Raw genomic sequence first — 43816 nt, 5'->3', positions numbered from 1 at the left:
CGCGCCCGCAGACCCCGGGCGTGAGCCGGCCTACCCCCGCCACCCCGGCGGAGGGGGACGTGTACTGACCTCGGCGACGCTGGTGCGGTGACGGATGGCCGTGTCGGCCTCTCGCAACGCCGAGGCGGGCCGCACGTCTCGCTGGCCTGAGCCGCAGGCCCCGCGTTCCCGGATCGTGAACAGGAGAGACAGGCGTCAGGCCACGCCGATGACGCCAAAACTGTGCGAGGCAGGCCGCGCACGGGCCGCACCGGACCTGTATCCAGCTCGAACCGGAGAAAACCTCGCTCCGATCGGGGTGGTTCCGTGCCTCAGGGTCATTTTCTTAATGAACGTCACCTTATCGATGCGGTGCGCCCTCCGATCCCCACCGTAAGATAGATAGGCCACGGGAATGTCGGTGAAGACACGTCTGATCGGCATGCTTTCGTTATTAACCATCTTCGCGACGCTTACGGTCAGTCGGGACCTTCACGGCGCCTACGAGCGATGGACCCGATCCGTGGAGGCCGCGCACCTGGCCAAGGTGGACCGTCTTCTCACCCACGGCCTCTCGGAACTGCGCTTCGAGCGCGGCAGTGCCGTCTCGGGCCTGATGCTCGAGGCTTCCAAGCTCGACGCCAACCTCGCGGATCTGGCGAAGCGCCGCAAACTCTCCGACGAGGCGCTGTCCGGCGCCCTCGCGGTGCTGTCCTCCGACGCAGCCGACGAGCGCCTCGATCCCCGCCCGGTGGTCGAGACCTACGACGTCTGGAAGCGGATCCGGGCGGAGCTCGACGCCAGCCTGGGCAAGCCCTTGACCACCCGCGATCCCGGCCTCGCGAAGCGCATCAACGAGGCTCACCTGGGCCTCAACGGCGCCGTGGACGCCCTGATCCGCGCGACAGAGACGCGGCTGCGCCTGAAGGATTCGGGCCTGTCCAACCTCCTGCGCCTGCGGGAGATGAGCTGGTCGGCCCGATCGCTCGCCGGCAACGCCCACCTGATGGTCAACGACGTCCTGGCGAAGAATCGCGCGATGACCGCCAAGGAGCAGTTCGACTTCGCCGTGTTCGGCCGCGAGGCGCTGTTCGCCTTCACCATCGCCCGCGGCATTTCCGACGCCCTGAACGGCGCGCCCGAGCTGAAGGCCACCGTCGATCGGGCATGGATCGGCTACTTCGAGGGTCCTTTCGCGGAACGGACCAGGGCCCTCCTGCCCGCCCTGATCGACCCCTCGCTGCCGCGTCCGACGCTGGCCGAGTCGCGCGCCCAGTCGACACCCGCGCTCGACACCATCGCCGCCGTCGCGCTCGCCTCGGTCGTCGAACTCGAACGTGTCGCGGGCGCGACGGCCGATGCCGCCCGGACCGAGCTCGCCATCCAGGGATCGCTGCTGGTGCTCGTCCTGGTGCTCAGCCTCGGGGGGATGGTCTGGGTCTCCCACGGGGTGACCGGTCCGCTCGCGACCATGACCGGCGCCATGCGCCGGCTGGCCGGCGGGGACACGGCATCCGCGATCCCCTGTGGCGGGCGCCGCGACGAGATCGGCGCGATGGCGGGAGCCCTGGAGGTCTTTCGCGAGAACCTGATCCGCACCCGCCGGCTGGAGGAGGAGACGGCGCTCGCCCGCGCCTCGGCGGAGGAACAGCGCAAGGCCGGCATGCGCCAGATGGCCGACGGGTTCGAGGCGGCGGTCGGCGGCATCGTCGGCATGGTCTCCTCCGCCGCGAGCGAGCTGCAGGCGACCGCCCGCAGCATGAGCGCGACCGCCGGCGCGACCGCGGCCCAGTCGACCAGCGCCGCCGCCGCCGCCAACCAGGCGGCCACCAACGTCGGCACGGTGGCGGCGGCTGCCGAAGAACTCGGCGCGTCGGTGGCCGAGATCGGCCGGCAGGTCACGGACTCGGCCGACCTCGCGCGGAATGCGGTCGCCGAGGCGAACGCCACGGCGGGGCTGGTGCAGGACCTGTCGCAGGCGGCGAGCCGCATCGGCGATGTGGTGGCGCTGATCTCGCAGATCGCCGCCCAGACCAACCTTCTGGCCCTGAACGCCACCATCGAGGCGGCGCGCGCCGGCACGGCGGGACGCGGCTTCGCGGTGGTCGCCGCCGAGGTGAAGGAGCTGGCGGGCCAGACCGCGCGAGCGACCGACGAGATCGGCCGTCAGATCGGCCTGATCCAGGGCTCGACGGGCGAGGCGGTCGGCGCGATCGGCGGGATCAGCACCCGCATCCGGGAGATCGCGGGCGTCGCCGCCTCGGTCGCGGCCACGGTGGAGCAGCAGGGTGCGGCGACGCAGGAGATCGTGCGCAACGTCGCCCAGGCGGCGGCCGGTACCGGCGAGGTGACGACGAGCGTGGTCACCGTGGCGGGCGCCGCCGAGGAGACGGGGGCGGCGGCGAGCCAGGTGCTGGCATCGGCCTCCGAACTGTCGCGCCAGTCCGAGCACCTCGACGCCGAGGTGAAGCGGTTCCTGGCCAGCGTGCGCGCGGCCTGACCTGCGAAGGCGGCTCTCTGGAGGGCTCGGCTTCGGCCGGGCCCTCCATGTGCTGGATCGCGGCCTCGGGCCCGATCGATGTCCTCTTATACCCTCGCGCCTTCGCATCGACACGTCGATGCGAAGGCGTCCGGCGCATCAGCGCCGGCGCCCGTTCGGGCTTGCCTTGCGCCTCCGAACGGGTCCGTTCGAAGGCGCGGCGGTATTACGGGTAGCCGTAGCGGGCCTTCGCCGCCGCGAGGAGGCGCAGCGCCTCGCCGTCCCGGCCGGCCTCGCAGGCCGCGGAGGCGTTGGCGAGATCGGCCGAGAAGCGCTTCCCGACCGGGGCGTTGAGGTTGCCGGTGGCAACGTCGCTGTCGACCACCGCCTGGGTGCGGGCGATGGCCGGGCCGCAGCCGGCGCCGCCGGGGGGCACCGCGGCCGGCAGGCCCGCGACCGGGCCGATCGCGGCGGCGGGCGGGGCGGCCGGCTTCGACTGGCAGGCGGCGAGAGCGAGGAGGGCCACGAGGGCGAGCCCGGGCTTCAGGTGCGACACGGGAAGGCTCCAGCTTGGGAAGTGAGCACGTGCGGCCAAGCTTGTGGCAAGCACGGCCGGGGTGGTCAATCGCGGGCCGATGCGGCCTGCACGCGTCGACGACCTGCACGGGCCGACGACTTGCCCGGACCTGAAGACTTGGGCCGCGGCTTGTCATCGCGCCCTTGTCATCGTTCCCCGGGCCCTGTACACGAGGCCCCCTCGCACCGGGCTCATCACCCCTCAGGAGACGCGAGCCGTGGCTCATGCCGGCTCCCCGCTGACGCTTCCGACGACCGCCCTCTCGGCGGCGCGGTCGCGCGCGCTCCTCCTCGGCGGCCTTCTTCTCCTTACCAGCCCCTGAGGGCCGTCCGGGCGCGCGCCTGGGCCCTTGGGGGATCTGAGGACCGAGACACCTTCTTGAACGCCGCGCCCGCGCGACCTGCTTCCCGGGCGAACCAGGATTCCGAACCATGACCGACTTCGCTGCCCGCCCCTCCTCCCCCGAGCGCGTGCTGATCTTCGACACCACCCTGCGCGACGGCGAGCAGTGCCCCGGCGCCACCATGACGCTGGAGGAGAAGCTGGCGGTGGCCGAGATGCTCGACGCGATGGGCGTCGACATCATCGAGGCCGGCTTCCCGATCGCCTCCAACGGCGACTTCGAGGCGGTGGCGGAGATCGCCCGGCGATCGAAGTCGGCGGTGATCGCCGGCCTCGCCCGGGCGATCCCGGCCGACATCGCGCGGGCCGGCGAGGCGGTGCGCTTCGCGCGTCGCGGGCGCATCCACACCTTCGTGTCGACCTCGCCGATCCACCTCGCCCACCAGATGCGCAAGACCGAGGACGAGGTGCTGGAGATCATCGTCAAGACGGTGGCCCAGGCCCGCGACCTCGTCGAGGACGTCGAGTGGTCGGCGATGGACGCGACCCGCACGCCGATCGACTACCTGTGCCGCTGCGTCGAGGCGGCGATCCGGATGGGCGCCACCACCATCAACCTGCCCGACACGGTCGGCTACGCCACGCCCGAGGAGTACCGGGCGATGTTCCGCGCCGTGCGCGAGCGTGTGCCGAACGCCGACAAGGCGGTGTTCTCGGTTCACTGCCACAACGACTTAGGGTTGGCGGTAGCGAACTCGCTCGCCGGCATCGAGGGCGGCGCGCGCCAGATCGAGTGCACCATCAACGGCATCGGCGAGCGGGCCGGCAACGCGGCGCTGGAGGAGATCGTGATGGCGATCAAGACCCGCGCCGACGTATTGCCCTACGAGACCGGCATCGACACCACCCAGCTGGTCCGCGCCTCGAAGATGGTGGCCGGCGCCACCCACTTCCCGGTGCAGTACAACAAGGCGATCGTCGGCCGGAACGCCTTCGCGCACGAGAGCGGCATCCACCAGGACGGGATGCTGAAGAACCAGACCACCTACGAGATCATGACGCCGGAATCGGTCGGCGTGCACAAGACCTCCCTGGTGATGGGCAAGCATTCGGGCCGGGCCGCCTTCCGCTCGAAGCTCGACGACATGGGCTACAAGTTGTCCGACAACCAGTTCCAGGACGCCTTCGAGCGCTTCAAGGCTCTGGCCGACCGCAAGAAGCACGTCTACGACGAGGACATCGAGGCGCTGGTCGACGAGAACCTGGCCACCGCCCAGAACCGCATCCGCCTCGTCTCCCTGACGGTGGTCGCCGGCACCCGCGGCCCGCAGCGAGCGACGATGAAGCTCGCCATTGAGGACCGCGTCGTCACCGAGGAGGTCGACGGCAACGGCCCGGTCGACGCGGTGTTCAACGCCATCCAGGCCCTGGTGCCGCACGAGGCCTCGCTGGAGCTCTACGACGTCCACGCGGTCACCGGGGGCAGCGACGCCCAGGCCGAGGTCTCGGTGCGCCTGCGCCAGGACGACCGCATCGTCACCGCCCGCGGCGCCGACCCGGACACCCTGGTCGCCTCCGCCAAGGCCTACCTCGCCGCCCTCAACAAGCTGATGGCCGGCGCCAGCCGCCTGCACGCCCAGCACGCCGCGGCCGAGTGAGCCGCCACGGAGCGGGCCGCGTCGGCCGGGGCGAGTGAACCGGCAAAAAATCAACCGGCCGGCGGGATCGGGACTGGACAGCCCCCCGCCGGCCCATTAAACGACCCTCACCGCCGGGGCGGTTGGTGGCTTCCCCGGGTTCGCTCCTGTGAGCGACGGGCGCATAGCTCAGTTGGTAGAGCAGCTGACTCTTAATCAGCGGGTCCTAGGTTCGAGCCCTAGTGCGCCCACCATTCAAGTTACTCTCGCGGTAACTGCCATCGGCTGACCTTCGGGTGGCCGGCACCATAGGAACGGTTGGTGGCCGTTCCCCTTTCGCTCTCGCGAGCGACGGGCGCATAGCTCAGTTGGTAGAGCAGCTGACTCTTAATCAGCGGGTCCTAGGTTCGAGCCCTAGTGCGCCCACCACTCCCTTCCAATTTAAGTTACGGATCGAAGCGGTCGTGCGGTGGTCCGGACGGGGCATCTGCTCCCCCACACGAGCGGCCGGTCGCACGCCGTGGATTTCGGCTGAGTCGGATGACGACGCGAAGTGGTCCCGCCCAGGGGCGAGCATGACGGTGGTGCTGCTGCACGGGTTGGGGCGCACGCGGCGCAGCATGGCGAGGCTCGCGGCCCGCATCGCCGCCGCCGGCTATCGCGTGGAGACTCTCGGCTACCCGTCCCGCCGCCTCGGCATCGCCGCCTGCGCCGAGCACCTCCGGCCGGCCATAACGGCGATACGGCACCGGGCCGGGGGCCCGATCGTCCTCGTCGGGCATTCCATGGGCGGCCTCGTCGCTCGTCACCTCGCCACACCGGACCCGGACTTGGCGGCCGGCATCGTGATGCTGGGCACGCCCAACCGCGGCAGCGAGGCGGCCGACATCGTGTCGGCATCGCGGCTCGGGCGGGCGGTGTTCGGTCCGGCGATCCACGACCTGCGCGTCGACGCCTCCGGGGCGATCCCGGTGCCGGCTTGCCCGATGGCGGTCGTGGCCGGCACACAGGTCCTCATCCCGTTCTTCCGCCGCAGGATCCCGAGGCCGCACGACGGCTTGGTCAGCCTGGAGCGCGCCCAGCTCGGCGCCGGCGAGCGATGGCGCGCGGTGCCGGCCCATCACACTTGGCTGATGGACCATCCGGACACGGCGGCGATGGTGCTGGACGCCCTGACGGCCTGGCTTCCGCCTCCCGACCGGGCATGCTGACCTCGTATCGGCCCCAATCAGAACATTCGCGTTCAGTCGCCGGTGCTGCGCAGGGTCGCGTGGGAGCGGACAGCACCTGTGCGGGTCTTCTCCCGGTTCACCGAACCGGATCTCGCCCTGGGCAGGCCGGGATCGACGCAGGCGCCGCACGGTCATCGGGCAGGTCCGGGGGACCGTGCAGAGAGCTGTCAGGATGGCCGGCGGACATTCCGCTTGACGAGGAATCAGGGCGGGAACAGTGTCGCGGGGACATGATCGAGAACCGGACCCTTTGCGATCGACGCCGACGCCGCTTCACCCGAGCGGCGGCGTCTCGGCTGCGCGTCGATCAGCGCCCTTCCGCGTGATGGCTGCCTTACCGTAGTCCCACTCGCCGGAGGCGGCCCCGGCCCGCGTTCTCGAAACCCCCGCAGCCCTCGGCTTCGGGGGTTTTCTTTTGCCCGAACCACGGAAGGACACCCCCATGAGCATTCGCGTCGGCATTATCGGGATCAGCGGCTTCGGCGGCGGCGAGACGATGCGCCTGATCGCCGGCCACCCGTCCTTCGAGCTCGTCTACGCCGCGGGCGAGGGCAGCGCCGGCCGCCGTCTGGTGGACCGCTTTCCCGGCGTGCCGGCCAAGCTGGCCGACATGGTGATCGAGAAGTGGGATCCTGCGACCCTGCCGAAGCTCGACGTGCTGTTCGCGTCCCTGCCCACCGGCACCTCGGCCGAGGCGCTGGCGCGCGTGTCCAAGGACGTGAAGATCGTCGATATCGGCGGCGACCATCGCTACGTCGAGGGCTGGGCGTACGGCCTGGCCGACGTCTGGCCAGACCGGATCGAGGGCCGGAGCCGCGTCGCCAATCCCGGCTGCTTTCCCGCGGCGACGCTGACCGCGCTGGCGCCGCTCTTGGCCGACAGGCTGATCGAGCCCGGCAACATCGTGATCGACGCCAAGACCGGCATCTCCGGTGCCGGCCGCGGCGGCGCCGACAGCCGGTTCGGCTACGCCGAGAGCAACGAGAACCTGGTGCCCTACGGCCTGCTCAAGCACGTCCACATGCCCGAGATGGCCAGGACGATCGAGCAGCTGAGCGGCGGCAGCGCGGCCGGGCTGGTGTTCACGCCGCATCTGGTGCCGATGACCCGTGGTCTCCTCGCCACGATCTATTGCCGCGGCCGCGTCACCACGGCCGAGTGCCTGGACGCGGCCCGGCGCTTCTACGCCGGGCGGGCCTTCGTCCGCGTGACCGACACGCCGCCGCAGACCAAATGGGCGAGCGGCTCGAACCTCGCATTCGTCAGCTACGCGGCCGATCCGGAGCGCGATCTGGTGATCGCGATGGGCGCTGTCGACAATCTCGGCAAGGGAGCGGCCGGCCAAGCGGTGCAGAACGCGAACCTGATCTGCGGCCTGCCGGAGACCGCGGGACTGGAGGGCGTCCCCGTCTGGCCCTGACGAAGGCGGGTTCCGGGGAACTCCACCGCAGACGATCTCAGCCTCTCCCCGCGGGCGGGGAGAGGCGATGATTGCCAGGATCGTGAAGCGCCGACCGGACCGGCCGACTGCCGTCGGCGCCACCGGGGACGATCCTGTCGGGCCTCCCGCGGGTGGACCTCAGGCCGCCCGAAGAGCGGCTGTCAGGCCGGTGCGGCTTTCAAGCCGCCCGTACGGTGTCGAGGAAGCGGGCGACCTCGGCCGAGAGGTGCTCCGACTGGCGCGACAATTCAGAGGCCGAGGCGAGCACCTGCGATGCGGCCGCACCGGTCTCCTCGGCGGCACCGGCCACCCCGGCGATGTTGGCCGTCACATCGCCAGTCCCGGCCGCGGCCTGAGACACGTTGCGCACGATCTCGGGGGTGGCCGCCCCCTGCTGCTCCACCGCCGCCGCGATGCTCGTTGCCACGCCCGAGATCTCCTCGATCCGCGCCGTGATCTGGCCGATCGCGCCCGCCGCCTGGCCGGTCGAGGCCTGGATCGCCGCGATCTGGCTCGTGATCTCCTCGGTCGCCTTCGCGGTCTGGCCGGCCAGCTCCTTGACCTCGGCTGCGACCACCGCGAAGCCCCGTCCCGCCGCGCCGGCGCGCGCTGCCTCGATGGTGGCGTTGAGGGCCAGCAGGTTGGTCTGGGCTGCGATCGAGGAGATCAGCCCGACCACGTCGCCGATGCGGGCGGTGGCCTCGGTCAGTGCGCGGACCTGATGCGCGGTCTGCCCGGCCTCGGCCACGGCGCTCCGGGCCAGGCGCGCCGAGCCGTCGACCTGGCGGCCGATCTCCTGGACGGACGCACCCAGCTCTTCCGCCGCGGCGGCGACGGTGCCGACGTTCGAGGACGCCTCCTCGGCAGCGGCGGCCACGGCGGTCGACTGGGCGGCGGTCTGGGTCGCGGTGGCAGTCATGGTCTGGGCGGTGGCCTGCAGCTCGGTGGCCGAGGCGGAGACCTGACCGACGATGCCGCCGACCGCCCGCTCGAAGGCGTCGGCCATCTGGCGCATGCCGGCGCGGCGCTGCTCCTCGGCCGAGGCGCGGGCGAGCACCGTCTCCTCCTCCAGAGCGCGGGCGCGCACCATGCTCTCCTTGAACACCTGGACGGCGCTCGCCATCGCGCCGATCTCGTCGCGCCGGCCGGTACCGGGAATCTCCACCGTCAGGTCGTGGTGGGCGAGACGGCCCATCGCGGCGGTCATGCGGGCGATCGGGCGGGCGACGCCCAGGAGGCTGAAGACGATCGCGCCGGTCGCCGCCGCGAGCGCGAGCGCCGTCATCACCATCGCCGCCAGGATGCCGCCGCTCGCGCTGTCGCTGCTGCGCTCGGCGCTCGCCAGGGCGGCGCCGGCATTCATCGCGACGATCGCCTTCAGTGCGCCGGTGGCCTCGGCGTTGGTGCCGGTCATCTCAGGGCTGGTGAGCGTCGCGAGCGCCGAGGCCTGGTCACCGGCCGCCATCGCACCGGTCACCAGCTTCTGGCCCTCGAGATAGTGGTTCCAGTGGGTGACGAACCGCCCGAACGCGGCCCGCTCCTCGGCCCCGGAAATCAACGGCTCGTACCGCGCCTGCAGGTCGATCAGCGCCTTGCGGCTGTCGGTCAGGCTCTGCTCGTTGCGGTCGTAGGCGGCATCGTCGGTCGAGGTCACGACGAAGCGATAGAGATGGATCCGGTAGGACTGAGTTTCGGCATAGATCTGGCTGATCAGGTTCGAGGCCGGGATCCGGGTGCGGGCGATCTCGACGATGTCGTCCCGCAGCGTCATCAGCCGCAAGATCCCGTTGCCGCCCTGGGCCACGCTGAACAGCATCAACGTCATGATCGTCCCGATCAGGACATGCTTGATTGACAACTTCATCCTGAGACTGCCCAGCATCGACACAACCACCCCGGATCTGAGGCGTGTCCATGCATTAGACCATCTTTGTTAGTCCTTAGTGAAGGGCAGCGTTCCTGGAGCACGAAGCACCTGAACGACGACAAAATCCGCAGGCAAGCCTATCAACCGGGCAGGACGCTGCGCCCTGCGCACCTTGCCCGGCTGGGTCCTCGGGGCGCGCCGCTCTACTCCGCCGCCTCGCGCCCGGCCTGGTGCGGCCGCGGCCGGGCCTTGCGGCGCAGGGCGATCTCCTGCTCGCGCAGCTTCGGCAGCTCGCGGTGGGCCTGGTCGCGGCCCGGCAGGTAGGGCTTTGGCCAGACCTGCGTGCGGGCATCGTACCAGGCAGAGGCCTGGCGGCAGAAGTTGGGGTTCCACAGGTGCGGCCGGCCGAGCGCCACGATGTCGGCCCGGCGGGTATGCAGGATGGTGTTGACCTGACCCGCTTCCGTGATCGCTCCCACCGCCATTACGGCCATGCGGGCGCGGTTGCGGATCGCGTCGGCGAACTGGACCTGGAACATCCTTCCGTAGACCGGGCGCTGGTCGGCGACGGTCTGGCCGGCCGAGACGTCGACGAGGTCGCAGCCGGCCTCCTGCAGGGCCTCGGCCACCGCCACCGTGTCGGCCTCGGTCATGCCGCCCTCGGCCCAGTCGGTGGCGGAGATGCGCACCGACATCGGCCGCTCCGCCGGCCAGGCCGCCCGCATGGCGGAGAAGACCTCGAGCGGGAAGCGCAGGCGGTTCGCGATCGACCCGCCGTACTCGTCGGTGCGGGTGTTGGTGAGCGGCGACAGGAAGGAGGCGAGCAGGTAGCCGTGGGCGCAGTGCAGCTCCAGCATGTCGAAGCCGGCGCGCGCCGCCCGCTCGGCGGCTTGCACGAAGTCGTCGCGCACCCGGTCCATGCCGGCCCGGTCGAGGGCGTCCGGGACCTGGCTCACGCCATCGAGGTAGGGGATGGCGGAGGCCGAGACGATCGGCCAGTTTCCGTCAGGCAGCGGCCGGTCCATCCGCTCCCAGCCGACCTGCGTCGAGCCCTTTCGCCCGGCATGCCCCAGCTGCATCACGATCTTCGTGTCGGTGTGAGCGTGGACGAAGTCGACGATGCGGCGCCACTGGGCCTCGTGCGCGTCGGTCCACAGGCCGGGGCAGCCCGGGGTGATGCGGGCCTCCGCCGACGGGCAGGTCATCTCGGTGAACAAGAGGCCCGGGCCGCCGAGCGCGTGCGAGGTGTAGTGCACGAAGTGCCAGTCGGTGAGGTTGCCGCCCGCGTCGGCCGAGTACTGCGCCATCGGCGCCATCGCGACCCGGTTCGGGATCGTCATCTCGCGCAAGCGCAGCCGCGTGAACATCGGCGTCGGCCGGCTCTCGCGGTAATCCTCGCCGGTCTCGGCGTGGAGGCGGGCGTAGAACGCGTCGTCCACCGCCGCCACGTAGGCCGGGTCGCGCACCACCAGGTTGTCGTAGGTGATGGACTTCGCCCGGCACATCACCACCATCGAGAACTGCTCCGCGTCCATGTCCCAGGAGCGGCTCATGTGCTCGAACCAGGCCAGCGACACGTCGGCATTGTGCTGCACCACCTGGCACGGCGTGCGCCGGGCCCGGTCGTAGGCCGCGAACGCCGCCTGGACGTCCTCCTCGCCCTTCTCGACGAGCGCGTCCGAGAGGGCGATGGCGCATTCCATCGCGAGCTTGGTGCCCGAGCCGATCGAGAAATGGGCCGAGGCCTTGGCGTCGCCCAGGAGCACGATGTTGCCGTGCGACCAGCGATGGCAGAAGATCCGCGGGAAGCGGCGCCAGGTCGAGCGGTTGAGGAGCAGGCCGTGGCCCTGCAATTCCTCGGCGTAGAGGCCTTCCAGGACCCGGCGCGCGCCCTCCTCGTCGGTCTCGGTGAAGCCGTGGCCCTGCCAGCAGGCCTCGTCCATCTCGAACACCCAGGTCGAGCGGCCGGGCTCGTACTGGTAGGTGTGGGCGCAGACGATGCCGTGCGGCGTCTCGCGGAAGAAGTAGTTGAACTCGTCCATCGGCCGGGTCGAGCCCATCCAGCAGAAGCGGTTGGACTTGATCTCGACCTCGGGGAGGAACGCTTCGCGAAAATGCTCGCGGATGCGCGAGTTGATGCCGTCGCAGGCGACGATCACGTCGGAATCGGGGAAGCGGACACTGAGCTGGTCCGGCGGGATGCTCTCGCCGAAGTGGAGCTCCACCCCCTCCTCGCGGCAGCGCTCCTGCAGGATCTGGAGGAGCCGCATCCGGCTCACCCCGGCAAAGCCGTTGCCGCCGCAGCGCATGACCCGGCCCTGCTTGTGGATCGCGACGTCGTCCCAGTACGAGAACGCGTCGCGGATGCGGTCGAAGGAGCGGGGATCGCGCGACAGGAACTCGTGCAGGGTCTCGTCGGAGAACACGACGCCGAAGCCGAACGTGTCGTCGGCCCGGTTCTGCTCGTAGACCTCGACCTGCCAGCCGGGGCGGCGCTTCTTGGTCAGGAGCGCGCAGTAGAGCCCACCGGGTCCGCCGCCGATCACCGTGACGCGCATGGGGCTCCTCCTGAGGCGGCGAACGCGCCGCGGCAGAAAATTTATACTTGAACTATCTCGGCGCAAGGGCGGCCGTGACGGATCGCCGATTCGCCGCAGGATACCGATTGCGGCGCCCCAGGCAAGGCACCGCCATGGTGCAGTGCAGCAGAAGAAACGGCTTGTTTTTCAGCATCGTGCACGCTGCATTGCACACGGATGCGGCAGGGCGGAAAAATCATCACGGGCGGTTGCCAGACGATATTTCATGCGTAAAGTATTCCTCGCGAGACCGGCTGGGCTCAGACGAAAGAGCGCCGCCTCGCATCCCGCGCCGACTCGACTTCGGCCGCGGCGCACCGGACAAGTGCCGACGATGCTCTCGACACGAAGGGGACACACGGGATGACGCCGATCCGGAACGCCAGCCGCCTCGCGACCGCGCTTCTTGGCGCCACGCTGCTGGCCGGCCCCGCCGCCGCGCAAGGCGCCGAGAAGGTCCGGGTCGGGCTGATGTTCACCCTGTCGGGCCCCTCCGCCGTCCTCGGCGAGCAGGGCCGCGACGGGTTCCTGCTCGCCCTCGACACACTGGGCAAGAAGCTCGGCGGCCTCGACGCCGAGGTGGTGACGGTCGACGACGAGCTGAAGCCGGATGTGGCCACCAACAAGGCGCGGGAGCTGGTGAAGCGCGACCGGGTCGACTTCGTGGTCGGGCCGACCTTCTCCAACGTGCTGCGCGCGGTGGTGCGGCCGGTGACCGACGGCGGCGCCTTCCTGATCTCGCCCAACGCCGGCACCTCGAACTATGCCGGGGCGGAGTGCAACCCGAACCTGTTCGTCTCCTCCTACCAGAACGATCAGGTCCACGAGGTGCTGGGCAAGTACGCGCAGAACAAGGGCTACAAGCGCCTCGTCCTGCTGGCGCCGAACTACCAGGCGGGCAAGGACTCGCTCGCCGGCTTCAAGCATTCCTACAAGGGCGAGGTGGTGAACGAGATGTTCACGCCATTAGGCCAGCTCGACTTCTCGGCCGAGCTCGCCCAGATCTCGGCGGCCCAGCCCGACGCGGTGTTCGCCTTCATGCCGGGCGGCATGGGCGTCAACCTGGTGCGCCAGTACCGCCAGGCGGGCCTCAGCACCATCCCGTTCCTCTCCGCCTTCACGGTGGACGAGAGCACCCTGCCGGCCCAGAAGGACGCGGCGGTGGGCTACTTCGGCGGCGCCAACTGGGCGCCGAACCTCGACAACCCGCAATCCAAGGCCTTCGTGGCGGCTTACGAGAAGAAGTACGGCAGCGTGCCGGGCACCTACGCCATGCAGGCCTACGACGCCGCCCTGATGATCGACGCCGCGGTCAAGCGCGCCAAGGGTGACCTCAAGGACAAGGACGCCCTGCGGGCCGGCCTCAAGGCCGCCGAGTTCCAGTCCTTGCGCGGCAACTTCAAGATCGGCAACAACAACTACCCGATCCAGGATTTCTACCTCGTCAAGGCCGCCAAGCGCCCGGACGGCAAGTACGAGACCCAGATCGCGGAAAAGATCTTCTCGAACTATCAGGATAATTACGCCGCCGAGTGCAAGATGAAGTAAGCCTCGATCGTGAAGCTCCTCGTCATTCCGGGGCCGCGCAAGCGGAGCCCGGAATCCAGAACCGCCGGGAGTGCCGGATGAAGCGGAGCCGTTGCATCGTTGCCTGCACCACCTGCGCGTCTGGATCCCGGGCTCCGCTGCGCGGCCCCGGGATGACCCGGAGGGTGTCGGCAACCGGCGGGCAAACCCCGCACGATCGGGTCGTGTGATGCTCAACCTGTTCCTGATCCAGGCGCTGAACGGCGTCCAGCTCGGCATCCTGCTGTTCCTGGTGGCGGCGGGGCTGACGCTGATCTTCGGGGTGATGGACCTCATTAACCTCGCCCACGGCGCCCTCTACATGATCGGCGCGTATCTGGCCGCGACGCTCACCGCCGCTACCGGCAGCTTCCTCCTCGGCCTCGTCCTGGCGCTGCCGGCGACCCTCGCCTTCGGCCTCGCCCTCGAGTTCCTGGTGGTGCGCCACCTCTACGGCCGCGACCACCTCGACCAGGTGCTCGCCACCTTCGGGCTGATCCTGATCCTCAACGAGGGCGTGCGCATCGTCTGGGGCGCCGCGCCGATGAGCGTGCCGGTGCCCGACGCCCTGTCGGGCTCGGTGCGCCTCGTCGGCACCCTGCACTATCCCCTCTACCGGGTCGCCATCATCGCGGCCGGCCTCGCCACGGGCTTAGGGCTCCACCTCCTCGTCAACCACACCCGCCTCGGCATGCGCCTGCGCGCCGGGGCCAGCAACGGCCCGATGGTGGCCGCGCTCGGCGTCGACATCCGCCGGCTGTTCCTGGTGGTGTTCGGGCTCGGCGCGATGCTGGCGGGCTTCGCCGGCGCGATGGTGGCGCCGATCCTGTCGGTCGATCCCGGCATGGGCGACTCGGTGCTGATCCTGACCTTCGTGGTCATCGTCATCGGCGGCGTCGGCTCGGTGCGCGGCGCCTTCGTGGCCGGCCTCCTCGTCGGCCTCGCCGACCAGCTCGGGCGCACCTTCGGGCCGATCCTGCTGCGCAGCGTGATGGACGCGTCGGCCGCCTCGCAGACCGGGCGGACGCTCGCCCCGATGCTGATCTACATCCTGATGGCCATGGTGCTGTTCTTCCGGCCCTCCGGCCTCTTCCCGGCGCGGGGCAGCCGATGAGCAGCGCCCCGATGCTCGCCGCCCGCATCGCCGCCGAGCCGCCCCGGCGCCGCGCCGCGCTTCCCGGCGCCGCCCTGGCGGGGCTGGTGCTGGCGGCGCTGGCCTGCCTGCCGCTCGCCGCCGAGGCCGCGGGCCTGCCCTTCCTGGTCGTCACCGCGACCCGGATGATGATCTTCGGCCTCGCCGCCCTCTCCCTCGACCTGATCCTCGGCTACGGCGCGATGGTCTCGTTCGGCCACGCCGCCTTCATCGGCCTCGGCGCCTACGCGGTCGGCATCCTGGATGCCCACGGCGTCCGCGACCTCGCGATCCAGGCGCCCGTCGCGGCGGGCGTGTGCGCGCTCTTCGCCCTCGTCACCGGGGCGATCTCCCTGCGCACCCGCGGCGTCTACTTCATCATGATCACGCTCGCCTTCGGGCAGATGGCGTACTTCTTCATGGTCTCGCTCGCCGCTTACGGCGGCGACGACGGGTTGCCGCTGTCGGGCCGCTCGACCCTGTTCGGGATGCGGCTGGTCGAGGGCGATCCGGCCCTGTTCTATCTCGTGCTGGCGGTGCTCGCGGTCGCGCTCCTGGCGCTTCGCCGCGTCGTCGCCTCGCGCTTCGGCCGGGTCCTGCGCGGCAGCCGCGACAACGCGGTGCGGATGCAGGCGATCGGCTTCTCCCCCCTGCCCTACCGGCTCACCGCCTACGTCATCGCCGGCGCGATCGCCGGCCTCGCCGGGGTGCTCCTCGCCAACCAGGCGGAGTTCGTCTCGCCGGCCTACATGAGCTGGCAGCGCTCGGGCGAGCTGATCGTCATGGTGGTGCTCGGCGGCATGGGCACGCTCGTCGGCCCGGTAGCCGGAGCGGCGGCGCTCATCGCGCTGGAAGAGGTGCTGGCGCACTATTCCGACCACTGGCGCCTCGGCCTCGGGCTGATGCTGGTCGCCGTCGTGCTCCTCTCCCGCGGCGGCCTCGCCGGCCTCGCGGCCCGGCTCGCGGGGAGGCGCGCGTGACCCCGCTCCTCTCCGTTCGGAACCTGCGCAAGTCCTATGGCGCGCTCAAGGTCACCGACGACGTCAGCCTCGACGTGGCGGCGGGCGAGCTGCACGCCATCATCGGCCCGAACGGCGCCGGCAAGACCACGCTGATCCACCAGCTCTCCGGCAGCCTTCCCAGCGATTCCGGCACGGTGCACCTCGCGGGCGAGGACGTCACGGCCCTGCCGATGATGGCGCGGGTGCGCCGGGGGCTCGCCCGCTCGTTCCAGATCACCTCGATCCTCGACGGGTTCTCGGTGCTGGAGAACGTGGCGCTCGCCGTGCAGGCCCGCTCCGGCTCGAGCTTCCGGTTCTTCCGCCCCGCCGCCAGCGAGGCACGGCTCAACGACGAGGCGCTGGCCGCGCTCGCCCGCGTCGGCCTTGCCGACCGGGCCGGCCGGCGGGCCGGCAGCCTGTCGCACGGCGAGAAGCGCCAGCTCGAACTCGCGGTGGCGCTCGCCACCGGTGCCAGCCTGCTCCTCCTCGACGAGCCGCTGGCCGGGACCGGCCCGGAGGAATCGGCGATCCTGGTCGGGCTGATGCGCGAGCTGAAGGCCACCCACACCATCGTGCTCATCGAGCACGACATGGAGGCGGTGTTCGCCCTCGCCGACCGGATGAGCGTGCTGGTCTACGGCCGGGTCATCGCCAGCGGGGCGCCCGACGCGGTCCGCTCCGACCCGGCGGTGCGCGCCGCCTATCTGGGCGAGGAGGAGGCGGCCTGATGCTCACCGTCGAGGGACTGGAGAGCGCCTACGGCGATTCCCGCATCCTGTTCGGGATCGACCTGTCGGTCGCCAAGGGCGAGGTGGTGACGCTGCTCGGCCGCAACGGCATGGGCAAGACCACGACCGTGAAGTCGATCTTCGGCCTCCTCAAGCCCCGGGCCGGCCGCATCCTGATCGACGGCGAGGACATGGCCGGGCGTCCGTCCCACCTCGTCGCCCGCCGGGGCCTCGGGCTGGTGCCGGAGGGCCGCCAAGTCTTCCCGACCCTCTCGGTCGAGGAGAACCTGGTCGCCACCCATCGCGGCGGGCGCGGCGCCAAGTGGAATCTCGACGCCGTCTACCGCCTGTTCCCGCGGCTCAAGGAGCGGCGGCGCAACGGCGGCGACCAGCTCTCCGGCGGCGAGCAGCAGATGCTGGCGATCGGCCGGGCGCTGATGACCAACCCGCGCCTCATCGTCCTCGACGAGGCCACGGAGGGGCTGGCGCCGCTGATCCGCGAGGAGATCTGGGCCTGCCTGCGGGCGATCAAGGACGAGGGCGAGGCGATCCTGGTGATCGACAAGAACGTCGACGCGCTCGCCCGCTTCGCCGACCGCCACGTGGTGATCGAGAAGGGCCGCGTGGTCTGGACCGGCACCAGCGCGGCGCTCCGCGAGGCGCCGGAGGTGAAGGATCGGTTCCTTCATGTGTAAAACATCTTGTCTCGAAGGAGTGACCGCATGACCCCCATGACCGCAGGCATCACCCGCGCCGGTGAGGGCATCGAGGGCGTCCGCTGGAACATCCTCGGGCAGATCTACGTGCCGAAGCAGCTCTCCGAGAGCTCGCTGTCCTGGCACGCCACCTTCCCGCCGGGCACCTTCGTGCCGCCGCACATCCACCCGACGCAGGACGAGTTCCTGTACATCCTGCAAGGGCGGCTCACCGCGGTGCTCGACGGGCAGGAGAGTGTCGCCGAGCCCGGCGACACGATCCGGCTGCCGCGGGGCCAGCCGCACGGGCTGTTCAACCGCTCGGACGCGGACGTGAAGTGCTTCTTCTGGGTCTCGCCGGCGCGCCGCCTCTACGACCTGTTCTGGGCCCTGCACAACCTCGGGCCGCAGGCCAATCCGGCCGACGTGGTGGCCATCTCGGCCAAGCACGAGGTCGACTTCCTGCCGCCCCCGGACGCGGAGTGAGGCGATGCGCGTCATCATCGTCGGCGCCGGCATCGGTGGGCTCGCCACCGCCCTGATGCTCCATCGGCGCGGCATCCGCGCCGAGATCTACGAGCAGGCCGCGGAAGTGCGCGAGGTCGGGGTCGGGATCAACACCCTGCCGCACGCGATCCGCGAGCTCGCCGAGCTCGACCTGCTGCCGGCCCTCGACCGGGTGGCGATCCGCACGAAGGAACTGGCCTACTTCAACCGCCAGGGCCAGGAGGTGTGGCGCGAGCCGCGCGGGATCGACGCCGGCCACCCGGTGCCGCAATTCTCGATCCATCGCGGGCGCCTCCAGGCGGTGCTGTACGACGCGGTGCGCGAGCGCCTCGGGCCGGACGCGGTGAGGACCGGGCTGTCGCTCGCCGGCTTCCTGCAGGACGAGGCCGGGGTCACGGCCCATTTCACCGATGCGCTCAAGGGTGACGCCGGCCGCACCGTGCGGGGCGACGTGCTGGTCGCCTGCGACGGCATCCACTCGGTGGTGCGCCGCCGCTTCTTCCCCGACGAGGGCCCGCCGCGCTGGGACGGGGTGCTGATGTGGCGCGGCGCCACCGAATGGGGGCCTTGGGGCGACGGCCGCACCATGGCGATCGGCGGCGGCATGGGCGCGAAATGCGTGCTCTACCCCATCGCCGAGGCCGAGGGCGGCCGCCAGCTGATGAACTGGGTGGTGTTCGTGAAGATGGCGGATGGCAAGGTCTCGCCGCCGCCGAAGGAGAGCTGGTCGCGCCCCGCCCACCGCTCGCAGGTGCTGCCCTACGCGAAGCGCTTCGCCCTGCCGGATTTCGACCTCGCGGCGCTGGTCGAGGCGACGCCGCAGATCTTCGAATACCCGATGTGCGACCGCGATCCGCTGCCGCGCTGGACCCACGGGCGGGTGACGCTCCTGGGAGACGCCGCCCACCCGATGTACCCGGTCGGCTCCAACGGCGCCTCGCAGGCAATCCTCGACGCGCGGGCGCTCGGCGACGCGCTGGCCCGGGCCGAGCACCCGATGCAGGCGCTCCACGCCTACGAGGCGGAGCGCCGGCCGAAGACCGCCGAGATCGTGCTCCTCAACCGCAAGGGCGGGCCGGAGCGGGTGATCGACGAGGTCGAGAAGCGGGCCCCGGCGGGGTTCTCGCGGATCGAGGACGTGCTGAGCCACGCCGAGCGCCAGGCGATCGTCAGCGGCTATGCCGGCAAGGCGGGGTTCGCGGTGGCGGGCAAGGTGAGCCCGCTCCGGGTGGCGGTGTGAGGCACACCGCGTTGTGAGCCATTCTCCTCTCCCCGCCCGCGGGGAGAGGGCTTTGCCCCTCTGCCGGGGCAAAGCAAGCGTAGGCGCAGCCGGAGCGAGGGTGAGGGGATCCCGACGAGTGAGACTCGTCCGGAAACACCCCTCACCCTCGCGGCGAACCCGCGGTTCGCTGCTCGCTGCGCTCCCTGAACGGGAGGTGGGATCTTCGATCCTCAAGCCCTCTCCCCGCCTGTGGGGAGAGGGGTACTGCGCCCAAATCCTTTAAGGTTGAAATATCCATGGCCGACGCCCCTTCCCCTCCCCGCCACGTCCTCGTCACCGGCGCCGCCCGCGGCATCGGGCGGGCGATCGCGGCAGGTTTCGTGGCGGCGGGGGAGCGGGTGACGGTGCTGGGCCGCAAGCCGGAGAGTTCCGAGCGCGCCCGGAGCGAACTCGGCGCCGCCCACGCGGTGGCGGCGGACGTCTCCGACGCGGCGGCGCTGGAGCGAGCCCTGAAGGACGCCGCCGCGGCGGGCGGCCCGGTCGACGTGCTGGTCAACAATGCCGGCGGGGCCGAGACCGCGCCGCTCGCCCGCAGCGACGTCGACACCCTGCGCCGGATGATGGCCCTCAACCTCGAGCCGGTTCTGGTGGCGGCCCGCGCCGTCGCACCGGCCATGAAGGCCAGTGGGGCCGGGCGGATCGTCACTGTCGCCTCCACCGCCGGCCTCAAGGGCTACGGCTACGTGAGCGCCTACTGCGCCGCCAAGCACGCCGTCGTCGGCCTGACCCGGGCGCTCGCCCTGGAACTGGCCGGCACCGGCATTACCGTCAATGCGGTCTGCCCCGGCTTCACAGACACCGACCTCGTCGGCCACGCCATCGACGGGCTCGAGGCGAAGACCGGCCGGGACCGCGATGACCTCCTCGCCGAATTCACCCGCCACAACCCGATGGGCCGCCTGATCCGCCCCGAGGAGGTGGCCGACGCCGTCTTGTGGCTCGCGGGTGCAGGGGCCGGCGCCGTCACCGGCCAGGCGATCGCGGTGGCGGGAGGCGAGCTGTGAACGCGAAGGCCGAGATTCCTGCCGAGATCCCCGGTCACCGCAGCGAGCTGCGGCTGTGGCTGCGCCTGCTCACCACCGCCAACACCATCGAGGCGGAGATCCGCCGGCGCCTGCGCGACCGCTTCAACACCACCCTGCCGCGCTTCGACCTGATGGCGCAGCTCGAGCGCGCGCCGGACGGCATCCAGCTCGGCGAGCTGTCGCGCCGGATGATGGTCTCGAACGGCAACGTCACCGGCCTCGTCGAGCGGCTGGCGCAGGAGGAGCTGATCGACCGCCAGGTCTCGGAATCCGACCGGCGGGCGGTGCAGGTGCGCCTGACCGCGCAGGGGCGCACGGTCTTTGCCGAGATGGCCCGGGCTCACGCCGACTGGATCGCCGAGCTCGTCGGCGCCCTCGATCCCGCCGAGCAGGAGGCGCTGTCGGCGCAGCTCTCCGCCCTCAAGGCCTCGGTGCGGCCGGGCGGCACCACCGCAAAGCCAAAGCCTAAACGCCAGGGAGGCACCATGAGGCGCCAGAATGCCATCGCGGCCCCGCTTGACCGCTTCACGCCGCAGCATTTCGGCTTCGCGATCGAGGACGGCATCGCGACCGTGACCTTGAACCGGCCGGAGAAGAAGAACCCGCTCACCTTCGAGAGCTACGCCGAGCTGCGCGACACCTTCCGGGCCCTGCGCTTCGAGGAGAGCGTGACCGCGGTGGTCGTCACCGGCGCCGGCGGCAACTTCTCCAGCGGCGGCGACGTGTTCGAGATCATCGAGCCGCTGACCACCATGGGGGCTGCCGACCTCCACGCCTTCACGACGATGACCGGCGACCTCGTCAAGGAGATGCGGGCCTGCCCGCAGCCGGTCGTGGCGGCGGTTGAGGGGGTCTGCGCCGGGGCCGGCGCGATCATCGCCATGGCCTCCGACCTGCGGGTGGCGGCCGCCGGCGCCAAGGTGGCGTTCCTGTTCAACCGCGTCGGGCTCGCCGGCTGCGACATGGGGGCCTGCGCGATCCTGCCCCGGATCATCGGCCAGGGCCGGGCCTCGGAGCTGCTCTACACCGGCCGCTTCATGAGCGCCGAGGAGGGCGAGCGCTGGGGCTTCTTCAACCGGCTGGTGCCGGCCGGCGAGGCGCTGAGTGCCGCCCGCGAGACCGCCGGCGCCCTGGTCCAGGGCCCGGCCTACGCCAACGGCCTGACCAAGCGGATGCTGCACATGGAATGGGCGATGGGGGTGGATGCCGCCATCGACGCCGAGGCGATGGCCCAGGCGCTCTGCATGAAGACCCAGGATTTCCGCCGCGCCTTCGAGGCCTTCGCCGGCAAGACCAAGCCGGTCTTCGAGGGCAACTGAGATGCCCGACCGCAGCTTCCTCGACTGGCCGTTCTTCGAGCCCCGCCACCGCGACCTCGCGGCGCGGGCCGACGCCTGGGCCGCCCGCACGGTGCCGGACCTCGTCGACCATCACGACGTCGACGGCTCGTGCCGTCGCCTCGTCGCGGCCCTGGGCGACGCGGGTTTCCTCCGCTTCGCCGCGCCCGAGGACGGGGTGTTCGACGTGCGGGCGCTCTGCCTGCTGCGCGAGACCTTCGCCCGCCACGACGGGCTCGCCGACTTCGCCTTCGCCATGCAGGGCCTCGGCACCGGGGCGGTGACGCTCGCCGGCACGCCGGCGCAGCGCGACGCGGTGCTGCCCGGGGTGCGGGCCGGGCGCCGCATCGCCGCCTTCGCGCTGACCGAGCCGGAGGCGGGCTCCGACGTCGCCCAGATCGCGCTTTCGGCGACGCCGATGGGCGACGGAACCGTGCGGCTCGATGGCGAGAAGACCTGGATCTCGAACGGCGGCATTGCCGACCACTACGTCGTCTTCACCCGCAGCGGCGAGGCGCCGGGCGCGCGGGGCCTCTCGGCCTACCTGGTGCCGGCGGACACGCCCGGCCTGACGATTGCGGAGCGCCTCGACACCATCGCCCCCCACCCGCTGGCGCGGCTGCGCTTCGACGATTGCCGCGTGCCGGCGGAGAACCGCATCGGCGCGGCCGGGGCCGGGTTCAAGGTCGCGATGGCGACGCTCGACGTCTTTCGCGCGACCGTCGGCGCCGCGGCCCTGGGTTTTGCCCGCCGCGCTCTCGACGCGGCCCTGGAGCGCGCGCAATCCCGGCACCTGTTCGGGGCGCCCCTCGCGGCGATGCAGCTGACCCAGACCAGCCTCGCCGAGATGGCGACAGCGATCGATACCGCGGCGCTCCACGTCTACCGCGCCGCCTGGACCCGCGATTCCGGCGCGCCCCGCATCACCCGCGAGGCCGCGATGGCCAAGATGGTGGCGACGGAAGCCGCGCAAGAGGTGATCGACCGGGCGGTGCAGCTCCACGGCGGCGAGGGCGTCCGCTCCGGCTCGGTGCCGGAGACGCTCTACCGCGAGATCCGGGCGCTCCGGATCTACGAGGGCGCCACCGAGGTCCAGAAGCTCGTCATCGCCCGCCAGATCCTCGCCTGAGGAGGACCGTCCCATGGAGGCTGCCGTGCCGGAGACCCTTGCGATCGCGTATCCCGAGGCCGCCGCCGAGCCCCGCCCCGGCGGGGGCGGCCCGGCCCGGACCTGCCACGTCGACACCTTCGTGCGCGACAACCTCCCGCCGCCGCACCGGATGCCGGACTTCATCAACCTCGACCGGCTCGGCTACCCGGAGCAGCTGAACGCCACCGTCGAGCTGGTCGACCGGCACGTCGAGGCCGGGCACGGCGAGCGGGTGGCCCTGGTCGGGCAGGGTGTCACCGGCCAAGATGTGACCTGGACCTACGCCGAGCTGAAGCGCCAGATCGACCGGATGGCGAACGTCCTCGTCGACAAGCTCGGGCTGGTGCCGGGCGGGCGGGTGCTGCTGCGCTCGGCCAACAACCCGACCAAGGTCGCGCTCTACCTCGCGGTCATCAAGGCGGGCGGCATCGTGGTGGCGACGATGCCGCTGCTGCGGGCGCGTGAGCTGACCCAGATCCTCGACAAGGCCCGCATCCCGCTGGCCCTCTGCGACGCCGGGCTGATCGACGAGATGACGAAGGCCGCGGAAGGGCGGACGGAGCCGGTGCGGGTCGTCACTTGGCGCGGCACCGCCGGGGGCGAGCTCGGCGACCTGCTGGCCGGCGTCTCCGACCATTTCGAGGCACCGCCGACCCGGGCCGACGATCCGTGCCTGCTCGGCTTCACCTCCGGCACCACCGGCCTGCCGAAGGCGACGATCCACTACCAGCGCGACCTCCTGGTGATCTGCGACGCCTACGCCCGCGAGGTGCTGCGGGCGAATGAGGACGACGTGTTCATCGGCTCGCCGCCGCTGGCCTTCACCTTCGGCCTCGGCGGGCTGGTGCTGTTTCCGTTCCGGGTCGGCGCCCGGGCGGTGCTGCTCGAGAAGGCGGGGCCGGCGGACCTGGCCGCCGCGATCGCCCGCCACCGCGCCACGGTGCTGTTCACGGCGCCCACCGCCTACCGGGCGATGCTGGGGCTCGTCGGGCAGGCCGACCTGTCGAGCTTGCGCAAGTGCGTCTCGGCCGGCGAGACCCTGCCGGCGCCGACGTACCATGCCTGGCTGAAGGCGACGGGCCTCAAGCTGATGGACGGCATCGGCGCCACCGAGATGCTGCACATCTTCATCGCCTCACCGGAGGACGAGATCCGGCCCGGCGCCACCGGCAGGCCGGTGCCCGGCTACGAGGCCCGGGTGATCGATCCGGACGGCAAGCCCTGCCCGCCCGGGGTGCCCGGACGCCTCGCGGTGCGCGGGCCGATCGGCTGCCGCTACCTCGCCGACGAGCGCCAGACCGTCTACGTCCAGGACGGCTGGAACGTCACCGGCGACACCTACGTTCAGGACGAGGACGGCTACTTCTGGTTCCAGGCCCGCAACGACGACATGATCGTCTCCGCCGGCTACAACATCGCCGGGCCGGAGGTGGAGGCGAGCCTGCTCGCCCACCCGGCGGTGGCGGAGTGCGGCGTCGTCGCGGCACCCTGCCCGGAGCGCGGCCGCATCGTGGCGGCCTACGTGGTGCTGAACCCCGGCTATACCGGCGGCGACGCCCTGACCCAGGCGCTGCAGGAGCACGTCAAGCAGGACCTCGCGCCCTACAAGTACCCGCGGGCGGTGCACTACGTGGCCGCCCTGCCCAAGACCGAGTCCGGCAAGCTGCAACGCTTCGCCCTGCGCCGGCAGGCCGAGGCGGAGGCCATTGCCACCCAGGGAGACCGCGCATGACCGCCAGCCCGATTCCACTCCGCCCCGAGACGGAGGCGCCCGCGCTGACCACCCTCCAGCCCCCGGGCTGGAAGAAGCCGAAGGGCTACGCCAACGGCATGGCCGGCCGCGGCACCGTGGTGATGACCGGCGGCCTGATCGGCTGGGACGAGAACGAGGTCCTGGCCGAGGGCTTCGTGCCCCAGGTCGAGCAGATCCTGCGCAACATCCTGGCGGTGCTGGGCGAGGCCGGCGCCGGGCCGGAGCACGTCGCCCGCCTGACCTGGTACGTGCGCAGCGTGGACACCTACCGCGCGTCGCTGGCCGAGCTGGGGCCGGTCTACCGCCGGGTGATGGGCCGGCACTTCCCGGCCATGGCCCTCGTCGGCGTCGCCGACCTGGTCGAGCCGGGCGCACTGGTCGAGATCGAGGCGACCGCGATCGTGCCGGACGCCGCCTGATGCGGGCCGCCGCGATGCAGGCCGTGTCCTGGACCACCGGCGGCGCGCTCGGTGACATCGGCCGCGCCTACGACAATGTCGGGGCGATCCCGGACGCCAGGGCCTACCCGGCGCGCTGGAGCGAGGCCGCCGCCGTCTTCCGGGACCGCCTCGCGGCCGAGGGTCGCGCCCGCCTCGGGCTGCCCTACGGGGCGGGCCCGCGCCACGCCTACGACCTGTTCCTGCCGGCGGGCACGCCCATTGGCCTCGCGGTCTTCGTCCACGGCGGCTACTGGAAGGCGTTCGACCGCTCGGTCTGGTCCCATCTCGCCGCGGGACCGCTCGCCCGCGGCCTCGCGGTCGCGCTGCCGAGCTACACCCTCTGCCCGGAGGCGCGCATCGGTGCGATCACGGCGGAGATCGCCGCCTTCCTCGATCGGGCGGCCGCCGAGGTGCCGGGTCCGATCCACCTCGCCGGCCACTCCGCCGGCGGCCACCTCGTGACCCGGATGCTGTGCACCGACCTGTCCCTCGCCTGCGCCGGTCGGATCGCGCAGGTCGTCTCGATCAGCGGCGTCCACGACCTGCGCCCCCTCCTCGGCACGGGGATGAACGAGATCCTTCGCCTCGATGCCGACGAGGCGCGAGCCGAGAGCCCGGCCCTGCGCGAGCCGCGCCCGGGCGCCCGGCTGATCGCCGTGGCCGGGGGCGACGAACTCCCCGAGTTCCGCCGCCAGAACCTCCTGCTGCCGACGGTCTGGCACGGGCTCAGGGCCGAGACGGCGGCGTTCGAGATCGCAGGAACTCACCATTTCAGCGTCATCCAGGGCCTGGCCGACCCGGAGAGTGCCCTGACGCGGGCGCTGGCGGGCGGCTGACCCCTGGTCTATGCCCCGCGTGCCGGCTTGGCGGGCGTCCCGCGACGGTGGCACAAGCGGGTTCTGTCAGGGCCTGCTTTGAGCCGCGCGAGGGATGACGCCATGACCGTGTCGAGCGACGACGAGCTGGAAGGCCTGAGGCGGATCGGGCGCATCGTCGCCGACGCGCTGGAGGCGATGGGCAGGGCGATCGAGCCCGGCATGACCACCCGCGAGCTCGACCGCATCGGCCGGGACTGCCTGGAGCGGGCCGGCGCCCGCCCGGCGCCGGAGATGGTCTACGCCTTTCCAGGGGCGACCTGCATCAGCGTCAACGAGGAGATCGCGCACGGCATCCCGGGGGAGCGCCGGATCGCGCCGGGCGACCTCGTCAACATCGACGTCTCCGCCGAGAAGGACGGCTACTTCTCCGACACGGGCGCGTCCTTCGCGGTGCCGCCGGTGACCCGCGCGGTCGAGCGGCTGTGCCGGGACGGGCGCCGGGCGATGTGGACCGGCCTGCGCCAGGTCGGGGCCGGCAAGCCGCTCTCCGGCATCGGCCAGGCGGTCGGCGCCTTCGCGAAGAAGAACGGCTACACCCTGGTGCGCAACCTCGCCAGCCACGGCGTCGGCGCCTCGCTGCACGAGGAGCCGACCGAGATCGCGACCTGGCCCGACGCCTCCGAGCGCCGGATCATGGCGGACGGGCTGGTCTTCACCGTCGAGCCGTTCCTGTCCCTCGGCGCCACCTTCGCCGAGAACGGGGAGGATCCCTGGACGCTCTACAGCCAGCCCCGCGCCCTCACGGTCCAGTACGAGCACACCGTCGTCGCGACGCGCAACGGGCCGCTCGTCCTCACGATGCCGAGCCAGTAGGGGACGTCACCGGCTCCGCCGTCACCGGGGCGGCGCGCCGCTCGCGCATCAGCGCCAGCCAGCGGCGACGCAGGGCGGCGGAGCGCTCGGGATAGCGCTCGTCGAGGAACGTGACCGCGGTCAGCCGATCGGTGCGGAAGACCCGGAAATCCTGCCGCAGCTCGCACCAGGCCGCGACGATGCGGACGGTCGCGACGTAGCCGACCAGGAACGAGCGCACGAGGCGCTCGCTGGCGGCGCCGGTCTCGTCGACGTAGCCGATGGCGAGCCTGCGCCCCTCGCGGCACCACCGCCGGAGCCGCGCCACGTCCAGGTCTCCCGCCACTCGCGCGTCCTCGCGCCCCGGCCCCGGCGGGGTGCCGACCGCCGGATCGTCGAGCACCGGGCGCAGGTCCTCGGGCACCACCGCCGCCAGCTTGGCGAGCACGGCGACGGCGGCGCGCGCCAGCGCCGGCTCGGCATGAGCGACCACCCACTGCGCGCCGAGGGCGACCGCCTCCGCCTCGTCGACCGAGAGCATCAGCGGCGGCAGGTCGAAGCCGCGCTCGAGCACGTAGCCGACCCCCGCCTCGCCCCGGATCGGCACGCGCTGGGCGACCAGCGCGTCGATGTCGCGGTAGATCGTCCGCTTGCTCGTCTCCAGCTCCGCGGCGATCCGCTCGGCGGTCAGCGGGCCGGAGGCGCGGCGGAGCACCTGGATGATCTCGAAGAGGCGGTCGGCGCGGCGCATGGCCCGGGATCCGATAGCGCGCGGACCTACGGCAGCGCCACCAGGATCGCGCACGCCGCCAGGCTGCCGAGGAGGAAGAAGGGTGCGTTGAGGAGCGCGTAGGCGAAGGGCCGCGGGAAGAGCGGGTTGATCGCGATGGTGACGGTCATCGGGACGAGGTAGCCCAAGGCGACGAGCGCCCCGAGCGCGAGCGCGTCGCCGGTAGTGGCGATGCCGAGCAGGCGAAGCAGGATGGCGGTGGTCGCGACGGTGATCGCCCCGCACACGAGCGGGCCGGCGAGGAACAGCGGCCCGGGCTTCGGCGGCGACCGATCGGCGAGGCCGAGGACGGCGGCGTAGCGCCTGCCGACGATCCCGCCGAACCAGGCGCTGCCGAGGACGGCATGGGCGAGGCTGGCGAGGAGGACGGCGAGCCAGTTCACGGTGGAGAGGGCGTCGGTCATGGGGCCTGTTTCCCGCGCGGCGGAGCTGCCGAGGCCCTCTCGGTTAGAGGGGTGCTGCTGCCACCGTGCTGTCAGCAGCGGCGCGCCGTCAGCGCAGCAGGTAGCGCTCGGGGGTCAGCGGCGGCGCCACCGGCTCGCCGAGGGCATCCTGCACGATGCCGTCAACGGTGCGCAGGAGCGCGTCGAGGGGCAGGTCGTTGGCGGCCGAGCCGAACGGCTCCTCCAGTTCGTCGCCCAGCGCGTCGAGCCCGAAGAACGTGTAGGCGACGAGCGCCGTCGCCACCGGCGTGCCCCAGCCGAGGGAGGCGGCGAGGCCGAAGGGCAGGAGCAGGCAGTACAGCCAGGCGGTGCGGTAGAGGAGCAGCGTGTAGGCGAACGGCAGGGGCGTGCCCTGGATGCGCTCGCAGGACGCCTGAACCCCCGACAGCCCGGCGAGCTTCTGCTCGACCAGCCCGAACGACACGTCGCTCACGAGGCCCTGCCGCAGGGCCGCCCCGAGATCGGCGGCGAGGCCCGAGAGGGCCGCGTCGGCCGGGCTGGCGCAGGCCGGCAGGCGCTGGCGCTCGGCCTCCGGCAGGAAGGGAGCGGCCGCCGCCGCGGCGTCCTGCCCGCGCAGGCGGGCGTGGAGCGCGTGGGCGAAGCCCATGAGGCGGTTCAGGCAGCGCCGGCGCAGCGCCTCGTTCTCGGCCTCCGGCAGGAGCGCCCCGAGCAGGCGGGCGAGGCCCCGCGCCTCGACGATCAGGGCACCCCAGACCTTCCGGGCCTCCCACCAGCGGTCGTAGCAGGCGTTGTTGCGGAAGCTGAGGAAGATCGACAGGGCGAGGCCGATCAGGGTGAAGGGCCCGATCCCGGCACTGAGCGGGATCGCGTGGGCCCAGCCCTGCTCCGTCGCCACGACCAGGCAGGCGACGGCCGTGAGGCTGATCACCTGCGGGGCGATCTGCGGCAGGATCGACCCGCGCAGCGCGAACAGGATCGCGAGGGCGCCGGGTCGGGGACGGACGATCATGGAGACGCACGCTGGCCGGGGGACGGGGCGCGGTCATCCGCCCCCCGCGTGCCCGCCGTCAAGCGAGGGCCGGACAGACCCCGGCCGACGGGTCGTCATGGGTCGAGGCGCGGTGATCGCCGGTTCCCGAGCCGATCCACTCTGCGCCGGGCCGACACCCTTCCGGGTCATCCCGGGTTCCCGCCTTCGGCGATCCCCGGGACGACGCAGGGAGCTGGCGACGAAGACGCTCGCTCCGTCGATCGATCCAGCTCTCAGCCGCCCGACTTGGCGGTCGCCGTCACGTCGATGTCGACGCCGACCTCGAGGGCGACCATCGAGCCGTTCGACCAGGAGCCCTGGCCGACGCCGTAATCGGTGCGCACGAGGTCGAGGTGACCGACGGCGTGGGCGGTGCCGCCACTGATCGTGAGGCGGAACGGCAGGGTGACGTCCTTGCGCATCCCGCGGATCGTCAGGGTGCCGACCGCGTCGTAGGCGTCGCCGCCCTTCGCGACGAAGCGGGTCGCCTCGAAGCGGGCCTGCTTGTCCTTGGAGGCGTTGAACCAGTCGGCTTGCGGCAGGGCCTCGTCGCGCTGCTTGTCGCCGGTCTCGGCGCTGGTGAGGTCGATCAGCACCACCGCCTTGCCGGCCTCGGGCTTGGCCGGATCGAAGCTGATCTGCGCGTCGTAGCGGGTGAAGCGGCCCTTGAAGGGGGCGCCGACCTGGGTGCCCGAGAAGCCGATGCGGCTCTTGGCAGGGTCGACGACCCAGTCGGCCGCCCGGGCGGCGACCGGCGCGACGAGGAGGCCGAGGGCGAGGGCGAGGCGGAGTGTGGTCATCGCGAGGAAGCCTCGGATTTGGCGCCGGGCCGCGGCACCACGGGCAGCATCCGCCACAGGGTGTCGTCGCGCAGCACGAGGTGGTGGCGCAGGGCCGCGCCGATGTGCAGGAGAAGCAGGGCGATCAGCAGCCAGGCGCCGTAGCTGTGCGCGAGCTTCAGCGCACCCTCGACCGCCGCCTTGTTCGGCAATTCGGGCAGGACCGGCAGGTGCGGCCACGGGATCACCCCGTAGAGCACCGTCGGGATGTTGTAGGGCGAGGCCGAGACCATCGCCCAGCCGACGAGCGGCATGGCGACGAGCAGGCCGTAGAGCGCCAGGTGCGCCGCGCCCGCCGCCCGCCGCTCGGCCTTCGGCATCGTCTCAGGGAGCGGCGGCGGCCGGTGGAACAGGCGCCAGGCTAGGCGAATGGCCATCAGCACCAGCACCGTGAGGCCGACGGACTTGTGCCACTGGTAGAGCGCGAAGCGTTCCATCGGCGGCAGGGAGCCCCGCGTCATCGCGAGGCCGATGCCCAGCAGGGCCAGGATGCCGAGGGCGATCAGCCAGTGCAGCCCGATCGCGACGAGTGTGTAGCGACGGGGCGTCGCGACCGTGCGCATGATCTGAGACCTTCGGCTCTGAACGACTAGTCCTTGCGCTCGAAGGCGCCGTTGAGGACCAGGTGGACCTCGTCGCTGATCGCCGGCACGAAGGTCTTCACGCCGAAGTCCGAGCGCTTGATCGTGCCCTTGGCCTCGAAGCCGACCGTGACCTTCTTGTTGATCGGGTTGGCGCCAGCGCCGACCAGCGTCACGTCGAGGGTCACGGGCTTGGTCACGCCATGCAGGGTCAGGTCGCCGGTGACCTTGGCCTTGTCCTTGCCCTCAGGGGTGACCTTCGTGGAGGTAAAGGTCATCTCCGGGAACTGGGCGACGTCGAGCCACTTGTCGCTCTTCAGCGAGTCCATCATGTGCTGGCTCGGCGTATAGAGCGACTTCACCGGGATGGTGACCTTCAGGCGGCTCTCGGCGGGCTTGGCCGGCTGCAGCTCCAGGGTGCCGGAGACGTCCGAGAAGATGCCCGTATACGGCGAGAAGCCGAAATGATTGACCGTGAAGATCGCCTGGGTGTGGCTGGGGTCGACCGCGTAGGTGCCCGCCTGGATCTGGGCGGGGTCGCGGGTCGCGGCCCCTTGAGCCCCGGCCGGGGCGGCGAGGGCGAGACCGGCGGCGAGGCCGAGGGCGAGGACGGACAGCTTCACGAGATCACTCCGTGTCGTAAGGGCCGAGCGGACCTTGGGGGCCGGGCGGGCCTGAGCTCAGGTCTTTCCGCACCGCACCCTTCGTGCGGCCTCTCGCTTAAGCCGGTTCCGTCGCGGGCGTAAGACAGCTAAAGCGGGACACATGGTTGCTGGTTCGGAAACCTTCCGTGGTGCCCTCTCGGATGTGCGGGCGTTCTGCGCCGTCGTCGATCACGGAACCGTGACCCAGGCGGCGGAGGTGCTGGGGGAAACCAAGGGAAGCATCAGCCGCCGGGTCTCGCGGCTGGAGCAGGAACTCGGCGTCACCCTGCTCGCGCGCACCCCGCGGGCGGTCTCGCCGACCGTCGAGGGACTGGCCTTCCACGCCAAGGCGCAGGAGAGCCTCGCCCTCCTCGACGGGGCCCTCGAGACCGCCCGGGATGCCCGCACCCTGCCGCGGGGCCACCTGCGGGTCACCACCTCGATCGATTTCGGCATCGAGGTGATCCCCGACCTCGTGACGGCTTTTCGGGCGCGCTACCCGCAGATCTCCATCGACCTGCTCATCACCGACACGCGGCTCGACCTCGCGGCCAACCGCATCGACCTCGCCTTGCGCCTCGGCAGCGACGAGGGGCAGGACGGCGGCTACCGCGCCCCGGTGCTGGCGAACCTGATGATCGGCCTCTACGCCGCCCCGTCCTACCTGGCAGCCCGGGGGGCGCCCGCGACCCTCGACGACCTCGCGGCCCACGACCTGATCCTGTCGCGCGAGCGCCTGGGGTCGACCCCGGTGCGGCTCTCGGACGGGCAGGGCCGCGAGGGCCACGTCACCGCCCGGCCGGCGATCCGCGCCACCGACTACGCCACCGTCCTGCGGCTGACCCGGGCCGGCGGCGGCATCGGCCACATCCCGAGCCTGGTGGCGGCCCGGGCGCTGCAGGAGGGCGCCCTGGTGCCGGTGCTGCCCGACTGGGCGAGCCGCGGCGGCGTGCTGCGGGCCGTCAGCCTCGCTGGCCGCGAGCTGCCGGCCCGGGTCCGCCTGTTTCGCGACCACGTCCGCCTCGGGCTCGCGGCGATGCGGGAGGAGGCGGGGCCGGGCTGAGGGCGCGGGCGCGCAGGAGCCCTTGTCCTTTTTCGTCCGCTCGCGGTCCGCTCGCGGCCTTTCGGGTTCCCGGGCGGCGCCTATCCTGGCGCCGTCCCACCCGCTAAGGATCGAGACCATGCCGGACACCGCCCTCCTCGTCATCGACGTGCAGGAATCCTTCCGCCACCGCCCCTACTGGGACGAGGCCGACCTGCCGCGCTTCCGCAACCGGCTCCAGGCCCTCATCGACGGCGCGGTGGCGCGAAATGTCCCCGTCGTGCAGGTGTTCCACGTCGAGGATGCGGGCCCCTTCGCCGTCGCGTCCGGGCATGTCCGCACCCTGGAGCCGCTGCGCCTCGCCCCGGACGCGGTCTTCCACAAGCGGCGCCACAGCGCGCTCGTCGGCAGCGGGCTCGAGGTCTGGCTCAACCAGCACGGCATCACCCGGCTCCTCGTCTCCGGCATCCGCACCGAGCAGTGCTGCGAGACCACGACCCGGCACGCCTCCGACCTCGGCTACGCGGTCGACTACGTGGCGGAGGCGACCCTGACCTTCGCGATGACCGACGCCGCCGGCCGGCGCTGGAGCGCCGACGAGATCCGGGCCCGCACCGAGCTGGTCCTGGCCGGACGCTTCGCCCGCATCGCCACCGTCGACCAGGCGCTCGCCGGCCCGCCGGCCCGCCGCGCCGCGTGAGCGCCCCGCGCGACATCCCTGTCGTCGTGGTGTGCCCGCCGCGCACCCTGCTCCTCGACGTGGCCGGTCCCGTCGAGGTGCTGCGCAAGGCCAACCTGATCCAGGACCGGGTCGGGTTCCGCGTCACCCATGCGGGGCCGCTGCCGCAGGTGACGAGCTCGATCGGCCTCGGGCTCACGGGCCTCGCGCCGCTCCCTGAGCCGCTGCCGGAGGGCGCCATCGTGGTGCTCGCCGGCACGGCGGAGCTGGTCCTGGGCGATCCCTCGCCCCCGGGCGAGGCCGAGCGGGCGGCGGAGGACGCGATCGTCGCCTGGCTGCGGCGGACCGTGCGGCCCGGGCACCGCCTGGTCTCGATCTGCTCCGGCGCCCTGCTGGCGGCCCGGGCCGGGCTCCTCGACGGGCACGCCTGCACCACCCACCACGCCGCCTGCGCCGAGCTCGCGGCCCTCGCCCCCGCGGCCCGGGTGCTGGAGGACCGGCTCTACGTCGAGGATCGCGAGCGCCTCACCAGCGCCGGCATCACCGCCGGCATCGACCTGATGCTCCACGTCGTGGCGCGCCTCGTCGACCCGGCCTGCGCCGCCGCGGTGGCCCGCTACCTCGTCGTCTACCTGCGGCGGGCCGGCAGCGACCCGCAGCTCTCACCCTGGCTCGACGGGCGCAACCACCTGCACCCGGCGATCCACCGGGTGCAGGACGCGGTGAGCGCCGACCCGGCCCGGGCCTGGAGCCTGGAGGCCCTCTCGGCGATCGCCGCCACCAGCCCGCGCCACCTGTCGCGGCTGTTCAACCGCCATGCCGGGATGAGCCTGCCGGCCTACGTCAACGCCTTGAGGGTGGCGCTCGCCCGCGACCTGCTGGCCCAGACCCGCCTCGACATGGAGCGGGTGGCCGAGCGGGCGGGCTTCGCCTCGCCGCGCCAGCTCCGCCGGGCCTGGGCGCGGCTGCACGACGGCCCGCCGAGCGCCCTGCGGGACGTGCGCTGAAGGGCTCAGCCCAGGAGCGCGTCCCGGTCGAGCCCGAGCGCCGCGGCCACCTCGGTCAGCGCGCGGTGCTCGGGCGGGCTGATGCCCTCGAAATCGGCCACGTCCGCGGCGATCAGGAACACGCCCTGGCGCTGCTCCGGCGGCCGCTCGGCGATGGCCTGGATGAAGTGCATGTTCTGCATCCGGCCGGCCCGGGTCCGGGCCCGGCCGATCGCGTCGTAGAGTTCCTCCTCCAGCATCAGGCTGTCGTAGCCCTTCTCCAGGATCGGGTCGGCCAGCATGCCCTTCAGGGCGGCCTCGAACTCCGCGCCCGCGACCTCGCCGTCCGCCACGATCACGTTGGCGCTGGCCGACACCGCCGCCCGCATCAGGGGGGTGTCGCCCGCATAGGCCGTCACCGTCTGCTTGAACCGGCCGAAGGCCGACTGGACGAAGCTCATGGGTCTCCCTTTGCGCGAATCGGGCAGGCCCTGCTTATCAAGTACGGTGCGGGACGAAAATCGGAAGGCGGGGGCACCCGTCACAGCTCCTGGCGGACCTGGGCGTGGGCGAGGAGCGCGAACAGGCCGGTGCCGCCGATCACGTTGCCGACGAGCGCCGGCAGGATCATCCCGCCGATCACCTGACCGGGGCCGGCCTCGCCGACGCAGAGCAGCAGGAACGCCTCCGCCGCACCGGCCACCACGTGGGTGAAGTCGCCGAGCACGATCGCGAAGGTGAGGGTGAGGACGATCCAGAACTCGCCCCCGCTGGACGCCGCCCGGAGCCACGCGACGGTCGCGATCAGGAACCCGGCCGGGATACCCTGGAGCAGGACCTCCGACGGCGTCCGGTACAGCAGGCTCTCGCGCGACACCGCCACCATGGCGGACAGCAGCTCCCCGCTCACCAGGTGGCCGTAGGTGTTGATGGCCGCCGCCGCGCCGGTGCCGACCAAGTTGCCGAGGAGCACGATTCCCCAGAGCCGGGCCGTCGCCGCGAGGGCGCGCCCGCTCGGCCGGGTGACGAGAGGCAGGACGGTCACGATCGTCTGCTCGGTGAAGAGCTGGAGCCGCCCCAGGATCACGATCAGGAAGCCGAGGGGATAGCCGAGCTGCGAGACGAGCGTCCGGGACGCCATCTCGGCCGGCAGCTTGTGGTGCAGCGCGCCCTGGGCGATGATCGAGGCCGTGATGGCGATGCCGGCCGCGACGCCGGACCAGAACAGGGAGCCGGCGGGGCGCGACAGCTCCTCCTTCCCCTGCTTGCGGACCGCCTCGTGGACGACCGTGGCGCGCGGCGCCGAGCGATCCTCGATCTCGCCCCGCTCAGCCGAATCCCGATCCGCCATGGTCCTGCCGCTGCGCCGCCCGCCACGGGCTGGAGCGAGGTCGACGCACGGCATCTTATGTCGTTCCACCCCGGCCCCAACGCGCCCCGTCCGCGTCTCGTCCCCGGGGAGCGGCCCGGGGCCGGCGGTTGCCGGTCGATCGGCGCGGGTGCTACCGGTTGCGAGGATCGGGCTCTCCCGGCGCCGGAGCCGGCGGGGCGCGATGATGAACGAGAACAGGATGCCGGGGAGGCAAGCGTGGAGGGAGACGAGCGCCACACGGGGCGGGCGGTCGCCCATCGGTCGTCATCGGCGCTGACGGCGTCCCCGGCCGCGCCGGTCCCGGCCATGCCGGCGCAGCCCGTCGCCTCGACCCGGCTGAGCGCCAGGCTGCGGCAGGCCCACGCGATCGCCGACCTGCGGTCCCTCGCCGCCCGGCGGCTGCCGCGGGCGGTGTTCGACTTCATCGACGGCGGCGCCGAGGACGAGCGGACGCTGCGCGACAACGTCGAGGCGTTCGACGGCTGGATGCTGATGCCGCGGGTCGGGGTCGACGTCGCGCGCCGCGACCTGACCCGGCCCATCCTCGGCGCGACCTCGTCCCTGCCGCTGATGATGGCGCCGACCGGGCTCGCCGGCTTCTTCTGGCCCGACGGCGAGGTCGCGGGGGCCCGGGCGGCAGCGCGCGCCGGCATCCCCTACTGCCTGTCGACGAACTCCGTCGCCTCGATCGAGCACGTCGCCGCGGGCGCGCCCGACGGGGAGCGCTGGTTCCAGCTCTACTTCCTGCGCGACCGGGACTGGATGCAGGCGCTCCTCGCCCGCGCCGCGGCGGCGCACTACCGGGTGCTCTGCCTCACGGTCGACCTCGCGGTGCAGGGACGGCGCGAGCGCGACCTGCGCAACGCCTTCACGATGCCGCTGCGGCCGCGCCTCGCAACCGCCTTCGACCTCGCCCGCCGGCCGGGCTGGCTCGCCGGCGTCGCGCGCTCGCGGCTGGGCTTCGGCAACTTCGAGGCGGCGGGAGGCGGCTTCACCAGCGTCGCCCAGCACGTCGCCTCGCTGTTCGACCCTTCGGCGAACTGGGACGACATCGCCCGCATCCGCGAGCACTGGCGCGGGCCGATGGCGCTGAAGGGCATCCTGCACCCGGCCGATGCCGAGAAGGCGGTGGCGCTCGGGATCGAGGCGGTGATCGTCTCCAACCACGGCGGCCGCCAGCTCGACGACGTCCCGGCGGCGATCGAGGCCCTGCCGGACGTGGCCGCGGCCGTCGCGGGCCGGGCCGAGATCATCCTCGACGGCGGCGTCCGCCGCGGCACCGACGTGGTGAAGGCGCTGGCGCTGGGCGCCACCGCCTGCAGCATGGGGCGGCCGTTCCTCTGGGGCCTGTCGGCGGGCGGGACCGAGGGCGTCTCCCGGGCGATCGAGATCTTTCGCAGTGAGCTCGACAACGCGATGACGCTGCTCGGCACGCCGACGCTCGCCGACATCACCCGCGACCATGTCCGGGAGCGCAAGGGCGGCGGGCGGTGACGGCGAAAGGGCGGGACGCGTTCCGCCCCCCTGGACGTCATCCCGGGGCCGCGCAGCGGAACCCAGGATGACGATGGCGGGCGACAACATCGACGCCAGAGATCCGATGTATGCGCCGGCCCTCTACTTCTCGAACTCCACCCGCTTGATGAACGTCACCGCCCCGCGCTCGTTGCGCACCACGTTGTAGCCGTGCAGCCCGTCGCCGTTCTGGTCGAAGTTGTACATCCCCTCCGCTCCCTGGATCCCCTTGGTCGCGAGGAGCGCGTCGCGGATCCTGCCCGGCTCGAGGCTGCCGGCCGCGTTGATCGCCCGCGACAGGATCGTCACGGCGTCGTAGGCCCAGGCCGAGAAGAAGTCGGGCGCAGCCTTGTAGGCGGCTTCGTACCTCTCCGCGTAGGCCTTGGCGACCGGGTTGGCGTCGCGGTGGAAGTCGGAGGCCGCGTAGGCGCCCTCCAGCGCCGCTCCGGCGAGCTTCAGGGCCGTGGCGCTGGCGGTGGTGGAGGAGCCGACCCAGTCGATGGCGACGCCGAGCTGGCGCAGCTGCCGGGCGAAGATGCCCTGGTCGGTCTCGAACGGGATGTAGGTGCCGAGCACGTCGGCGCCGGACTGCTTCACCGCGAGCGCGACCGCGGTGAAGTCCTGCGAGTTGTTGGGGAAGGCCTGCACCACCACGGGCTCGATCCCCTGCTCCTTCAGGGCGGCGGCGAGGTTGCGCATGCCGCTGGTGCCGAACGTGTCGCTGGAATGCACCAGCGCCCATTTACGCCGGTTCAGCGTCTTCACGCCGAACTCGGCGATGACGCGGGCGGAGTAGCGGTCGTTCGGGCGGAAGCGGAAGAGCCAGGGGTTGCCGGCGGCGGTGAGCTGCGGATCGGTGCCGCCGATCATCGCCGGCTTGCCCGTCTTGGCGACGTCCGGCGCGATGGCCTGGACCTGGGTGCTGCGCACCGGCGCGATGAAGGCCGGGATGGCGGGGTCGGCGGCGAGCTTGCTGAAGGCCAGGATGGCGCCCGGGTTGGTGCTCTGGTCGTCCTGGATCACGAACTCGAGCGGGCGGCCGAGCACGCCGCCGGCCTTGTTGACCTCCTCGGCGGCGAGCTTCGCCCCCTGGACGAGGTACTTGCCGGATTCGGCGCCGGGCCCGGTGATCGCCGCGGCGACCCCGATCCGCACCGGATCGGCCGCGAGGGCGGACCCGTGGGCCAGGCCCAACGACAGCAGCAGAGCAGAGACCAGCGTCCCGCGGCGGTTCATGGCATTCCCTCCCGATATTTTGCGGGCAGCTTAACGCCTGCGTGCCGGCGGACAACCGCCGCGCCTGCCGCCAGGTCGAGGGGGAACCGGTCTCGGGGCCAGCGCCGTCACTGCGCCTGCCGGGCGATGGCGACCGGATCGACCGAGACCTCCTGCTTGAGCGTGCGCAGGGCGAAGACCGAGCGCGACTGGCGGATGCCGCGGATCCGGTAGAGCTTCTCGCGCAGGAAGCGCTCGTAATGCGCGGTACCGCTGACCGCGACCTTGATCATGTAGTCGTAGTCGCCGGTCACCAGATGCGCTTCCAGCACCTCCGGGATGCGCAGGATCTCGGTGCCGAAGGCCTCCAGCACCGAGTCGTCGTGCTTGTCGAGGGTCACCTCGACGAAGACCACGTCCGGGATGCCGAGGGCCCGGTGATCGAGGAGGGCGACGTAGTCGCGGATCAGCCCCGCCTCCTCGAGGCGCCGCAGGCGCGTCCAGCACGGCGATTGCGACAGGCCAACCCGCTCGGCGAGCGCCGCGATGGTCAGCCGGCCGTCCGCCCGCAGCGCGCCCAGGATCCTCCGGTCGACGTCGTCGAGCCGGTGAGGCTCCGCGCCCCTGGTGGCGGGCTGCGTCCGCCCGGAACGCCTGTTCGGCGCAGCGCCCTCAGAGGCCATCGCGTGTTCTCCAAAAACCCGCTTTAGCGGCGAAAATCGGCGAGGACCATCCGGCCGGACCGGGATACAAAGGGGGCAAATCAAGCGTCGCGGGAGGACGCGCATGGCTCGAGACCAAGGGCACCCCGTCGAGATCCGGGCCCGGATCGCCCACGTCTTCGACGGCGTGACGCGGCTGCTCGGCGAGGTCGAGCGGGCCGGCTATCCGGTGCGCAACCTCGCCCTCGACGCCGGCAGCGCGCCGTCCGCCGTCACCCTCTCCATCCTGGTCCCGGACGGCACCGACCTGACCTTCCTCGCCGCCCGCCTGGCGCGCCACCCGGCGGTCGTCGAGGCGCGGGTGGGCGCTCCCGGCAGCGCGACGCCCGCCTGAGGCGCCGGCCGCCCCCGGGCTCCCGACCAGACCGATCGTCCGCGTCCCATCCCCCGCAAGGCCCCCGCCGATGCCGCCAGACGCCCCGAGCCTCCAAGCTCCCCTGAGCCTTCACGTGCCCGAGCCGGCGGTCCGCCCCGGCGGCAACCCGAGTTTCTCCGACCTCGACATCCCCGAGGCCGGCGCGGTCCGCCGGCCGGCGGTCGACGTCGCGGCGGCCGACATCCGCGACCTCGCCTACACGCTGATCCGGGTGCTCGACGCCGACGGCAAGGCGGTCGGCCCCTGGGCCGGCAGCTTGACCGACGAGGAGCTGCTCGCGGGCCTGCGCGACATGATGAAGTTGCGCGCCTTCGACGCCCGCATGCTGATGGCCCAGCGCCAGGGCAAGACCTCGTTCTACATGCAGCATCTCGGCGAGGAGGCGGTGAGCACCGCCTTCCGCCGGGCGCTCGCGCCCGGCGACATGAACTTCCCGACCTACCGGCAGGCGGGGCTGCTCATCGCCGGCGGCTACCCGCTCGTCGACATGATGTGCCAGATCTACTCGAACGAGGCCGATCCGCTGCACGGCCGGCAATTGCCGGTGATGTACTCGGCCAAGGATCACGGCTTCTTCTCGATCTCCGGCAACCTCGCGACGCAGTACGTCCAGGCGGTCGGCTGGGCGATGGCCTCGGCGATCAAGAACGACACCAGGATCGCCGCGGCCTGGATCGGCGACGGCTCGACCGCCGAATCCGACTTCCACGCCGCGCTCGTCTTCGCCTCGACCTACCGGGCGCCGGTGGTGCTCAACGTCGTCAACAACCAGTGGGCGATCTCGACCTTCCAGGGCTTCGCCCGCGGCGGCTCCTCGACCTTCGCGGCGCGGGGCCACGGCTTCGGCATTCCGGCGCTCCGCGTCGACGGCAACGACTACCTCGCCGTCCACGCGGTGGCGAAATGGGCGGTGGAGCGGGCGCGGCGCAACCTGGGACCCACGATCGTCGAGTACGTGACCTACCGCGCCGGCGCGCACTCGACCTCCGACGACCCCTCCGCCTACCGGCCGAAGACCGAGTTCGACGCTTGGCCCCTCGGCGATCCCGTGGCGCGGCTCAAAGATCACCTGATCGCCCGCGGGGCCTGGTCGGAGGAGCGCCACCGCCAGGGCGAGGCCGAGATCCTCGACGAGGTCGTGGCGGCCCAGCGCGAGGCCGAGACCCACGGCACGCTGCATGCCGGCGGCAAGCCGTCCCCGCGCGACATGTTCGAAGGAGTCTTTTCCGAGATGCCCCCCCACCTGCGCCGCCAGCGCCAGCAGGCGGGGTACTGACATGCCGCGCCGCACGATGATCGAGGCCATTCGCGACGCGATGGCCGTGGCGATGGAGCGCGACGACGACGTGGTCGTGTTCGGGGAGGACGTCGGCTATTTCGGCGGCGTCTTCCGCTGCACGCAGGGCCTGCAGGCGCGCTTCGGCAAGAGCCGCTGCTTCGACGCGCCGATCAGCGAGCTCGGCATCGTCGGCGTCGCGGTCGGCATGGCGGCCTACGGGTTGAAGCCCTGCGTCGAGATCCAGTTCGCCGACTACATGTACCCGGCCTACGACCAGATCGTGTCGGAGGCGGCGCGCCTGCGCTACCGCTCGGGCGGCCAGTTCACGGCCCCGATGGTGGTGCGGATGCCGACCGGCGGCGGCATCTTCGGCGGCCAGACCCACAGCCAGAGCCCGGAAGCCCTGTTCACCCACGTGGCGGGCCTCAAGACCGTGGTGCCGTCGAACCCCTACGACGCCAAGGGCCTGCTGATCGCCGCGATCGAGGATCCCGACCCGGTGATCTTCCTGGAGCCCAAGCGGCTCTACAACGGACCGTTCGACGGCCACCACGACCGGCCGGTGACGCCTTGGGCCCGCCACGACCTCGGCGAGGTGCCGGACGGGCACTACACCGTGCCGCTGGGCAAGGCGGCGATCCGGCGCGAGGGGTCAGCCGTCACGGTGCTCGCCTACGGCACCATCGTGCACGTCGCAGAGGCCGCGGCCGCCGAGACGGGGATTGATGCCGAGATCATCGACCTGCGCACGCTGCTCCCCCTCGACACGGAGACGATCGAGGCCTCGGTGCGCAAGACCGGGCGCTGTGTCATCGCCCACGAGGCGACCCTGACCTCGGGCTTCGGCGCCGAGCTCGCGGCTTTGGTGCAGGAATCCTGCTTCTACCACCTCGAGGCGCCGATCGTCCGGGTGGCGGGCTGGGACACGCCCTACCCGCACGCCCAGGAATGGGCCTACTTCCCGGGCCCCGAGCGAGTCGGCCGGGCCCTTCGCGCCGCGATGGAGGGCTGAGGCCATGGGCTTTCGCATCGTCAAGCTTCCCGATATCGGCGAGGGCGTGGCCGAGGCCGAGGTCTCGGCCTGGCACGTCAAGGTCGGCGACGTCGTGCGCGAGGACCAGCCGCTCGCCGACGTGATGACCGACAAGGCGACGGTGGAGATCCCCTCGCCGGTGAGCGGCACCGTCGCGGCATTGGGGGCCGAGGCCGGCCAGATGCTGGCGGTCGGCGCCGAGCTGGTGCGGCTCGAGATCGAGGGCGGGGCCGCCGCGCCCACAGCCGGCGCCGCGGCGACGCCCGAGGCCGGAATCGCGGTCGCCCCGGCGGTCCAGGCGGCGCAGGACGAGGCGGCGGGCCAGCCGGCCTCCGCCCTCACGCCCGCGGCGGACGGGCTGGAGCCGCCGCCTCCGCCGGTGGCGCGAGCCGAGCCCGCCCCTCAGGCGAAGCCTGCCCCTCAGGCGAAGCCGGTCGAAGCACCAAAGCCTCCGGCACCGAAGCCCGCTCCCCCGGCCTCGCGCCCCGCCGCGGCGGCACCCTCCTCCGGCCCGCCGCGGCCGCCCGGCGAGAAGCCCGTCGCCTCCCCGGCGGTGCGGAAGCGGGCGCTCGAAGCCGGGATCGACCTGCGGCAGGTGCGCGGCACCGGGCCGGCCGGGCGCATCGGCCACGACGACCTCGACGCCTTCCTGAACACCCCGCCCGAGGAGGCGGCGCCCGTTCCCGCCGGGCGGCTGCCGCGGACGGCGGTCGAGGAGATCAAGGTCATCGGCCTGCGCCGGCGCATCGCCCAGCGCATGGCCGACGCCAAGCGGCGCGTCGCCCACTTCTCCTACGTCGAGGAGGTGGACGTCACGGCCGTGGAGGAGCTGCGCGCGAGCCTCAACCAGCGCCACGGTGCGAGCCGCCCGAAGCTGACCCTGATCCCGTTCCTGGTCCAGGCCCTGGTGCGCGCCCTGCCGGACTTCCCGCAGATGAACGCGCACTACGACGACGAGGGGGAGGTGATCCACCGCCACGCCGGGATCCATGTCGGCATCGCCACCCAGACCCCGTCGGGTCTGATGGTGCCGGTGCTGCGCCACGCCGAGACCCGGGACGTGTGGAACTCGGCGGCCGAGGTGCGGCGCCTGGCGGAGGCCGCCCGCAACGGGTTGGCTGCCCGCGACGAGCTCTCGGGCTCGACCATCACCATCACGTCGCTCGGCGCGCTCGGCGGCATCGTGACGACGCCGGTGATCAACCGGCCGGAGGTCGCGATCATCGGCGTCAACAAGCAGGTGATGCGCCCGGTCTGGCGCGACGGCGCCTTCGTGCCGCGCCTGACGATGAACCTCTCGGCCTCGTTCGACCACCGGGTGGTCGACGGCTACGACGCCGCCCTGTTCGTGCAGGCGCTCAAGGCCCTGCTGGAGACGCCCGCGATGCTGTTCATGGAGGCCTGACGTGGGCGAGATCACCACCAAGCTCCTGGTGCTCGGCGGCGGGCCGGGCGGCTACGTCGCGGCGATCCGGGCCGGCCAGCACGGCATCGACACCGTGCTGGTCGAGGAGAACCGCCTCGGCGGCACCTGCCTCAACGTCGGCTGCATCCCCTCGAAGGCGCTGATCCACGCGGCGGAAGCCTTCCACGCGGCCGTGCTGCAGGCCGAGGACGGCTCGCCCTTCGGCCTGTCCGCCGGGCCGCCGCGGCTCGACTTCACCCGCACGATCGCCTGGAAGGACGGCATCGTCGGGCGCCTCAACACCGGGGTCGCGTCGCTCCTGAAGCGCGGCGGGGTCAAGATTCTGCGCGGGCGCGGCACCATGGTCGACGGCAAGACCTGCCTCGTCGAGACCGATACCGGCCCCGAGCGGGTGCGGGCCGAGCACGTGATCCTGGCGACCGGCTCGGTCCCGGCGGCGCTGCCGCATATTCCCTTCGGCGGCCGCGTCATCTCCTCGACCGAGGCCCTGTCGCTGCGACAAGTCCCGGCCACGATGGCGGTGGTCGGCGCGGGCTATATCGGCCTCGAGCTCGGCACCGCCTTCGCCAAGCTCGGCGCCAAGGTCACGGTGGTCGAGATGGCCGAGCGGATCCTGCCGACCTACGATGCCGAGCTGACCCGGCCGGTGGCGCGGCGCCTCGGCAGCTTGGGGATCGAGGTGCTGCTCGGCGCGAAGGCGACCGGGCTGACGGCGGGAGGCGACGCGCTCGCCGTCGAGGTCGGCGGCGATGCGCGAGAAATCCCGGCCGAGGTGATCCTGGTCGCGGTCGGGCGACGGCCGCGCACCGGGGATCTCGGCCTCGACCGCCTCGACCTCGACATGAGCGGGCCGTTCATCCGCATCGACGAGCGCTGCGCGACCTCGATGCGCAACGTTTGGGCGGTCGGCGACGTCACCGGCGAGCCGATGCTGGCCCACCGGGCGATGGCTCAGGGCGAGATGGTGGCCGACCTCGTGGCGGGGCGCCGCCGCGCCTTCCACAAGGTCGCGATCCCCGCCGTCTGCTTCACCGATCCGGAGGTCGTCTCGGCCGGCCTCTCGCCCGAGGAGGCCCGCACTGCGGGCCACGAGATCCGCACCGGCCTGTTTCCCTTCGCCGCCAACGGCCGCGCCATGACGCTCGGGGCCGAGGACGGCTTCGTGCGGGTGACGGCGCGGGCCGACAACCACTTGGTGCTCGGCATCCAGGCGGTCGGCGCCGGCGTCTCGGAGCTGGCGGCGGGGTTCGGCCTCGCCCTCGAGATGGGCGCCCGGCTCGAGGACATCGCCGGCACGATCCACGCCCACCCGACCCTCGGCGAGGCCTTCCACGAGGCGAACCTGCGGGCGCTCGGCGAGGCGCTGCACATCTGATACCGCCGCGCCTTCGAACGGACCCGTTCGGAGGCGCAAGGCAAGCCCGAACGGGCGCCGGTGCTGATGCGCCGGACGCCTTGGCATCG

The 43816-nt window shown here is 72.0% G+C and carries 40 protein-coding genes, 2 tRNA genes and 1 pseudogene; 30 read left to right on the top strand and 13 right to left on the bottom strand.

Annotated elements, in window-relative coordinates:
* Positions 1–394: 394 nt before the first annotated feature.
* Positions 395–2479, top strand: a complete 2085-nt coding sequence (locus VQ02_RS00210) for a methyl-accepting chemotaxis protein (RefSeq protein ID WP_048442128.1) — start codon at positions 395–397, stop codon at positions 2477–2479.
* Positions 2480–2684: 205 nt separating this feature from the next.
* On the opposite strand, the gene VQ02_RS00205 is transcribed toward VQ02_RS00210, so the two are convergent.
* Complete coding sequence (locus VQ02_RS00205; protein ID WP_048442127.1) at positions 2685–3014, bottom strand: hypothetical protein; 330 nt, start codon at positions 3012–3014, stop codon at positions 2685–2687.
* A 452-nt stretch (positions 3015–3466) separates the two neighbouring features.
* On the opposite strand from VQ02_RS00205, the gene VQ02_RS00200 reads away from it, so the two are divergent.
* The 5 genes from VQ02_RS00200 to argC all read left to right on the top strand — a co-directional run bounded on the left by VQ02_RS00200 (position 3467) and on the right by argC (position 7666).
* Positions 3467–5035: a 2-isopropylmalate synthase gene (locus VQ02_RS00200; protein ID WP_048442126.1), complete on the top strand. Its 1569-nt coding sequence runs from the start codon at positions 3467–3469 to the stop codon at positions 5033–5035.
* Positions 5036–5192: 157 nt separating this feature from the next.
* Positions 5193–5268: transfer RNA gene (locus VQ02_RS00195), tRNA-Lys, on the top strand.
* A gap of 99 nt (positions 5269–5367) precedes the next feature.
* A tRNA-Lys gene (locus VQ02_RS00190) sits at positions 5368–5443 on the top strand.
* 146 nt (positions 5444–5589) lie between these two features.
* A complete protein-coding gene (locus tag VQ02_RS00185; RefSeq protein WP_053080068.1) occupies positions 5590–6225 on the top strand; it encodes an alpha/beta fold hydrolase in 636 nt (211 codons plus the stop codon).
* 463 nt (positions 6226–6688) lie between these two features.
* Complete coding sequence (argC, locus tag VQ02_RS00180; RefSeq protein WP_048442125.1) at positions 6689–7666, top strand: N-acetyl-gamma-glutamyl-phosphate reductase; 978 nt, start codon at positions 6689–6691, stop codon at positions 7664–7666.
* 199 nt (positions 7667–7865) lie between these two features.
* Here argC and VQ02_RS00175 read toward each other — a convergent pair whose 3' ends face one another.
* Both VQ02_RS00175 and VQ02_RS00170 read right to left on the bottom strand, forming a co-directional pair.
* Positions 7866–9551: a methyl-accepting chemotaxis protein gene (locus VQ02_RS00175; protein WP_048442124.1), complete on the bottom strand. Its 1686-nt coding sequence runs from the start codon at positions 9549–9551 to the stop codon at positions 7866–7868.
* A gap of 206 nt (positions 9552–9757) precedes the next feature.
* Positions 9758–12112, bottom strand: a complete 2355-nt coding sequence (locus tag VQ02_RS00170) for an oxidoreductase (RefSeq protein WP_048442123.1) — start codon at positions 12110–12112, stop codon at positions 9758–9760.
* A gap of 384 nt (positions 12113–12496) precedes the next feature.
* Here VQ02_RS00170 and VQ02_RS00165 point away from each other — a divergent pair, with 384 nt between their 5' ends.
* From VQ02_RS00165 to map, 15 genes and pseudogenes are all read left to right on the top strand, one after another.
* A complete protein-coding gene (locus VQ02_RS00165) occupies positions 12497–13681 on the top strand; it encodes an ABC transporter substrate-binding protein (protein WP_048442122.1) in 1185 nt (394 codons plus the stop codon).
* 208 nt (positions 13682–13889) lie between these two features.
* Complete coding sequence (locus VQ02_RS00160) at positions 13890–14813, top strand: branched-chain amino acid ABC transporter permease (protein ID WP_048442121.1); 924 nt, start codon at positions 13890–13892, stop codon at positions 14811–14813.
* Positions 14810–15811 (top strand): branched-chain amino acid ABC transporter permease, encoded by a 1002-nt coding sequence (locus tag VQ02_RS00155; RefSeq protein WP_048442120.1) that lies wholly within the window; start codon positions 14810–14812, stop codon positions 15809–15811. The genes VQ02_RS00160 and VQ02_RS00155 overlap by 4 nt, the downstream gene beginning before the upstream one ends.
* Positions 15808–16560: an ABC transporter ATP-binding protein gene (locus tag VQ02_RS00150; protein ID WP_048442119.1), complete on the top strand. Its 753-nt coding sequence runs from the start codon at positions 15808–15810 to the stop codon at positions 16558–16560. The genes VQ02_RS00155 and VQ02_RS00150 overlap by 4 nt, the downstream gene beginning before the upstream one ends.
* Positions 16560–17255 carry an ABC transporter ATP-binding protein gene (locus VQ02_RS00145; RefSeq protein ID WP_048442118.1) on the top strand — a complete coding sequence of 232 codons (696 nt, stop codon included), beginning with the start codon at positions 16560–16562 and terminating at the stop codon, positions 17253–17255. The genes VQ02_RS00150 and VQ02_RS00145 overlap by 1 nt, the downstream gene beginning before the upstream one ends.
* Positions 17256–17282: 27 nt before the next feature.
* The gene (locus VQ02_RS00140; protein ID WP_048442117.1) at positions 17283–17741 is read left to right on the top strand and encodes a cupin domain-containing protein; all 459 of its coding nucleotides are present in this window, start codon (positions 17283–17285) and stop codon (positions 17739–17741) included.
* A 4-nt stretch (positions 17742–17745) separates the two neighbouring features.
* On the top strand, positions 17746–19002 hold the full coding sequence (locus VQ02_RS00135; protein WP_048442116.1) for a flavin-dependent oxidoreductase: 1257 nt from the start codon (positions 17746–17748) through the stop codon (positions 19000–19002).
* 278 nt (positions 19003–19280) lie between these two features.
* On the top strand, positions 19281–20048 hold the full coding sequence (locus tag VQ02_RS00130) for an SDR family NAD(P)-dependent oxidoreductase (RefSeq protein ID WP_048442115.1): 768 nt from the start codon (positions 19281–19283) through the stop codon (positions 20046–20048).
* Positions 19979–20344: pseudogene (locus VQ02_RS37970) on the top strand (MarR family transcriptional regulator); the annotation flags it as partial. The gene VQ02_RS00130 and the pseudogene VQ02_RS37970, both read left to right, overlap by 70 nt.
* Before the next feature lie 210 nt (positions 20345–20554).
* A complete protein-coding gene (locus VQ02_RS37965; RefSeq protein WP_048442135.1) occupies positions 20555–21388 on the top strand; it encodes an enoyl-CoA hydratase family protein in 834 nt (277 codons plus the stop codon).
* Between the two features lies 1 nt (position 21389).
* The gene (locus VQ02_RS00120) at positions 21390–22535 is read left to right on the top strand and encodes an acyl-CoA dehydrogenase family protein (protein ID WP_048442114.1); all 1146 of its coding nucleotides are present in this window, start codon (positions 21390–21392) and stop codon (positions 22533–22535) included.
* 151 nt (positions 22536–22686) lie between these two features.
* On the top strand, positions 22687–24288 hold the full coding sequence (locus tag VQ02_RS00115; protein WP_048442134.1) for an AMP-binding protein: 1602 nt from the start codon (positions 22687–22689) through the stop codon (positions 24286–24288).
* On the top strand, positions 24285–24728 hold the full coding sequence (locus VQ02_RS00110; RefSeq protein WP_048442113.1) for a RidA family protein: 444 nt from the start codon (positions 24285–24287) through the stop codon (positions 24726–24728). Before VQ02_RS00115 ends, VQ02_RS00110 begins: the two co-directional genes overlap by 4 nt.
* Positions 24728–25585, top strand: coding sequence for an alpha/beta hydrolase (locus VQ02_RS00105; RefSeq protein WP_245239573.1), 858 nt, complete (start codon positions 24728–24730; stop codon positions 25583–25585). The genes VQ02_RS00110 and VQ02_RS00105 overlap by 1 nt, the downstream gene beginning before the upstream one ends.
* Before the next feature lie 102 nt (positions 25586–25687).
* Positions 25688–26440: a type I methionyl aminopeptidase gene (gene map / locus VQ02_RS00100; protein WP_048442112.1), complete on the top strand. Its 753-nt coding sequence runs from the start codon at positions 25688–25690 to the stop codon at positions 26438–26440.
* Here the strand turns inward: map and VQ02_RS00095 are convergent.
* The 6 genes from VQ02_RS00095 to VQ02_RS00070 all read right to left on the bottom strand — a co-directional run bounded on the left by VQ02_RS00095 (position 26421) and on the right by VQ02_RS00070 (position 30686).
* Positions 26421–27170, bottom strand: coding sequence for a helix-turn-helix transcriptional regulator (locus VQ02_RS00095; RefSeq protein ID WP_048442111.1), 750 nt, complete (start codon positions 27168–27170; stop codon positions 26421–26423). The two genes, map and VQ02_RS00095, sit on opposite strands and share 20 nt — an antisense overlap.
* A 26-nt stretch (positions 27171–27196) precedes the next feature.
* Positions 27197–27613 carry a DUF1761 domain-containing protein gene (locus VQ02_RS00090; RefSeq protein ID WP_048442110.1) on the bottom strand — a complete coding sequence of 139 codons (417 nt, stop codon included), beginning with the start codon at positions 27611–27613 and terminating at the stop codon, positions 27197–27199.
* 88 nt (positions 27614–27701) lie between these two features.
* Positions 27702–28622: a bestrophin family protein gene (locus tag VQ02_RS00085; RefSeq protein ID WP_048442109.1), complete on the bottom strand. Its 921-nt coding sequence runs from the start codon at positions 28620–28622 to the stop codon at positions 27702–27704.
* A 254-nt stretch (positions 28623–28876) separates the two neighbouring features.
* Positions 28877–29443: a YceI family protein gene (locus VQ02_RS00080; protein ID WP_048442108.1), complete on the bottom strand. Its 567-nt coding sequence runs from the start codon at positions 29441–29443 to the stop codon at positions 28877–28879.
* Positions 29440–30045, bottom strand: coding sequence for a cytochrome b (locus VQ02_RS00075; RefSeq protein WP_048442107.1), 606 nt, complete (start codon positions 30043–30045; stop codon positions 29440–29442). The genes VQ02_RS00080 and VQ02_RS00075 overlap by 4 nt, the downstream gene beginning before the upstream one ends.
* Before the next feature lie 26 nt (positions 30046–30071).
* Positions 30072–30686, bottom strand: coding sequence for a YceI family protein (locus VQ02_RS00070; RefSeq protein WP_157080427.1), 615 nt, complete (start codon positions 30684–30686; stop codon positions 30072–30074).
* Between the two features lie 142 nt (positions 30687–30828).
* Between VQ02_RS00070 and VQ02_RS00065 the strand changes: the two genes are divergently transcribed.
* The 3 genes from VQ02_RS00065 (at position 30829) to VQ02_RS00055 (ending at position 33435) form a co-directional block, all read left to right on the top strand.
* Positions 30829–31770 carry a LysR family transcriptional regulator gene (locus tag VQ02_RS00065; RefSeq protein ID WP_048442106.1) on the top strand — a complete coding sequence of 314 codons (942 nt, stop codon included), beginning with the start codon at positions 30829–30831 and terminating at the stop codon, positions 31768–31770.
* 118 nt (positions 31771–31888) lie between these two features.
* Positions 31889–32449 (top strand): isochorismatase family protein, encoded by a 561-nt coding sequence (locus VQ02_RS00060; protein ID WP_048442105.1) that lies wholly within the window; start codon positions 31889–31891, stop codon positions 32447–32449.
* Complete coding sequence (locus VQ02_RS00055; protein ID WP_048442104.1) at positions 32446–33435, top strand: GlxA family transcriptional regulator; 990 nt, start codon at positions 32446–32448, stop codon at positions 33433–33435. Before VQ02_RS00060 ends, VQ02_RS00055 begins: the two co-directional genes overlap by 4 nt.
* Before the next feature lie 5 nt (positions 33436–33440).
* Here the strand turns inward: VQ02_RS00055 and VQ02_RS00050 are convergent, their stop codons facing one another.
* Together VQ02_RS00050 and VQ02_RS00045 are read right to left on the bottom strand one after the other, a co-directional pair.
* Complete coding sequence (locus tag VQ02_RS00050; RefSeq protein WP_048442103.1) at positions 33441–33875, bottom strand: tellurite resistance TerB family protein; 435 nt, start codon at positions 33873–33875, stop codon at positions 33441–33443.
* Between the two features lie 80 nt (positions 33876–33955).
* Positions 33956–34765, bottom strand: coding sequence for a formate/nitrite transporter family protein (locus VQ02_RS00045; RefSeq protein ID WP_048442102.1), 810 nt, complete (start codon positions 34763–34765; stop codon positions 33956–33958).
* A gap of 237 nt (positions 34766–35002) precedes the next feature.
* Between VQ02_RS00045 and VQ02_RS00040 the strand changes: the two genes are divergently transcribed.
* Positions 35003–36280 (top strand): alpha-hydroxy acid oxidase, encoded by a 1278-nt coding sequence (locus tag VQ02_RS00040; RefSeq protein ID WP_053080066.1) that lies wholly within the window; start codon positions 35003–35005, stop codon positions 36278–36280.
* Between the two features lie 123 nt (positions 36281–36403).
* Here VQ02_RS00040 and VQ02_RS00035 read toward each other — a convergent pair whose 3' ends face one another.
* Positions 36404–37537 (bottom strand): ABC transporter substrate-binding protein, encoded by a 1134-nt coding sequence (locus tag VQ02_RS00035; RefSeq protein WP_053080064.1) that lies wholly within the window; start codon positions 37535–37537, stop codon positions 36404–36406.
* Positions 37538–37644: 107 nt separating this feature from the next.
* The gene (locus VQ02_RS00030) at positions 37645–38199 is read right to left on the bottom strand and encodes an Lrp/AsnC family transcriptional regulator (RefSeq protein WP_083468943.1); all 555 of its coding nucleotides are present in this window, start codon (positions 38197–38199) and stop codon (positions 37645–37647) included.
* Positions 38200–38302: 103 nt separating this feature from the next.
* On the opposite strand from VQ02_RS00030, the gene VQ02_RS00025 reads away from it, so the two are divergent.
* The 5 genes from VQ02_RS00025 (at position 38303) to lpdA (ending at position 43727) form a co-directional block, all read left to right on the top strand.
* On the top strand, positions 38303–38572 hold the full coding sequence (locus VQ02_RS00025; protein WP_048442101.1) for a hypothetical protein: 270 nt from the start codon (positions 38303–38305) through the stop codon (positions 38570–38572).
* Between the two features lie 70 nt (positions 38573–38642).
* Positions 38643–39890: a 3-methyl-2-oxobutanoate dehydrogenase (2-methylpropanoyl-transferring) subunit alpha gene (locus VQ02_RS00020; RefSeq protein WP_048442100.1), complete on the top strand. Its 1248-nt coding sequence runs from the start codon at positions 38643–38645 to the stop codon at positions 39888–39890.
* A 1-nt stretch (position 39891) separates the two neighbouring features.
* Positions 39892–40905, top strand: coding sequence for an alpha-ketoacid dehydrogenase subunit beta (locus VQ02_RS00015; protein WP_048442099.1), 1014 nt, complete (start codon positions 39892–39894; stop codon positions 40903–40905).
* Between the two features lie 4 nt (positions 40906–40909).
* Positions 40910–42331, top strand: coding sequence for a dihydrolipoamide acetyltransferase family protein (locus tag VQ02_RS00010; RefSeq protein WP_048442098.1), 1422 nt, complete (start codon positions 40910–40912; stop codon positions 42329–42331).
* Between the two features lies 1 nt (position 42332).
* Complete coding sequence (lpdA, locus tag VQ02_RS00005; protein WP_048442097.1) at positions 42333–43727, top strand: dihydrolipoyl dehydrogenase; 1395 nt, start codon at positions 42333–42335, stop codon at positions 43725–43727.
* The last annotated feature ends 89 nt before the right edge of the window (positions 43728–43816 follow it).

The sequence above is a fragment of the Methylobacterium variabile genome (assembly GCF_001043975.1).
GTDB lineage: Bacteria > Pseudomonadota > Alphaproteobacteria > Rhizobiales > Beijerinckiaceae > Methylobacterium > Methylobacterium variabile.
This window is presented reverse-complemented; position numbering and strand designations above follow the sequence as displayed.

Excerpts from the sequence above, each read along its gene's own strand:
- VQ02_RS00210 (WP_048442128.1), top strand. The coding sequence starts at position 395 with ATGTCGGTGAAGACACGTCTGATCGGCATGCTTTCGTTATTAACCATC.
- VQ02_RS00200 (WP_048442126.1), top strand. The coding sequence starts at position 3,467 with ATGACCGACTTCGCTGCCCGCCCCTCCTCCCCCGAGCGCGTGCTGATC.
- VQ02_RS00185 (WP_053080068.1), top strand. The coding sequence starts at position 5,590 with ATGACGGTGGTGCTGCTGCACGGGTTGGGGCGCACGCGGCGCAGCATG.
- argC (WP_048442125.1), top strand. The coding sequence starts at position 6,689 with ATGAGCATTCGCGTCGGCATTATCGGGATCAGCGGCTTCGGCGGCGGC.
- VQ02_RS00175 (WP_048442124.1), bottom strand. The coding sequence starts at position 9,551 with ATGAAGTTGTCAATCAAGCATGTCCTGATCGGGACGATCATGACGTTG.
- VQ02_RS00170 (WP_048442123.1), bottom strand. The coding sequence starts at position 12,112 with ATGCGCGTCACGGTGATCGGCGGCGGACCCGGTGGGCTCTACTGCGCG.
- VQ02_RS00165 (WP_048442122.1), top strand. The coding sequence starts at position 12,497 with ATGACGCCGATCCGGAACGCCAGCCGCCTCGCGACCGCGCTTCTTGGC.
- VQ02_RS00160 (WP_048442121.1), top strand. The coding sequence starts at position 13,890 with ATGCTCAACCTGTTCCTGATCCAGGCGCTGAACGGCGTCCAGCTCGGC.
- VQ02_RS00155 (WP_048442120.1), top strand. The coding sequence starts at position 14,810 with ATGAGCAGCGCCCCGATGCTCGCCGCCCGCATCGCCGCCGAGCCGCCC.
- VQ02_RS00145 (WP_048442118.1), top strand. The coding sequence starts at position 16,560 with ATGCTCACCGTCGAGGGACTGGAGAGCGCCTACGGCGATTCCCGCATC.
- VQ02_RS00140 (WP_048442117.1), top strand. The coding sequence starts at position 17,283 with ATGACCCCCATGACCGCAGGCATCACCCGCGCCGGTGAGGGCATCGAG.
- VQ02_RS00135 (WP_048442116.1), top strand. The coding sequence starts at position 17,746 with ATGCGCGTCATCATCGTCGGCGCCGGCATCGGTGGGCTCGCCACCGCC.
- VQ02_RS00130 (WP_048442115.1), top strand. The coding sequence starts at position 19,281 with ATGGCCGACGCCCCTTCCCCTCCCCGCCACGTCCTCGTCACCGGCGCC.
- VQ02_RS37965 (WP_048442135.1), top strand. The coding sequence starts at position 20,555 with ATGAGGCGCCAGAATGCCATCGCGGCCCCGCTTGACCGCTTCACGCCG.
- VQ02_RS00120 (WP_048442114.1), top strand. The coding sequence starts at position 21,390 with ATGCCCGACCGCAGCTTCCTCGACTGGCCGTTCTTCGAGCCCCGCCAC.
- VQ02_RS00115 (WP_048442134.1), top strand. The coding sequence starts at position 22,687 with ATGCCGGACTTCATCAACCTCGACCGGCTCGGCTACCCGGAGCAGCTG.
- VQ02_RS00110 (WP_048442113.1), top strand. The coding sequence starts at position 24,285 with ATGACCGCCAGCCCGATTCCACTCCGCCCCGAGACGGAGGCGCCCGCG.
- VQ02_RS00105 (WP_245239573.1), top strand. The coding sequence starts at position 24,728 with ATGCGGGCCGCCGCGATGCAGGCCGTGTCCTGGACCACCGGCGGCGCG.
- map (WP_048442112.1), top strand. The coding sequence starts at position 25,688 with ATGACCGTGTCGAGCGACGACGAGCTGGAAGGCCTGAGGCGGATCGGG.
- VQ02_RS00095 (WP_048442111.1), bottom strand. The coding sequence starts at position 27,170 with ATGCGCCGCGCCGACCGCCTCTTCGAGATCATCCAGGTGCTCCGCCGC.
- VQ02_RS00090 (WP_048442110.1), bottom strand. The coding sequence starts at position 27,613 with ATGACCGACGCCCTCTCCACCGTGAACTGGCTCGCCGTCCTCCTCGCC.
- VQ02_RS00085 (WP_048442109.1), bottom strand. The coding sequence starts at position 28,622 with ATGATCGTCCGTCCCCGACCCGGCGCCCTCGCGATCCTGTTCGCGCTG.
- VQ02_RS00080 (WP_048442108.1), bottom strand. The coding sequence starts at position 29,443 with ATGACCACACTCCGCCTCGCCCTCGCCCTCGGCCTCCTCGTCGCGCCG.
- VQ02_RS00075 (WP_048442107.1), bottom strand. The coding sequence starts at position 30,045 with ATGCGCACGGTCGCGACGCCCCGTCGCTACACACTCGTCGCGATCGGG.
- VQ02_RS00065 (WP_048442106.1), top strand. The coding sequence starts at position 30,829 with ATGGTTGCTGGTTCGGAAACCTTCCGTGGTGCCCTCTCGGATGTGCGG.
- VQ02_RS00060 (WP_048442105.1), top strand. The coding sequence starts at position 31,889 with ATGCCGGACACCGCCCTCCTCGTCATCGACGTGCAGGAATCCTTCCGC.
- VQ02_RS00050 (WP_048442103.1), bottom strand. The coding sequence starts at position 33,875 with ATGAGCTTCGTCCAGTCGGCCTTCGGCCGGTTCAAGCAGACGGTGACG.
- VQ02_RS00045 (WP_048442102.1), bottom strand. The coding sequence starts at position 34,765 with ATGGCGGATCGGGATTCGGCTGAGCGGGGCGAGATCGAGGATCGCTCG.
- VQ02_RS00035 (WP_053080064.1), bottom strand. The coding sequence starts at position 37,537 with ATGAACCGCCGCGGGACGCTGGTCTCTGCTCTGCTGCTGTCGTTGGGC.
- VQ02_RS00030 (WP_083468943.1), bottom strand. The coding sequence starts at position 38,199 with ATGGCCTCTGAGGGCGCTGCGCCGAACAGGCGTTCCGGGCGGACGCAG.
- VQ02_RS00025 (WP_048442101.1), top strand. The coding sequence starts at position 38,303 with ATGGCTCGAGACCAAGGGCACCCCGTCGAGATCCGGGCCCGGATCGCC.
- VQ02_RS00020 (WP_048442100.1), top strand. The coding sequence starts at position 38,643 with ATGCCGCCAGACGCCCCGAGCCTCCAAGCTCCCCTGAGCCTTCACGTG.
- VQ02_RS00015 (WP_048442099.1), top strand. The coding sequence starts at position 39,892 with ATGCCGCGCCGCACGATGATCGAGGCCATTCGCGACGCGATGGCCGTG.
- VQ02_RS00010 (WP_048442098.1), top strand. The coding sequence starts at position 40,910 with ATGGGCTTTCGCATCGTCAAGCTTCCCGATATCGGCGAGGGCGTGGCC.